Source organism: Micromonospora sp. WMMD1155, assembly GCF_029581275.1.
In the GTDB taxonomy this organism is placed as follows: domain Bacteria; phylum Actinomycetota; class Actinomycetes; order Mycobacteriales; family Micromonosporaceae; genus Micromonospora.
In genome coordinates this window covers 3760417-3816919 of record NZ_CP120742.1, presented here as the reverse complement: position 1 = coordinate 3816919, position 56503 = coordinate 3760417, and the positions used below count along the sequence as shown (strand labels likewise).

The following is a 56503-nucleotide window of genomic DNA, read 5'->3' as shown; positions in this document are numbered from 1 at the left end:
GGCTGAAGCGGGCCAGCCACAGCACCGGCCCCCGGCCGGGCTCGGTCTTGCGCGGGAAGCCACGTATGTCCAGTGCGTTGTGCACGGTGCCGGCCCAGGGCAGGTCGGTGTTCAACCGGCGTTGGGCGTGCGAGATCGCCACCAGGGCGACGCCCGAGTCGACGTCGCCGAGCACGTCGCCGTACTCGCCCACCGGGTTGCCGTGCACGGTCGCGACGGTCGGTACGGCCCGGCGGCCGGCGACCAGCGGGCCGATCGTGGTGTGGTCGTGGATCACGTCGAAGTCGGCCGCCGTGACCAGGCGCTTCACCCGGGCCAGGTGGGCCAGCTCCGGCAGTGACTCGCCGAGCCGCTCGTACTGGACCTCGGGGACGGTGGAGACGAAGCCGTCGGCTGCCGTGCCGTGGTCGCTACCGGCGCCGAACAGCGTGACCGCGTGTCCCTGCACGCTGAGCGCGTCCACCAGGGCGGCGACGACCTGTTCCAGACCCCCGTAGCCGGGGGGCGGCACTGACAACCATGGCGGGACCACCATCGCGATGCGCAACGACCGCCCTGTCGGCCGGTCCGCGGGCGGGTGGTTCAGGGCCACGAGTCCTCCCCGTTGGTCCCCGGTGCGGCGCCACCGGCGGTCGGAACGGTCGGCGGCGAGTACCCCGGGACGCCCCCGGTAAACCGGACAAGCCGGACGCTCACCCGCCCACCAGGAGTTGGTCGTGCACCACCCGTACGCCCGGCGCGGACCAGGCGACCCGCTGGACCTGGTCGCGTTCCCACCAGGACCGGACCACCCCGGCCAGGACGAGCGTGTCGCCGTCCACCTCGACGGTCACCCGCTCGGCCCCGATGGTCCGGGCCAGCGCCCGCTGCACGTCCCGGCGCAGCGGCTCCGCCGGAGGCGCCGACGGTCGCACCTCGATCAGGTTGGTGATCCCCCGTACGCCGTCGAGCCGGCGCACCTCCCCCTCGGCGGCACGCCGTTGCCACCCGAACTCGACCTCACCGCGGAGCATGAGCCAGCCGTTGGCGACCGTCACGTCCAGCCGTTCGGCGGGCACGAAGCTGTCCCACTCCAGGGCTCGGGAGGCGGCGATGGCGACGTCGGCGTCGGTACGCCCCGGCGTACCGGGCAACCGCACCTCGATCTCGTCGGCCACCGCCCGGACACCGCGAACCCGCTGCGCGCAGCGGGTCGCCGCCCAACTGCGGGCGGCACCGTCCACGAAGCCGGTCAGGGTCACCACACCCTCGTCGACGCTCACGCCGATCTCGTTCGGTTGCAGCTGGGCGTCCCAGGCGAGTTGCGCCAGGACGTCACGTTGAATCCGCTGGTCGTCGCGGACATCCAGCACGTCGGTCATGGCACCCACCCCCGGTTCCGGTCGCCGAGACTCGCCTCCCGAACGTGCCGGACAACCGGGTGACGGCGGTTCACCCGATCCGGGTGAACCGCCGTCCGGGCGGGAAAGAGCGGCGGGTGACGGAGCCGACCCCCTCGGCCCCGCCACCCGCCGCCGGAGGGAGGAGACAGGTTCAGATTCGTGTGGGTGTCACGGCGTCTCGGCGAGCGTCACGGTCACGGTCTTCTCTTCACCGTTGCGCTTGAACTGCACCTCGACCCGGTCGCCGACCTTGCCGGCCTGCACCGCGCCGACCAGGTCGTCGGAGTCGTTGACCGGCTTGTCACCGAAGCGGGTGACGACGTCGCCACGCTGGAGGCCGGCCTTCTCGGCCGGGCTGCCCGGGGTCACCGACGCGACGAGCGCACCGCCGCCCTCGGCCTGGTTGACGCCGACCCCGAGCGAGGGGTGGCTGACCTTCTCGCCGCGCTGGAGCTTGCCCGCGACGTCCTTGGCCTTGTTGCTGGGGATGGCGAAGCCGACACCGATGTTGCCGGTGCTCTGGCCCGAGGTCGCGATGGCGGTGTTGACGCCGATCACCTCACCCCGGGTGTTGACCAGCGCGCCACCGGAGTTGCCCGGGTTGATCGGCGCGTCGGTCTGGAGCAGGCCGGAGATCGAGCTGACGGTCTGACTCTGCTGCTGGGTCGGGTCCTGCGGCTGACCCTCACCGGCGCGGATGGTGCGGTCGCGGGCGCTGAGGATGCCCGAGGTCACCGAGCCCTGCAGGCCGAGCGGGCTGCCCAGCGCCAACACCTGGTCACCGACCTGCATGGCGTCGCTGTCACCGAACTTGGCCGCCTTGAGGTCGCTCACGCCGCTGGCCTTGACCACGGCCAGGTCGGTCTTCGGGTCGGTGCCGATGACCTTCGCCTCGGCCTTCTTGCCATCGGCGAAGATCACCAGCACGTTGCCACCGGCGGCGGAGGCGACCACGTGGTTGTTGGTCAGCACGTACCCGTCGGCGCTGAGCACCACACCGGAGCCCTCACCACTGTCGGTGGTGATCGAGACGACGCTGTCCTGCACGGACGCGGCGATCTTCGGCAGGTCCGCGCCGTTGATCACCGGGGCCGCGGAGTAGGTGCGGGTCACGCCGCCGCCGCCGCCGTCGAGGGCCAGGGCGAGCGCGCCGCCGGCGACGCCCGACCCGAGCATCAGGGCGAACACCGCGACACCGGCCCCGGCGAACTTGGCGATCCGACCCGGCCGAGGGCCGCTGCCGGGCGGCGCGACCTGCGGGCCCCACGGCGGAACGGGCTGACCCGGGTGCTGGGCGTGCTGGCCCGGGTGCTGAGGGTGCTGCCCCGGGTGCTGGGCGTGCTGCTGGTGCTGACCCGGGTACGCCATGCCCGGCTGGCCCCCGCCGGCCCAGCCGGACTGCTGGCCCTGGTACCAGGGAACACCCGGGTACTGACCGGCGGTCTGCTGCGGATAGCCGGACTGGCCGTGCGCCGGGTAGCCGGAGGTCGGGTACGGCGGCGCGGACGGGGTGGCGGCCGAGGGCTGGTAGCCGGTCGGCGGCTCGTACCCGGTCGGCGGGTTGGCGGGCGCGGAGGCACCGGCGGGCGCGGGTGACGCGGCCGGGGTCACGGCGCTGGTCGGCGTGCCGTCGCCGGTGGTGGAGACGACCTCGATGGGGGTGGTCGGGGAGTCGGACTGCGCGCGCTCGTCGCGCGGCAGCTCGGCGGTGGGGTGCGACGGCTCGGCGTCGATGGGGGCCGGCCGGCGCTGCGGGTCGGACTCGAACTCGGTCATGTCACTACCTTCTCCCCCAGCACTGCGATCAAGCTGGAACCGTCCTGGAAGTTGGCTGAAAGTCACTCGCCGACGTCGTCGACCTGTGGCAGCAGCGGAAGCCGGACCCGGAAGGTCGCCCCGCCACCGGGCGTCTCGGCCACCTCGACCGAGCCGTGGTGGGCGGCGACCAGCGCCGCCACGATGGCCAGGCCGAGGCCGGTGCCGGTGTTGCCGTCGGCCCGCCGGGTCCGTGCCGCGTCGGCCCGGTAGAACCGTTCGAAGACCCGTTCGGCCTGCTCCGGGGAGAGCCCCGGGCCGGTGTCGGCGACCTCCACCACGGCCAGGCCCCCCGGTTCGCTGTGCAACCGCACGCGGATCTCGGCGTCGGCGGGGGTGTGGGTCAACGCGTTGGTGACCAGATTGCCGATCACCTGTCGCAGCCGCGCGTCGTCGGCGGAGACCACGAGCGGGCCCGCATCCGGTGCGATCTCCAGCTCGATGCGTCGATCCGGGGCGATCGCCCGCGCGGCCTGCACCGCGTCGGAGGCGAGCACCGGCAGCTCCACCGGAGTCAGCGACAGCGGCCGCTCCCGGTCCAGCCGGGCGAGCAGCAGCAGGTCCTCCACCAGCAGCCCCATCCGGGCCGCCTCGTCCTCGATGCGGCGCAGCAGACCGGCGGTCTGCTCCGGTGCGCGGGCCGCGCCCTGCCGGTACAGCTCGGCGAAACCGCGGATGGTGGTCAACGGGGTCCGCAACTCGTGCGAGGCGTCGGCGACGAACTGCCGCATCCGCTCCTCCGAGCGCCGGGCCCGCGCCTCGGACGCCTGAGCGGAGGCCGCCGCGTCCCGGGCGGCGCTCTCCGCCCACCGCGCCGCGCTCTCCGAGGCGGCGCGGGCGGTGAACGCCACCTCGATCTGGGTGAGCATCGCGTTCAGCGCGCGGGAGAGCCTCCCCAACTCCGAGGTGGGATGCTCCTGCCCCTGCTCCGGGTCGGGCACCCGGCGGCTCAGGTCACCGCCGGCGATGGCGGCGGCGGTGCGTTCGATCTCCACGAGTGGTTTGAGGCTGGTCCGGACGATCGCCGCGCCGACCGAGGCCAGCATGATCAGCACCGCGCCGCCGACCAGCAGATCGATCCAGGCGAGTCGTTTGACGGCCTGGTCGACGTCGGTCAGGTGCTGGCCGATCGCGGCCACCTGGCCGTTCTGCAACTCGGTGTAGAGCATCCGCCAGCGCACCGAGCTGTCCCGGGCCCGGACGGTGCGTGGGACGCCACCCTGGGCCGTCTCCTGCTCTTCGAAGCCGGCCGCGTCGCTCGGCCACCGCGGCAGGTCGTCCATCCGGAAACGGGACGTGTCGTAGACGGGCACCTGCACCTGGCCGGTCCTCGGGTCGGTCAGTACGACCACGTAGTCGCTGGGCAGCGAGACGGAGTTCGTCGTCGACGGCGTGATGGACTGGATGCCCTTGGCGGAGCTCTTCAGCTCCCAGTCGATCTGGTCGACCAGGTAGTTGTGCAGGAAGTACGCGGTCGAGACGCTGATCACCAGCAGCGCCACGGCGACCAGTGCCAGCACCGAGGTGACCAGCTTGATCCGCAGTGGAACGCCGCGCACCCGTCCCTTCGCCTGCTGGACCGCGTTCACGCCGCCGGCTTGCGCAGGACGTACCCGACTCCACGGAGGGTGTGGATCAGCCGGGGCTGGGTGGTGTCCACCTTGCGCCGCAGGTACGAGATGTAGGACTCGACGATGTTGTCGTCGCCCCGGAAGTCGTAGTTCCAGACGTGGTCGAGGATCTGCGCCTTAGACAGCACCCGGTTGGCGTTGAGCATCAGGTACCGCAGCAGCTTGAACTCGGTCGGCGAGAGCTGCACCCGCTGACCGGCACGGTGCACCTCGTGGGTCTCCTCGTCCAACTCCAGGTCGGCGAAGGTGAGCCGGGAGGGCGCCTGCTCGCCGGTCGTGGTGCGGCGCAGCACGGCGCGGATCCGGGCGGTCAGCTCCTCCAGGCTGAACGGCTTCGTGACGTAGTCGTCGCCGCCCAGGGTGAGCCCACGGATCTTGTCGTCGGTGGCGTCCCGAGCGGTCAGGAAGACCACCGGGGTACGCGTGCCGCCCTCGCGGAGCATCCGGATGACCTCGAAGCCGTCCAGGTCCGGGAGCATCACGTCGAGCACCACCAGGTCGGGCCGGTGGTCCTTGGCGGCGTTGAGCGCCGCGCTCCCACTCGTCGCGGTGGCCACGTCGAAGCCCGCGAACCGCAGGCTCGCGGAGAGCAGTTCGAGGATGTTGGGGTCGTCCTCGACCACGAGGAGTCGCGCCTCGGTCTGGGTAGCGGGCATGGGCCCATCATCGGTGACACGACTGCGTCGGCGCTGGACGGTTCCTGCAAAAAACCTGTGAGTCGCGGCCGACCGGTTCTCCGGCTCAGCGCAGCAGGCGGCGCAGCCCGTCCAGGGCCCCGTCGAGCAGCCGGATGGCGGTGCGAAGCTGCGTCTCGCTGAACCGTCGGGCGCGCACGAGTCGACCCACCTCGGCGGTGAACTCGGCCAACCGCTTGTCGAACTCGTCGAGCAGCGCGGTGTGCGGCCCGGCGGGCGACGCCGGCCCGGGCGGGGGCGCAGGCGTCTCCCACCGGGTACGCCGGGTCTGCCGGGTGGCCTCGCTCAGCTCCCGCTTGAGGTCGCGCACCGACCCGCGTACCTCGCTGCGGATCTCGCCGGCCAGGCTGGACAGGTCGGCCACCGAGGCGGCGATGTCGGCCTCCAGCTCGGTCAACTCGCCGGCCCGTTGGCGCAGCTCGGCACGACCGGCGTCGGTGATGTCGTACGTCTTGCGACCACCGGCCGCGGTGTGGCTGACCAGGCCCTCGGCCTCCAGCCGTTGCAGGCGGGGGTAGATGGTGCCGGCGCTGGGCGCGTAGAGCCCGAGGAACCGGTCCTCCAGCAGGCGGATCAGCTCGTAGCCGTGCTTCGGGCCGTCGTCGAGGAGCTTGAGCAGGTAGAGCCGGAGCCGTCCGTGGCTGAACACGGCGGTCACGGCAGCTCCTCGGAATCGTCGTCGACGGCTCGGGCGAGCAGGGCGATGCTCCCCGAGGTCGCGGAAGCCCAGAGCTTACCGTCGCCCGCGCCGAGCACTCCCTCGCTGCTGCGCAGCGGAAACGTCGAGGTGCGGACCTGCGGAAAGCCACTGGTGATCCGGCCCGACGCGGTCTGCAGTTGGACGGCGAGGTCGCTGTCCTCGCGGACCCGGACGGTGATGCCGCCCGAGATGGTGGTCAGTCGGATCTCGCTGCGTCGGGGGTTGTCCAGGTCGCAGGTGATCGCACCGGAGACCGTCTGCGCCCGCACCCGGTCGGCGGCGCTGTCGGCGAGGATCACCTCACCGGAGACCGTCTCGACCGAGAGGTCGCCCCGGACGCCGAGCGCCTCCACCGGCCCCGACGTGATCGTCGCGGAGGTGTTGCCCCGCAGGCCCATCAGGGTGATCTGGCCGGAGACGACGTGCACCGACGTCTGCCGGCGCAGGCCGGAGGCGACCAGCGCGCCCGCGACCAGGCCCAGGTCGGCGAGGACATCGGCGGGCACGGCGACGGAGACGTCCACCCGTGGGTACCGGTGGATCATCCGAAACCACCGCAGGACGTCCGACCAGCTCCGGCCGCGCTCCTGGCGGATGCCGAGCCGGCCGTCGGAGTGGTCGATCACCACCGGCCGGCGACCGACCTGGGTGACGTCGATCCGGGTCGGACCGTCGGTGGCGACCACGTTGAGCCGTCCGCTCACCAGCCGGACGTCCAGCCGGGTGACCGGACCGTCAATGGTGAGCCGCTGCGGGCTCTCGACCGTCCAGCCGGCCATGGTGTCCCCCTCTCGCCGACGCGCGCCGACGCGCGCTCCACCAGGAGACACTAACGCGATACATCGCGACATGACAAGATAGGTCGCGAGCCGCCTGCCCACCGCGCCGCACTGCCCACCGCGCCGCATCCGCGCGCAAAATCCGTGCGCAAGACCCCCGCGCAAGATCCGCGCGCAAGATCCGCGCGCAAGATCCGCGCGCAAGATCCGCGCAACTTCCCGGATGTTGCTGCCTCAGACGTGCGGGAGGCAGCAACATCCCCGATGTTGCGCGGATCTTGGTCGGTGATCCTGCGGCGAGGGCGGGGCGGCGGGCGGCGGGCAGCGGGCCGGGGGCGGCGGGCGGGGCGGCGGGCGACGGGCCGGGCGCGACGGGCGGGGCGGCGGGCGACGGGCCGGGCGCGACGGGCGGGGCGGCGGGCGACGGGCCGGGGGCGACGGGCGGGGCGGGGGGCGACGGGCCGGGGGCGACGGGCCGGGGGCGACGGGCGGGGCGGGGGGCGACGGGCCGGGGGCGACGGGCCGGGGGCGACGGGCGGGGCGGGGGGCGACGGGCCGGGGGCGACGGGCCGGGGGCGACGGGCGGGGCGGGGGGCGACGGGCCGGGGGCGACGGGCGGGGCGGCGGGCAGGGCGGCGGGCAGGGCGGCGGGCGGCTTTAGGCAGCCAGGTCCAGCTCGCGACCTGCGACGGGCGTCGGAGCGGGGACCGCCGGGGTGGGGGTGGAAACCGCACGCAGCCGGGTCCGCGCACCCGGCGCGTGCGTCAGGTGTACGGCCGACTCGGCGGCGCGGGCCAGCAACCGCCGGTCGGCGTCCCGGGCCGGGTGCAGCGCGGCGGCGATCGTCACCGAGACCACGATCTCCCGCGCCGTCACCACCCGGGCCACCGACCGCAGCAGGGTGTCCGCGCCGAGGAAGGCGGTCGCCGTGGTGGCCGAGCCGGTGGCGGCACAGCGGTAGGCGAGCCGCAACGGCACCACCGGGCTGCCCGCGTCGATGGCCGCCTGGAACGACGCGGGCCGGAAACCACCGCCGGGGCGGCAGTCGTCGGCACCGTCACCCGCACACCAGGTCGTACCCTCCGGGAAGACGGTCACCGACCGGCCGGCACGCAACGCGTCCGCGATCCGACCGACGGTGGCCGGCAGCGCCATCGGCCGGGACCGGTCCACGAAGACGGTGCCCGCCGCCGCTGCCAGTAGACCGACCACCGGCCAGGAGCGGATCTCCCGCTTCGCGACCATGCGGGTGGGCGCCACCGCCAGCACCGCGAGGATGTCCAGCCACGAGACATGGTTGGCGACCAGCAGCGCCCGCCGTCGCGGCAGCCGACCCCGGATCACCAGCCGGACGCCGAAGGCGCGGATGGTGGCCCGGGCCCAGCCGCGTACCGCCGCCTGCCGTTCCCGGCTCGGCAGCACCGGCAGCAGCACCACCAGGCCGATCCCGGCCACCAGCATGCCGAGCGCCGCCACCGACCGCAGCACCCGACGGGCCATCGGCACCGTGGGTACCTCGCCGGCCGCCGGCAGGCAGTCGTCGTCGCAGCCCGAGGCGGGCCGCCACAGGTCGTGCGCCACGGTGGTCACCGCTGCTCCCCGCCCAGGAAGTGCCGCAGGTATCGCGGGTTCATCCGGTCCAGCGAGAAGAGCACGTAGAAGTCCGCGCACCGGAAGTCGCTGTCGTACGCCGGTTCGCCGCAGATCCACGCGCCGAGCCGGAGGTACCCCCGCAGCAGCGGCGGCACCACGACGCGCCCGGCCGGCTCGGCGGCGGTCACCGGCGCGGCGGCGGCCGACTCGGCGAACCAGGGGCGCAGCGGGCGGACTCGCAGCGGCGGCGGCGACAGGTGCCGGGTCTGCGCCTGGGCCCAGACCTCGGCGACCGTCCGCCCACCGTCGTCCACCGGCACCGAGGCGCAGCCGCCGAGCCAGCGGGAACCGCGCAGGTGCAGGTAGCGGGTGAGGCCCGCCCACATCAGGTTGATCACCGCACCGGAGCGGTGGTCCGGATGTACACAGGACCGGCCCGTCTCCACCAGGTCGTCGCGGAGGGAGTCGAGCGCGGTGAGGTCGAACTCGTCCTCGGCGTACCGCCGGTCGGTGCGGCCGGGGGGAAGCAGCCGGTAGGTGCCGACCACCGCGCCGGTGCTGTCCTCGCGGACGATCAGATGGTCGCAGTACGCGTCGAAGGGGTCCACGTCCAACCCGGCCTGGCCGGGACGGAGGGTGGCGCCGAGTTCGGTGGCGAACACCTCGTGGCGCAGGCGTTGCGCGGCCGCGACCTGGGTGGGGTCGTCGGCGATCAGCAGGGTGTATCCGCTGGTCTTCAGGGGTGTGCCAGCGGCATGCAGAACGGCCATGGAATCTGTGTAGGTGCCCGGGTTGCCATCCACGGGGACCACCGGTGTCGATCGGATGAACGCCGGCAGGCGAGACCGCGAGCAGCGCCGGCTTCCGGGCGTGCGAGGCTGCCGGGACGGCCGGCGGGGACGCCGGTACGCCACACGGAGGTCGACGATGCGCATCGAGTCCCGCTACAACGGGCCCACCGGTTCCGGCAACGGCGGATGGAGCGCGGGGGTGTTCGCCGCCGCGGCGGGCGGCACCGGACCGGTCGAGGTGACGCTACGCCGGCCACCACCACTGGAGACCGAGCTGAGCCTTGTCGACGGCGAGGTCCGGGATCCGGCCGGGAACCTGGTGGCGGAGGTACGCCCGACCGGGGCCGTCGACGCCGTCGTACCCCCGGTCGACCTGGAGACCGCGGTGGCCGCCGCGACCCGCTACCCCGGGCTGGTCGAGCATCCGTTCCCCGGCTGTTACGTCTGCGGGCCGCAGCGCCCGGACGGGCTGCGGATCTTCCCCGGTCGGCTGCCGGACGGTCGGACCGCCGCGCCGTTCCGGGCCCCCGAGCAGGTCGGCGAGGCCACGGTCTGGGCGGCGTTGGACTGCCCCGGCGGGTGGACGGTGCTCGCGCCGGGCCGCCCGTACCTGCTGGGCCGGATCGCCGCCGTGGTCGCGGCGCTGCCGGCTCCGGGCGACGAGTGCGTGGTGACCGGGGCGCTGCTCGGCGTGGACGGGCGCAAGGCGCTCGTGCACACCAGCCTGTACGGCCCGGACGGCGCGCTGCTGGGCGCGGCACGGGCGACCTGGATCGCCCGCTGATCCTGGTCGTCAACCGCAGGGATGACCCGCCTCCACCCTGAGACGGATCAGGACATACGGACCGCGCCTGATTGACCTTGTTGCATTGGGCCGTCACGCTGTGCCACGGCGTACCTCAGCGCCACGCACGGGAGGAGAACGATGACTGACGGGCAGAGAAGCCCCACCAGCGACGGTCAGATCGTGGTGTCCGGTCTGACGAAGCAGTACAAGAACGTCCGGGCGGTGAACAACCTGTCCTTCACCGTGGCGCCGGGGCGGGTGACCGGCTTCCTCGGCCCGAACGGCGCTGGTAAGACCACCACGCTGCGCATGTTGCTGAACCTGGTCACGCCGACCGCCGGCACGGCCACCATCAGCGGCAGCCGGTACGCCGACCTCGCCGACCCGCTGCGGCACGTCGGCGCGATCCTGGAGGCGTCCAGCGCGCACAAGGGCCGCACCGGCATCAACCACCTGCGGGTGATCTGCGCGGCGGCCGGACTGCCCAAGCAGCGGGCCGCCGAGGTGCTGGAACTGGTCGGGTTGACCCCGGCGGCGAAGCGCAAGTTCAAGGGTTACTCGCTGGGCATGAAGCAGCGGCTCGGTATCGCCGCGGCGATGCTCGGCGACCCCCGGGTGCTGATCCTGGACGAGCCGGCCAACGGGCTCGACCCGGAGGGCATCCGGTGGATGCGCGGGTTCCTCAAGAACCTCGCCCACGAGGGCCGTACGGTGCTGGTCTCCAGCCACCTGCTGTCCGAGATGCAGTTGCTCGCCGACGACGTGGTGATCATCGCCGCCGGCCAGTTGATCCGGCAGGGTCCGGTCGACCAGGTGCTCGGGTCGATGGCGCAGGGCGCGCAGGTCCGGGTGCGTACGCCGCAGGCCGAGGCGCTGACCACCGCGCTCAAGGCGCAGTCGGCGACGGTGAACGTCGACGAACAGGGCGTGCTGCTGGTCTCCGGGGTGGACGCGCCGACCATCGGCCGCGCCGCCCTCGCCGCCGGCGTGGAGCTGCACGAACTGACCACCGAACGGCCCGATCTGGAACGGGTCTTCCTGGAGCTGACGGCCGGAAAGGCGGGCATCCGATGAACCTGGTCCGATCCGAGCTGCTCAAGATCCGTACGACCAACACCTGGTGGATCTTCGCGCTGATCAGCCTGCCGCTCTGGGCGCTCACCCTGCTGATCAACTGGCTGCAGGCCGACACCCTGACCAACGGCAACCTCAGCGACGTACCGGCCGACCAGGCCGACACCCTGGCGGTGGCGGCTAGCGCGGACGCGCTCTCCTCGAACCTCTTCACCACCGGGCAGTTCTTCGGCCTGCTGATCGTGATGCTGCTCGGCATCATCGTGGTGACCAGCGAATTCTTCCACCAGACGGTGACCACCACGTTCCTCACCAACCCGCACCGCACCGCCGTGATGACCGCCAAACTGGTCGCGGCGGGCGTGCTGGCGCTGCTGTTCTGGCTGGTGACCACCGCGCTCAACCTGGTCGCCGGTTCGGCGGTGCTGAACGCGGTCGGGCTCGACTCGCAACTGGGCAACGACGCGGCGTGGCGGGCGATCGGGTTGAACCTGCTCGCGTACCTGCTCTGGGCGGTGTTCGGCGTCGGCATCGGCGTGCTGCTGCGCAGCCAGATCGGTGCCACGGTGACCGGCATCCTGCTCTACCTGGGCGGCTCGATCGGCGCCATCTTCGTGATCGCCATCCTGGCCGAGCGGTGGGGTGACTGGATCAACAACCTCCAGTTGCTGGTGCCGTCGCTGGCCTCGTCGCTGATGGTCACCGGGGCGGACATCCCGGGCAACCCGCCGCGCTGGGCCGGCGCGGCCGTGCTGATCGGGTACGCGGTGGTGACCGGCGTGGTCGGCACCCTGCTGATGCGTCGACGCGACATCTCCTGACCGGTACCGGGGTGGCGACGGCCGAGCCGCCACCCCGGTACGGTCCGCCTTAGCAGTCGCCGACCGAGCACGCAGCGGTTGGTGAACTTCTGGCATCTTCTGTGAAACCGGCCACGGGACCGAGGCGGAAATGCCTGCGGGATCGGTACGGCGTAGCCTGGGAACCGTCCAGTCCGCGCTCCTAATCGGGCGCGAGGGACACACCGCGTGCCACACAAACCCGCGTGAAAGAGGCGATTACCGGCCGTGTCGACCCAGCAGACTTCGCAGGAGAACCCACTAGCGGGTTTCGGCCCGAATGAGTGGATCGTCGAGGAGATGTACCAGCGCTACCTCGCCGACCCAACGAGCGTCGATTCGGCCTGGCACGACTTCTTCGCCGACTACCGGCCGGCGCCCGGAGCGGCCACCCCACGGGGGGCCGAGTCGTCGGACAAGCCGGCCGCCGCTCCCGAGCCGGACGGCCAGCCGGAGGCCGCCGCCAAGGTCAGCCAGCCGAGCGCCCCCGCGAAGACGGCGAGCACGCCGGCCGACGCGAAGCCGGCCACCACCCAGTCGGCGCCGGCCAAGCCCGCCGCCGCTGCTCCGGCCGCGCCCAAGGCCGCGCCGGAGAAGGCCAAGCCGGCCGCCAAGGCCGCCGCGCCGACCGCGGACGGTCCGCAGACCACGCCGCTGCGCGGCGTCGCCGCGAAGATCGTCCAGAACATGGACGCCTCGCTGAGCGTGCCCACCGCGACAAGCGTCCGCGCGGTCCCGGCGAAGCTGCTGGTCGACAACCGCATCGTGATCAACAACCACCTCGCCCGGGGGCGTGGTGGCAAGGTCAGCTTCACCCACCTGGTGGGGTACGCGATGGTCCGGGCGCTGGTCGCGCACCCGGAGATGAACAACTCCTTCGCCGAGGCCAACGGCAAGCCGGCGGTGGTCCGCCCGACGCACGTCAACCTCGGCATCGCGATCGACCTGGCCAAGCCGGACGGCAGCCGCAACCTGGTGGTCCCCTCCATCAAGGGCTGCGAGCAGATGGACTTCCGGCAGTTCTGGCAGGCGTACGAGGACGTGGTCCGGCGGGCGCGGCGCAACGAGCTGACCATGGAGGACTACTCCGGCACCACGATCTCGCTGACCAACCCGGGCGGCATCGGCACCGTGCACTCGATGCCGCGGCTCATGCAGGGGCAGAGCGCGATCATCGGCGTCGGCGCGATGGAGTACCCGGCGCCCTACCAGGGCATGTCCGAGGCCACCCTGGCCGAGCTGGCCGTCAGCAAGATCATCACGCTGACCAGCACGTACGACCACCGGATCATCCAGGGCGCGCAGTCCGGCGAGTTCCTCAAGGTCATGCACGAGCTGATCCTGGGCGAGCACGGCTTCTACGACCAGATCTTCACCGCGCTGCGCATCCCGTACGAGCCGGTGCGCTGGATGCGTGACGTGGCGGTCAGCTCCGAGGGCCAGATCAACAAGACCGCCCGGGTGCACGAGCTGATCCACGCGTACCGGGTGCGCGGCCACCTGATGGCCGACACCGACCCGCTGGAATTCAAGATCCGCAAGCACCCGGACCTGGACGTTCTCCAGCACGGCCTCACCCTATGGGACCTGGACCGGGAGTTCCCGGTCAACGGCTTCGCCGGCCGGCAGCGGATGAAGCTGCGCGAGATCCTGGGCGTGCTGCGCGACTCGTACTGCCGCCGGGTCGGCATCGAGTACATGCACATCCAGGACCCGGAGGAGCGGCGCTGGGTCCAGGAGCGCATCGAGCGCAAGTACGAGAAGCCGTCCGCCGACGAGCAGAAGCACGTGCTCAACCGGCTCAACGCCGCCGAGGCGTTCGAGACCTTCCTGCAGACCAAGTACGTGGGCCAGAAGCGGTTCTCGCTGGAGGGCGGCGAGTCGCTGATCCCGCTGCTCGGTGAGGTCCTGGAGTCCTCCGCGGAGAGCGGCCTGGACGAGGTCGTGATCGGCATGGCCCACCGGGGTCGGCTCAACGTGCTGGCCAACATCGTCGGCAAGCCGTACGAGAAGATCTTCTCGGAGTTCGAGGGCCACCTGGACCCGCGCTCCACGCAGGGCTCCGGCGACGTGAAGTACCACCTGGGTCAGAACGGCAAGTTCACCACCCCCGACGGCGAGCACGCGGTCAAGGTGTCGGTGGTGGCCAACCCGTCGCACCTGGAGGCCGTCGACCCGGTGCTGGAGGGCATCGTCCGGGCCAAGCAGGACCGGATCGACCTCAAGCTGGAGGGCTACACCGTGCTGCCGCTGGCGGTGCACGGCGACGCCGCGTTCGCCGGTCAGGGCGTGGTGGCCGAGACCCTCAACCTGTCGCAGCTGCGCGGTTACCGCACCGGCGGCACCGTGCACGTGGTGGTCAACAACCAGGTCGGCTTCACCACCGCCCCGGAGTACAGCCGGTCCAGCCTCTACAGCACCGACGTGGCCCGGATGATCCAGGCGCCGATCTTCCACGTCAACGGCGACGACCCCGAGGCCGTGGTCCGGGTCGCCCGGCTGGCGTTCGAATACCGGCAGACGTTCAACAAGGACGTCGTGATCGACATGGTCTGCTACCGCCGGCGCGGGCACAACGAGGGCGACGACCCGTCGATGTCCAACCCCCAGATGTACAAGATCATTGACTCGAAGCGTTCGGTCCGCAAGCTCTACACCGAGGAGCTGATCGGTCGGGGCGACATCACCGTGGAGGACGCGGAGGAGCTGCTGCGCGACTACCAGGCGCAGCTGGAGAAGGTCTTCAAGGCCACCCGGGACGCCGCCTCCGCACCGCGCCAGCTCAACCGCCCGCGCCGCGAGGAGGAGCCGGAGCCGCAGGTCGACACCGCGACCGACGCGTCCGTGATCAAGGCCATCGGCGAGGCGCACATCAACCTGCCGGAGGGCTTCACCCCGCACAAGCGGATCCAGCAGCTGCTCGACCGGCGGGCCAAGATGTCCACCGAGGGCAACATCGACTGGGGCTACGGCGAGATCATCGCGTTCGGGGCACTGCTGCACGACGGGGTCACCGTCCGGCTCGCCGGTCAGGACTCGCGGCGCGGCACGTTCGTCCAGCGGCACGCCTCGGTCGTCGACTCCCGCACCGGGGACGACTACCTGCCGCTCAAGTCGCTCACCGGCGACGGCGAGCGCTCCCGGTTCTTCGTGCACGACTCGCTGCTCAGCGAGTACGCGGCGATGGGCTTCGAGTACGGCTACTCGGTGGAGAACATCAACGCCCTCGTCGCCTGGGAGGCCCAGTTCGGCGACTTCGTCAACGGCGCCCAGTCGGTGATCGACGAGTTCATCTCTTCGGGTGAGGTGAAGTGGGGCCAGCGCTCCGCCGTCACCCTGCTGCTCCCGCACGGCCACGAGGGCCAGGGCCCGGACCACACCTCCGGCCGGCCGGAGCGGTTCCTGCAGATGTGCGCCGAGGACAACATGCGGGTGGCCATCCCGACCACCCCGGCGAACTACTTCCACCTGCTGCGCCGCCAGGCCCTGTCGCCCAAGCGCAAGCCGCTGGTGGTGTTCACGCCGAAGTCGCTGCTGCGGCACAAGCTCTGCGTCTCCTCGGTGGAGGACTTCACCACCGGCACCTTCCAGCCGGTGCTGCGCGACACGGCAGCCCCGGCGCCGGAGGCGGTGAAGCGGGTGCTGCTCTGCTCGGGCAAGGTCTACTACGACCTGTTCCAGGCCCGGCAGGAGCGCGGCGTCACCGACACGGCGATCCTCCGGATCGAGCAGCTGTACCCGCTGCCGGTGGAGGAGATCCGGGCCGCCCTGGCGCAGTACCCGAACGCGGAGGACTTCGCCTGGGTGCAGGAGGAGCCGGCCAACCAGGGTGCCTGGTCGTTCGTCGCGCTCAACCTGCTGGAGCATTTGACCGACGTACGCCTGCGGCGGATCTCCCGCCCGGCCGCGGCCGCCCCGGCGGTCGGGTCGGCCAAGACCCACGATGTCGAGCAGACCGCGCTGATCGAGGCGGCTCTCCCCCGCCCGTGACCTGACCCGTACCGCGCGAGCCGGGGCAGGGCCGTTCCCCACGGTCCTGCCCCGGCTCGCGTCGGTCCACCCGCCCGGCCACGCGCCGGGCCGAGCACGAGGACGAACCCATGTACTTCACCGACCGTGGCATCGAGGAACTGGTCGAGCGCCGGGGCGACGAACAGGTGACCCTGGAGTGGCTGGGCGAACGCCTGCGCGACTTCGTCGACCTCAACCCCGAGTTCGAGACCCCCATCGAACGCCTCGCCACCTACCTGGCCCGCCTAGACGACCCCGACGACGACGACGCATGATTCCGTTCCACCCCCGGTGATCAAGAGCTTTCGGTCACCATGGGGGCCGGAACTGACGCAAACGTCTTGATCACCGAGTGTGGGGTGGGGGTGGGGTTGTGGCTCGGAGTGTTTACCTGACCAGCGTTGGTTCTGGCGGGGGGAAATCCACCGTCGCACTCGGGTTGGCCGAACTGTTGTCGCGGCAGGTGGGGCGGATCGGCGTGTTCCGACCGCTGGTCGCGTCCAGCGGCGCGGACCCGATCCTCGCCCTGCTCAGCGAGCGCTACCGGGTCGAGGTGCCGCTCGCCGACCTGGCCGGGGCCACCTACGCCGAGGCGGCGACACTGGTGGCCGACGGCCGGCGTGAGGAACTGATCTCCGCCGTCGTCGAGCGGTACCGGGCGGTGGAGCGGCAATGCCCGGCGGTCGTCGTGGTGGGCAGCGACTTCGACGACCCGGGTGACCCGGCCCACCCTCGGGAGTTGGCCTTCAACGCCCGGCTGGCCATCGAGTTCGGCAGTGTCGTGGTGCCGGTGGTGGACGGCTTCGGTCAGGAGCCGACGGCGGTGGCGGCGGCGGTGCGCAGGGCGTACCACGACCTGGCCGACCTGGGCGCGACGGTGCTCGCGGTGATCGCCAACCGGGTGACCGAGCCGATGACGTTGCCGGACCTGCCGGTGCCCGCGTACGCCATCCCGGAGGTGCCGAGCGTGTCGGCGCCGACGGTGGCCGAGGTGGCGGCGGCGCTCGGCGCCACCCTGCTGGCCGGGGACGACGCCGCACTCGGCCGGGACGTGCTGGACTTCGTGGTCGGTGCGGCACATGTGCCGACCCTGCTGGACCACCTCACCGAGGGCGCCCTGGTGATCACCCCCGGGGACCGGGCCGACCTGCTCGTCGCCGCGAGCGCCGCGCACGTGGCCGGGCAGGTGTCGGTCGCCGGTCTGGTGCTCACCCTCGGCGAGCAGCCCGATCCCCGGGTCATGCGGTTGGTGGAGGGTCTGAACACCGGGCTGGCGGTGCTCTCCGTGGGCAGCGACAGCTACGACACGGTGGCCGCGTCCAGCCGGATCGAGGGTCGGCCCAGCGCCGCCAACCCGCGCAAGGTGGAGGCGGCCCTGGGCGCGTTCGAGCGCTGCGTGGACACCGACGACCTGGCCCGTCGGCTGCGGGTCAGCCGCTCCACCCGGGTCACCCCGCTGATGTTCGAGAACGAGCTGATCGACCGGGCCCGTTCGCACCGTCGGCACCTGGTGCTGCCGGAGGGTACCGAGGACCGGATCCTGCGGGCGGCGGAGATCCTGCTGCGCCGTGGGGTGGCCGAGCTGACAGTGCTCGGGCGACCGGACGACGTCGCCCGGCGAACCCGTGAGCTGGGCATCGACCTGGGCGACGCGAACGTGGTCGACCCGGTCACCAGCGGCTGGCGGGACGACTTCGCTGTCGAGTACGCGCGGCTGCGCGCCCACCGGGGTGTGACCGCCGAGTTGGCGCACGACATCGTGGCGCAGCCCAACTACTTCGGCACGCTGATGGTGGCGACCGGACGAGCCGACGGGATGGTCTCCGGCGCCACGCACACCACCGCCGCCACCATCCGGCCGGCGTTCGAGATCATCCGTACCGTGCCGGAGGTCTCGGTGGCCTCCAGCGTCTTCTTCATGCTGCTCGCGGACCGGGTGCTGGTCTACGGCGACTGCGCGGTCAATCGCGATCCGGACGCCGCGCAGCTCGCCGACATCGCGATCTCCTCTGCCGACACCGCCGCCCGGTTCGGCATCGAACCCCGGGTGGCCATGCTGTCGTACTCCACCGGCAGCTCCGGCGCGGGCGAGGACGTGGAGAAGGTCGCCGCGGCCACCGCGCTGGTCCGGGAACGCCGACCCGACCTGCTGGTCGAGGGACCGATCCAGTACGACGCGGCGATCGACCCGGCGGTGGCGGCGACGAAGCTGCCGGGCAGCCCGGTCGCCGGTCACGCCACGGTCTTCATCTTTCCGGACCTGAACACCGGCAACAACACCTACAAGGCCGTGCAGCGCTCCGCCGGGGCGGTCGCCGTGGGCCCGGTGATGCAGGGCCTACGGCGGCCGGTCAACGACCTGTCCCGCGGCGCGCTGGTGCCGGACATCGTCAACACGGTGGCGATCACAGCCATCCAGGCGGCCACCGAGGAGGCGTCGTGAGTCGGGTGCTGGTGCTCAACTGCGGGTCGTCGTCGGTCAAGTGGCGGCGCTACGACGGCGACCGGGCGCTGGACCACGGAACCGTCGAGCGGATCGGTGAGCCCGGTGGCGGCCCGGCGGACCACGCCACCGCCGTCCGGCAGATCCTCGACGGACTGGACCTGACCGGGCTCGCCGCCGTCGGGCACCGGGTGGTGCACGGCGGCCGGAGGTTCAGCGCCCCGGTGCTCGTCGACGACGCGGTTCTGGCCGCGATCCGGGAGCTGGTGCCGCTCGCCCCGCTGCACAACCCGGCGAACCTGGCGGGCATCGAGGTGACCCGGGCGGCGCTGCCGGACGTCCCGCAGGTCGCCGTCTTCGACACCGCGTTCCACCACACCCTGCCGGAGGCCGTCGCGACGTACGCGATCGACCGGGACGTCGCCGAGCGGTACGGCATCCGCCGGTACGGCTTCCACGGAACCTCGCACGCGTACGTGTCCCGCCGCACCGCCGAGCTGCTCGGTCGCCCGTACGACGAGCTGAACACCATCACCCTGCACCTCGGCAACGGGGCCAGCGCCTGCGCGGTGCGAAACGGCCGCAGCGTCGCCACCTCGATGGGTATGTCACCCCTCCAAGGGCTGGTGATGGGCACCCGCAGCGGCGACCTGGACCCGACCGTGATCTTCCACCTGCGCCGGGAGGGTGGGCTGTCGGTCGACGAGATCGACGATCTGCTCAACCACCGCAGTGGCCTGCTCGGGCTGACCGGCGCCAACGACATGCGCGAGGTGCTGCACCGCCGAGCGGCCGGTGACCCGGCGGCGGAGTCGGCCTTCGACGTGTACTGCCGGCGCATCACCGGCTACGTCGGGGCCTACTACGCGCTGCTCGGCCACGTCGACGCGATCGCCTTCACCGCCGGGGTCGGCGAGCACGCCGCACCGGTGCGGGCCGCCGCGCTGGCCGGCCTGGAACGGCTCGGTATCGCCGTCGACGGTCACCGCAACGACGGTACGGGCGACCGGGTGATCTCACCCGACGACGCTGAGGTGAGCGTCTGCGTCATCCACACCGACGAGGAGCGGGAGATCGCCCGGCAGACCATGGACGTGGTGGAGGGCGGCTGACCAGCGCCGGGGCCCAACCCGGCGCCCGGTCGGTGCGGCGCTCCGGTCAGCTCAGGCGCCGGCCGGTTCAACGCGCCGGTCAGTTCAGCGCGAACCAGGCGACGACGGCCACCACCAGCACGACGACCACCGCACCGACGATCAGGGGGAGCCGGGACGGGGCCTCCGTCGACGCGGCGGCCTCCGGCGTCTGGGAGAAGGCGCGGAACGCCTCGGTGTTGCCGCTGGGGTCGGTGTAGTTCTCAGCCATGCGGGTGACCCTAGCGAAGCTGGTCACGCCGTACCGCCCCCGGCCCGCGTCGTTTCGAGCTGGACCCGGCCGGCTGACGTGACCCGACCGGGTGGCGCGTGCAGCCGGGCCGGACGGTGGGGTGGCTACGCCCACCCAGGCACCTACCGTGGACCGATGGGGGCGGGACGGCTGATCGCCGTGGTGGTGACGGCGTTGTTGGCCGGTTGCGCGGCGGCGCCCCCCGAGGCCGACCAAGCCGACGGGCCGGTGTCGGCGCGTCGAGCGCCGGAGGGGTCGTACGCCGTCGGCGTGCGTACGCTCACCCTCGAACCGCGTTCGGCGCGCCCACTGCCGGTGACGATCTGGTATCCGGTGTCGAGCGACGGAGTGGCGGCGGGGCGGTTCCCGGTGGTGATCTACAGCCACGGGCTGCACAGTCGACCCGACCTGCACGCCGGGCTGACCACCCGCTGGGCGGCGGCCGGTTTCGTGGTGGCCGCGCCCGCGTACCCGCACACCCGGCAGGGTGCCGCCGAGTTCAGCCGGGCCGACGTCCGCAACCAGCCCGCCGACGCCTGGCGGCTGGTCCGGCACCTGGGCCGTCTCGACCGCAGCCGCGACGACCCGTTCGGCGGGCACCTGGACCTGACGTCGGTCGCCGCCGCCGGCCACTCGGCGGGCGGCTTCACCACCTCCGGCATGTTCAGCGAGGGGCACCCGGCCCGGTTACGCGCCGGGATCGTCATCGCCGGTGGTGGGCTGCCGGGCAGCTTCGCGGGGCTCGCCGCGCCGGTGCTCTTCGTGCACGGCACCGCCGACGCGGTGGTGCCGCTGACCGTCGGCCGAGCCGCGTACCGGCGTACCCGAGGTCCTGCCGCGTTCCTCAGCCTGCTGGGGCAGGACCACGGCGCGTACCTGACGCCCGGCCACCCGGGTTTCGCCCCGGTCGTCGCCACCACCACCGACTTCCTCCGCTGGACCCTCTACGGCGACCGGGCGGCCGGTGCCCGGCTGCCTGCCGTCGCCCGCTCCCCCGTGACCCGCTACGAGTCCCGCCCGGCCCCCTGAGAGCACCGGCTCTCGACGCCGAGGTGCGCGGGCCGACGTACCCGCGCACCCGCCGGTACGGTGGCCCGGTGGACCAGCTCGCACACCGTCAGTTGGCGAGCATCGGCGAGGTGGTCGGATCGGCCGGTCCGGCGGGCGTCAGGGTGTGGCTGCGGGGCGGCTGGGCGATGGACTTCCAGCTCGGCTCGGTGACCCGCCCACACGTCGACGTCGACTGGTACTGCTGGCACGAGGACGCGGACCGACTGGCGAGCCTGCTGCTGGCCCGTGGCTGGCGGCTCGACCCACGGATGCCGGTGGCGACGCAGCTCGACCTGTTCAGCGCCGATGTGGAGGTCAGCTTCGCGTATCTGGGTCGGGACGGCGACGGCCGCCCGACAGTGGGCGCCGGGCCCTGGGCCGGCACCCTGCTGCCGGCCGGGATGCTGGACGCGCCACCCGGTCGGATCGGCACGCTCACCGTGCCGACGATCTCGGTGGCGGCACAGATCGAGTTCAAGCAGATGTACCCGGTCTGGATGCCGGAACGTCCCCGCCGACCGAAGGACGCGGACGATCTGGCTCTACTGCGTGCCGTTTCTGGTCGAGCAGGTCCTCGTACACCCCGACCTTGAAGGTGATCAGGTCCAGGCACTGGGTGAGTCGGCCGAGCTGGGTGGTGACGCGTCCGTGGTGCTCCTGGAGGAGCGCGAGACGTTCCTCCTCGTTGCCCGCGCCCTCACGAACAAGCTCGGCATATCGGCGGAGCGCGGGCAGGGGCATGCCGGAGGCGCGAAGAATGATGCAGACGGTCAGCCAGTCGACGTCGTCCTGGCTGTAGATGCGACGCCCGGCAGCACCACGACGGATCGAGCTGACGAAGACACCCTGCTGCTCGTAGAAGCGCAGCGCGTGGACGCTCAAACCGGTGCGCTCGGCGACCTGCCCGATGCTCAGACTCACGGTGACCTCAGCCATGCCGAGCAGGGTAACGAGGGTTGACCTAGAGTCGACTCTAGCTCCTAGGGTGCCACGTGATCGTCACCGAAGCGCCAAAGGAGCATCGACATGCGTTATCGCACTCTCGGCGGCACCGGCATCGAGGTGAGCACCCACTGCCTCGGGACAATGATGTTCGGTGCCGTCGGCAACCCCGACCACGACGACTGTGTCCGCATCATCCACACGGCGCTCGGCCAGGGCATCAACGTCGTCGACACCGCCGACATGTACGGCCGGGGAGAGTCCGAGGAGATCGTGGGCAAGGCCCTGCGCGGGCGCCGGGACGACGTCGTGCTCGCCACCAAGGTGCACTTTCCGATGGGTGAGGGACCCAACCAGGGCGGCAACTCCCGGCGCTGGATTCTCAAGGCGGTCGAAGGGAGCCTCCGGCGGTTGGACACCGACTGGATCGACCTTTACCAGATCCACCGTCCCGACCCCTCGACCGACATCGAGGAGACGCTCTCGGTGCTCACCGACCTCGTACGCGAGGGCAAGATCCGCGCTTTCGGTTGCTCGACCTTCCCGGCCGAGGAGATCGTCGAGGCACACCAGGTCTCCGAGCGACGCGGCCTCGGGCGCCTGCGCAGCGAGCAGCCCCCGTACTCGATCCTGGCCCGGGGAGTCGAGGCCTCGACCCTGCCGGTCTGCCGGCGTTACGGCATGGGAGTGCTGGTCTGGAGCCCTCTCGCCTTCGGATTCCTCAGCGGCAGGTACCGCAAGAACCAGCCCGTCGACCTCTCGACCGGGCGTGCCGTGCTCCGGCCGACACAGTTCGACCCCACGATCGCCGAGAACGCCGCCAAGCTCGACATCGTCGAGCAGCTCGTCGACCTGGCGGCGAGCATCGGCTGCACGCTGCCCCAGCTAGCCATCGCCTTCACCGTGGCCCACCCGGCCGTCACCTCGGCGATCATCGGCCCGCGGACCCTGCCGCAACTGGAGGATCTGCTCAAGGGCGCCACGCTCACCCTGGACGACGCGATCCTGGACCGGATCGACGAAATCGTGCCGCCGGGGACGAACCGGTACGACCCCAACGCCGCCTTCCCCCCGCGCGTGCTGACCGACACCGCCATGCGACGGCGTCCCCTCACCGAGCGGGCGGCAGCCTGACGCGCGGTGACCGGTCGGGCACACCCCGCCCAAGCCCTCCGGGCGACACCGTCGGACAGGGCACAATTGAGCCCATGCCCCGTCGCGTCACTGCCGCACTGATGGCCGGCACCGTCCTTCTCGCCGGTCTGATCGGCTGCTCAGCGGACACCCGCCCGAGCACGGGCGGGCAGACACCGCCGGCCGAGCCGACGCCCGCCGCCACGCCGACCCCGCAGGTCCCCGCCGGGACCGCCCCGAAGAGCACCTTCGCGGTCGGCGTACGCCAACTGAAGCTGGACCGGGACGGCCGTGCGCTGCCGACGACGCTCTGGTACCCGGCGGCCGGGAAGTCCGGCGGCACGGCCAAGCGGTCGGCGGCGGCCGCGGAGGGCCGGTTCCCGGTGGTGATGTTCAGTCACGGCCTGGGTGGACGACCGGAGGACTACACGACGCTGCTGACCCGCTGGGCGGCGGCGGGTTTCGTGGTGGCCGCGCCGACGTTCCCGCACACCTCGAAGGGCGCCGACAACAACGTCCTCGACGTGCTCAACCAGCCGGCCGACGTGTCGTACGCGCTGGACCAGGTGTTGGCGCTGGACGGCACGGCCGGCGACTCGCTGCGCGGCCGGTTGGACGGCGAGCGGGTGGCCGCGGCCGGGCACTCGGCGGGCGGGGTGACCACCATCGGCCTGTTCACCGCCGGTCGGGACGAGCGGCTGGACGCGGGCGTCGTGTTCGCCGGTACGGCGCTCGGTGTGGGCACGGCGTTCGCCGGCGCGGCCGCGCCGCAACTGTTCGTGCACGGCGAGTTGGACGAGGTGGTCGAGTACGCGGCAGGCAAGGCCGCCTACGACAAGGTGCCCTGGCCGAAGGCCATGCTGAGCCTGCCCAAGGGCGACCACGGGCGGGCGTTGCTCGGCGACAGCGCCACGCTGCGGGTCGTCTCGGACACGTCGGTCGAGTTCCTCCGCTGGTCGCTCTACGGGGACGCGGAGGCCAGGAAGCGCATCTCCACCGACGCGACGCGCGGTGACATCGCCACCTTCGACGACCACCTCTGACCCCCGCCTCCGCGCCCCCGCGCCCCCGCGCCCCCGCGCCCCCGCGCCAAGATCCGCGCAACATCAGGGATGTTGCTGCTTCGGCACGCCGGGAGGCAGCAGTTTCCCCGATGTTGCGCGGATCTTGGCGCGGACGGCGCGGATCTTGGCGCGGACGGCGCGGACGGCACGGACGGCACGGACGGCACGGACGGCACGGACGGCGCGGACGGCACGGGCGGCACGGACGGCGCGGACGGCGCGACGTGAGCGCGGTGTCAGGCCGTGTGGTCGATGACGATCTTGCCGAAGGCGTCGCCGGAGTGCATCCGGGCGAAGGCTTCCTCGACACGACTGAACGGCACCACGCTGTCCACCACCGGGCGCACCTCGTTGTCGGAGCAGAACGCCAGCAGTTCGTACAGCTCGCCGGGCGTACCCATCGAGGTGCCCAGGATCTCCAACTGCATCGCGAAGACTCGGCGCAGGTTGACCGACGGCTCGTGCCCGGCGGTCGCACCGGAGACCACGATCCGGGCCATCGGCGCGGCCGACTTCAACGAGTGGTCGAAGGTGGCCGCGCCGACCGTCTCGATCACCACGTCGACGCGTTCCGGCAGCCGGGCGCCGGGCTCCACGGCGTTTGCCCCGAGGGCGGAGATCCGCTCCCGCTTGGCGGCGTCGCGGCTGGTCGCGTACACCCGCTTGCCCATCGCGACGGCGAGCGCGACGGCCGCGGTGGCCACGCCGCCGCCCGCGCCCTGCACCAGCACGCTGTCGGCGTCCGCGACGCGGCCCTTGGTGGTCAGCATCCGCCAGGCGGTGAGCCAGGCCGTGGGCAGGCAGGCCGCGTCGGTCGCCGCCATGCCGTCGGGCAGCGGGATCAGGTTCGACCGGGGTACGGCGACCCGCTCGGCGAGCGTCCCGGGGAAGTGCTCGGAGAGGATGGAGACCCCGCGCGGGTCACCCGGAGTGACCACCACCGGGTACACGACGACGGGGTTCCCCTCCGGGTCCAGCCCGACGGCGTCGCAGCCGAGGATCATCGGCAGTTGGGCCTCGGTGAGGCCCACGCCGCGCAGTGACCAGAGGTCGTGGTGGTTGAGCGAGGTGGCCCGCAACTGCACGGTCACCCAGTCGTCGGCCGGGTGGGTCGGCTCGGGCCGCTCACCGACAGTGAGCGCGGTGAGCGGGTCGGCGTCGTCGAAGCGGGAGGCGAAGGCGGCACGCATGATCGGCACGGTAACAAGCTGAGGGCTCGTTAAGAAGGCTCGCCGCACGGGCCGGAGCGCCCCGGCCCGTGCGTACGCCGTTACCGGCGGGCCACGCCGTCGCGGCGGGCGGCCTCGGCGACCGCCTCGGCCACGGCCGGCGCGACACGCGGGTCGAGCGGAGACGGAACGATCGCCTCGACGGTCAGCGACTCGGCGACCACTCCGGCGATGGCGTCCGCGGCGGCGACCTTCATCGCCTCGGTGATCCGGGTGGCACCGGCGTCCAGCGCTCCCCGGAACACCCCGGGGAAGGCCAGCACGTTGTTGATCTGGTTCGGGTAGTCGCTACGACCGGTGGCGACCACCGCCACGTGCCGGGCGGCCACCTCCGGGTGCACCTCGGGCGTCGGGTTGGCCAGTGCGAACACGATCCCGTCGGGTGCCATCCCGGCCACCGCGGTCTCGGGGATCTGACCGCCGGAGACCCCGATCAGCACGTCCGCGTCGCGCAGCGCCTCGGTGATGTCGCCGTGGCGACCGTCGGCGTTGGTGCTCGCCGCCAGGTCGGCCTTGCTGCCGGTCAGGTCGGTGCGGTGCCGGCCGATGATCCCCTTCGAGTCGCAGACCACCACCTGGTCGGGGTCGACTCCACCGGCGATCAGCATCTTCGTCACGGCCACCCCGGCGGCGCCCGCGCCGCTCACCGCCACCCGCAGGTCACCGAGCTTGCGGTCGAGCAGGCTGGCGGCGTTGCGCAGCGCGGCCAGCACCACGATCGCGGTGCCGTGCTGGTCGTCATGGAAGACCGGGATGTCCAGCGTCTCGTCGAGGCGACGCTCCACCTCGAAGCAGCGCGGCGCGCTGATGTCCTCCAGGTTGATGCCGCCGAACGACGGTGCGAGTGCCCGTACCGCCGCGACGATCTCGTCGACGTCCTGCGTGTCCAGGCAGATCGGCACCGCGTCCACCCCGGCGAACTGCTTGAACAGCACCGCCTTGCCCTCCATCACCGGCAACGCGGCGCGCGGGCCGATGTTGCCGAGCCCGAGCACCGCCGAGCCGTCGGTGACCACCGCGACGGTGTGCGCCGCCCAGGTGTAGTCGTCGGCCAGGTCGGGGTCGGCGGCGATCGCCTCACACACCCGGGCCACCCCCGGGGTGTACGCCAGGGAGAGGTCCTCCCGGCTGGTGAGCGGCACGGTCGAGGCGACGGCCATCTTGCCGCCCCGGTGCAGGAGGAAGACGGGATCAGCGGGGTCCACGGTGGACGAAGACATGGCGGTGACTCCAGGATCTGTCGAGCAGATGTGAGGCGGCGGGCCCGGCCGCGAGGTGGGCGGCGAGCGGTGGCACGCGGCGCGGGGGGTCACCCGGCACTTCCGAGCATAGTGTCGGCACTGCCGCCCGGATGTGAGCAGGGTCATATCCGCCGGCGAGGCACCCGCCCGGGGCGCGGCCAGTAGCGGGCCACCACCCTCCCCCGCACGTCAGCCACCCCGTACGCCCGGGAGTCGTCGGTGATCAGGTCGTTGTCCCCGCGCAGCCACCAGCCGCCGTCCTGAGGTCGGACCGCCCGCTTCACCACCAGCAGTTCGGGACGCGTGCGGAAGACCGCGACCACCACGTCCCCGGGTCGGATCGGGCGGCCGCCGGGGCGCACCAGCACCGCGTCGCCGTGCCGCAGCGTCGGCACCATGGACGGGCCGGTCACCAGGACGGCGGTCAGCGGCCTGCGCAACCGGGTCGCCTCAGCCGGGTGATCGGCGTGCACTGGTTTCACCTCCACCCGGTTCGGGGAGCATTCCCAGGAGTAATGTCGCCTTTGATCATCGCAAACTTCCCATGGAGGATCCCGATGCGACTTCCGCGCATCCTTGCGCCCCGCGTCACCGCGAGCGCTCACTGCGACCTGCCGTGCGGTGTCTACGACCCGGCTCAGGCCCGGATCGAGGCCGAGTCGGTCAAAATGATCTGCGAGAAGTACCAGGCGAACACCGACCCGGAGTTCCGTACCCGGGCCGTCATCATCAAGGAGCAGCGCGCCGAGCTGGTCAAGCACCACCTGTGGGTGCTGTGGACCGACTACTTCAAGCCGCCGCACTTCGAGAAGTACCCGAACCTGCACAGCCTGTTCAACGAGGCCACCAAGCTGGCCGGCGCCAGTGGCGTCAAGGGCAGCCTGGACCCGGCCACCGCCGACAAGCTGCTCGCGAAGATCGACGAGATCTCGAAGATCTTCTGGGAGACCAAGAAGGCATGACCTCGTCGGTCATCCCGACGATCCGGCCGGCACGTCCCGAGGACGTGCCGGCCGTCGTCGCGATGGTGCACGAGTTGGCGGAGTACGAACGTGCCCCGGAGCAGTGCCACCTCACCGCCGAGCAGCTCACCTCGGCCCTGTTCGGTCCCGGCGCGGCATCGGACGCGCCGAGCGCTCCGGCGCTCTTCGGTCACGTCGCGGTCGACGAGGGCGACGAGCCGATCGGCTTCGCGCTGTGGTTCCTCAACTTCTCCACCTGGGCCGGCGTGCACGGCATCTACCTGGAAGACCTGTACGTGCGCCCGGCCGCCCGGGGCACCGGAGCGGGTCGGATGCTGCTCGCCACCCTGGCCGACATCTGCGTACGACGCGGCTACCGGCGGCTGGAGTGGTGGATGATCGACTGGAACCCGGCCGCCGGCTTCTACGCCTCGATCGGGGCGGAGCAGATGAGCGAGTGGGTGCCCTACCGGCTCAGCGGCGACGCCCTGCGCGAGTTGGCCTCCCAGGCCACCACCGTCGGCACGCGTAGGGGCGACTGACCGGGTAGAGTCCCCGACCGGGGGGATGAGGCGTGACTCAACTGACTGGCCGACCAGCGACTGACGACGACGTGGTGCACCTCACGGTGCCCGCCGACGGCGGTTACCTCGGTGTGCTCCGCACCGCCACCGCCGGTCTGGCGGCCCGGTTGCAGTTCGCCCTCGACGAGATCGAGGATCTGCGGATCGCCGTCGACGAGGCGTGCGCGATGCTGCTCGCCATCGCCACCCGCGACGCCGAGTTGGAGTGTCGCTTCGCCGTCACCGAGGACGCGCTGACCGTCGAGGTGACGGTGCCGACGGTGCGGGGTGCCACGCTCCCGGCCGAGTCGTCGTTCGCCTGGAAGGTGCTCACGGCGCTGACCACCTCCGCGTCCGCCACCGCCGCCGAGGGTCGGGCCACGATCGCCCTGCTCACGCGCCGCTCCGGCGGCTACTGACCGGCTGCCCTGCCACTGACCGACCCGGCACCGGCCCGGTCACTCGAAGCCGAGGGCCCGGGTCGTCGGAGGGCTGACCAGCAGCCAACCCACGCCCAGGCCGAGCGCCATCAACGGCACACCCAGCCAACCCAGCCCACCCTGGATCATGAACCACCCGATCGGCAGCAGCATCAGCTGGAGCACGATCGCGGGGGCCCGTGCGCCCGCCTGACGGCGCAGCAGCGCCCAGCCCAGCGCCCAGAGCACCACCGCCGCCCCGATGGCGAACACGGTCACCAGCAACGCCGACAGGAGGTCGGTGGTGGTGGCGGTGAGGTCGGCCCAGATGAGCCAGACCGCGATCAGTCCGACGACAGCCGCCTCCGCCCACAACAGCCGCACCGCCCAGCGGAGCGTGACGGGAATCGGGGCCGAGTCGATGGTCACGCGCGCCACGATACCCGGGCTGCCGGGAGGTACAGTGCCGCCCATGCGGGCCGTCCTGGTGGTCAATCCAAAGGCCACCACCACCAGCGAACGCAGCCGGGACGTGCTTGTCCGGGCGCTGCGCAGCGAAGTCGACCTCAGCGTGCGCTACACCCGTCGGCGTGGGCACGCCATGGCGTTGGCCCGGGAGGCCGCCGCGGAGGGCGTCGACCTGGTCGTCACCCTGGGTGGCGACGGCACGGTGAACGAGGTGGTGAACGGTCTGATGACGGCCGACCCGCCGAAACTCGGCGACGACGCCTCGATGGCCGAGCGGCTGCCCGCGCTGGCGACCGTTCCGGGCGGCAGCACCAATGTGTTCGCCCGCGCGCTGGGTCTGCCCCGGGAGTGGCCGGAGGCGACCAGCATGATCCTGGAAGGGCTGCGGCTGGGCCGGAGCCGGACGGTGGGGCTGGGCCGCGCGGACGACCGCTACTTCACGTTCTGCGCCGGGTTCGGCCTGGACGCCGCGGTGATCCACCGGGTGGAGCAGGCTCGGCGCAAGGGGCGGGTGTCCACGCCGACGCTGTACCTGCGCTCGATCATGAACCAGTATTTTCTCGCCTCGGACCGGCGGCATCCCGCGATCAGCCTGGAGCGTCCGGGTGAGCAGCCGGAGGCCGAGTTGGCCACCGTCATCATCCAGAACACGGCGCCCTGGACGTACCTGGGCGACCGGGAGGTCAACCCGAACCCGGCGGCGTCGTTCGATCTCGGGCTGGACGTACTGGCGTTGCGTCAGCTCCGGGTGGCTAGCACAACACGGACAGTGACGCAGTTCCTGTCCCGGCGGCCCGATCCGCGAGGTCGGCAGGTGTTACGACTCCATGACACGCCGGAGTTCACCCTGGTCTCCAGCCGTCCGCAGGCGTTCCAGCTGGACGGCGACTATCTCGGCGAGCGGGAGAAAGTCAGATTCACCTCCGTTCCGGCCGCACTGAGAGTAATCTGCTAGGTCTCGGGTACTGCCCTTGGTCGACACGGTGGCCACAACCGCATCGACTGGTCGCCGCCACACCGAGGGGCAGGTGCCGGAAATGTCAGCAATGTCACGCGGACTGTACTATATTGATCCTCGGCTGTGGCACGGCGGGTAACCAGGAAAGCACTGGAATCCGGACAAACAGGTTGTGGGCTTGCTCACCGCCCGGAGTTTTTCCGAGCGTCACCCTTGACATCACGAGCGTTCGTGAAAGTATTCACAAGCGAACTTGAGTTACCGGGACATTGCCTGGATATGCTCGTCAGGTTGAGCTGTTCCAGCAGGTCCCCGGCGCTGACCGCCTGCTCACGCACTGCCGAATGGTCGGACGCTAACTGTCACCACCGGCACTGCGGATGCATATAGGAAAAGCACGACAAGCAATTGTTGCCACCCATCCAGAATGAGGAGTGTTGCCGCCATGGACTGGCGTCACCATGCTGTCTGCCGCGACGAGGACCCGGAGCTGTTCTTCCCGATCGGGACGTCCGGGCCGGCTCTCCTGCAGGTCGAGCAGGCCAAGGCCGTCTGCCGGCGCTGCTCCGTGACCGACCAGTGCCTGCAGTGGGCGCTCGAGTCCGGTCAGGACGCCGGCGTCTGGGGCGGAATGAGCGAGGAGGAGCGGCGCGCTGTGAAGCGGCGTGGCGGCCTCCGGGTGCTGCGCGCTCACTCCGCCTGATCCCCCAACGACACAGCTGAACGCCCCGGTGGGTTGACCCGCCGGGGCGTTCCGCTGTCCGGGCACCGATCACCGTGCCGGGGCGGTCACCCCGTCGACGCGGGCACCGGCCGGTCGTCGACCCGCCGCAACACCAACTCGACCAACTCCGGCGCGTCGGTCAACGGTCCGGCGACCGACACCGCGCCCGCCGATCGAGCCGCCTCGGCCACCGCGTCGTGAAACAGACCGGGTGCCAGGAAGTACGCGCACACCGCGACTCGCCGCGCGCCGGCCGCCCGCAGCCGGGACACCGCCACTCCCGCCGCCGGCGGAGCCGCCGAGGCGTACGCCACCCGGCACGGCACCCCGAGATCCTGGGCGAGCGCGTCCGCGACCCGACCCACCGACCGGCGCGCCCGCGCGTCCCGGGTGCCCGCCGCCGCCAGCACCAGCGCGTCGAAGCGGCCCGGACACGCCTCGTCGAGCCGGCGGCGCAACCCGCCCAGCAGCCCCGCGTCGACCGTCCCGTCCGCCGGGCCGAGCACGTCGGTCACCCGTACCGCGAGCGGTGGTCCGCTCTGCGCCGCCGCGGCGACCGCCGCCGGGATGTCCACCCGATGGTGGTACGCGGCAGTCAGCAGCAGCGGCACCAGCACCGCCCGACGGTGACCGGCCACCGCCAGGTCACGCAGCACCGCTGTCGGCCCCGGGTCGGTGTGGTCCAGCCAGCTCGCCCACACCGGCGTGCCCGGGCGGGCCGCCGACACGGCCCGGGCCAACGCCCGGGTGGCTTCGGCAGCTCGTGGGTCACGGCTGCCATGCGCGACGAGCACCACCGGATCGGCCCCGCCGGCCGCGCCCGGGCCGGTCGGGGTCGTCGCGGGTGAGGTCAGACGTGCAGGCCGCACTCGGTCTTCTCGAACATGGCCCAGCGCCCGGCCCGCGCGTCCTCGCCGGCCTTCGTGCGGCGGGTGCACGGCCAGCAGCCGATCGACCCGTACCCCTGCTTGAACAGCTCGTTCACCGGCACGTTGAAGCGGGCGATGTAGGCGTCCACATCCCGCTGCGACCACGCCGCGATCGGGTTGACCTTGACCTTGCCGCGCCGCGCGTCGAAGGTCACCACGGGCGTGTTGGCCCGGGTCGGTGACTCGTCCCGGCGCAGGCCCGCAGCCCAGGCGTCGTACCCGGTCAGCGCCCGCTCCAGCGGCTCCACCTTGCGGAGTTGGCAGCAGTCGTCGGGCGACTTGTTGAACAGCCGGGGGCCGTACTGGCCGTCCTGCTGACCGACGGTGAGTCGCGGCCGGATCGACCTGACGTTCACCGGAAGCGTCCGGGCGACCTCGTCGCGCACCCGCAGCGTCTCGGGGAAGTGCAGACCGGTGTCGAGGAAGACCACGTCCACGCCCGGAGCCACCCGGGACACCAGGTGGGCCAGTACGGCGTCGGCCATCGAACTGGTGACGCAGAACCGGTCGCCGAAGGTCTGCGCCGCCCAGCGGGCGATCTCCAGAGCCGGGGCACCCTCCAGGTCCCGGGCCGCCTGCTCGGCCAGGGCGCGCAGCTCGTCCGGGTCGCGCCGGGCCGGATCGGTGGGCGTCGGGCCACCCGGACCGACCAGGCGCAGACTCGCGGCGGAGACGAGACTCATCGGGTCACCGCCCGGGAGAGCAGACCGGTGAACCTCACCGAGAAGACGCGGGTGCAGGCGTGGCACTCCCACGCGCCGTGCCCCGCCTCGTGCGGCCGCAGGTCCTCCTCGCCGCAGTACGGGCAGTACAGGGGTGCCGCTCGGTTCTCGCTGCTCACCGCAGGTCCTCCTCGTCGACTCTGATCACCCAGTTGGCGAACGTCTCGCCCTCGCTCCGACCGGCCAGGTAGCGGCGGGCCAGCCGTTCCACGTACTCCGGAAGCTCATCGGCGGTGGTCTTCAGACCACGCAGCTTGCGCCCGAACCCGGCGGTCTGCCCCTGCGCCATGCCCAACCCGCCACCCAGGTGCACCTGGAAGCCCTCCACCTGCCGACCGTCCGGGCCGACCACCAGCTGACCCTTGAGACCGATGTCGGCCACCTGGGTGCGCGCGCACGCGTTCGGGCAACCGTTGATGTGGATCGAGATGTCCGCGTCGAAGTCGCGCAGCCGCTGCTCCAGCCGGGCCACCAACTCCTCGCCGCGGGCCTTCGTCTCGACGATCGCGAGCTTGCAGTACTCGATGCCGGTGCACGCCATCGTGCCGCGCCGCCAGGCCGAGGGCCGGGCTTCCAGGCCGATCCCGCGCAGCGCGTCGACGAGCGACTCCGTCCGCTCCGACGGCACGTCGAGCACCAGCAACTTCTGGTACGGGGTGAGGCGCACCCGGTCGCTGCCGTGCGCCTCGACCACGTCGGCCAGTCGGCTGAGCTGGGCTCCGGAGACCCGCCCGACCACCGGGGCCGCGCCCACGTACTGCCGACCGTCGGCCTGCTCGTGCACGCCCACGTGGTCGATCGGCTTCGACGGCAGGGTCGGTGCCGGGCCGTCGAGCAACGTACGACCGAGGTAGTCCTTCTCCAGGACCTCCCGGAAGCGCTCCACACCCCAGTCGGCCACCAGGAACTTCAGGCGGGCCCGGTTGCGCAGCCGGCGGTAGCCGTAGTCGCGGAAGATGCCGACCACACCTGCCCACACGTCCGGCACCTCGGCCAGCGGCACCCAGACACCGAGCCGTTGGGCGAGCATCGGGTTGGTGGAGAGGCCACCGCCGACCCAGACGTCGAAGCCGGGGCCGTGCTCGGGGTGGTCGACACCGAGGAACGCGATGTCGTTCGACTCGTACGGGGTGTCGACGAGCCAGGAGATCGACGTCTTGAACTTGCGGGGCAGGTTGGAGAACTGCTTGTCGCCGACGTACCGCGCGACGATCTCGTCGATCGCCGGGGTCGGGTCGAGCAGCTCGTCGCGGGCCACCCCGGCGACCGGGCTGCCCAGCACGATGCGCGGGCAGTCACCGCACGCCTCGGTGGTCTGCAGACCGACCGACTCCAGCCGACGCCAGATCTCCGGCATGTCCTCGACGCGGATCCAGTGGTACTGGATGTTCTGCCGGTCGGTGATGTCGGCGGTGTCCCGCGCGAACTCCCGGGAGATGTCCGCGATCACCCGGAGCTGGGCCAGGCTGAGCTGGCCGCCGTCGATGCGGACCCGGAGCATGAAGAACTCGTCCTCCAGCTCGTGCGGCTCCAGCACGGCGGTGCGCCCGCCGTCGATGCCCGCCTTGCGCTGGGTGTAGAGGCCCCACCAGCGGAACCGGCCGCGCAGATCCTGCGGGTCGATGGAGGCGAAGCCGCGGTGCGCGTAGATGGTCTCGATGCGCGCTCGGACGTTGAGCGGGTCGTCGTCCTTCTTGATCCGCTCGTTGGGGTTGAGCGGCTCACGGTGGCCGAGTGCCCATTGACCTTCGCCTCGGGGCCGGCGCGGCGCGCGGGTCGGGCGAGCTGTCGGGTCCTCGGAACGGGCCGGGATGCTGCTGACCGCCATCGCGGCGTCCTCCGTTGTCTGCTGTGCCTCGGGTACGCGGGGCGCGGCGGCCGGCCCGCGAGAGCGGGCGGGGACAACGGTGTCTGAGACAGCCGGCGCGGAGCGCGCCCGAGACGGATTGGTCGGGCGTCGTCAGTAGGCCGGACAGATCGCGCTGCGCACGCGGCCGTAATCGACGTGGCGACGTGCCACGAAGCGGCGGACGACTGCGGCGGTCATGCGCCCATGCTGCCACACCCCAAGGGGGCCGGCCAATGTCCGCGTGCTGGATCCCACATCACGGGCCGACGGTCAGCCGACCAGTTGGTCACCAAGGATGGTTCGGGCATAACGCCTCACGAGCCGCCGCCTGACGCACACCGCCTGCCGCCGGCTGACACCCACGGGCGGCATGACCGTGGCAGGCTCGGACCGTGGGCGGATTGTCCGACAAGTCGAGCGGGGCGGCGTGGGACCACCTGCGCCGCCTACCGGTCTGGCTCCCCCCGGCACTGGTGACCCTGGCGGTGACGGTGACCGGGCTGGGCTCCGCCCAACTCTGGCGCGACGAGCTGGCCACCTGGAGCGCGGCCACCCGGTCACCCACCGATCTGGCCCGGCTGGCCGACACCATCGACGCCGCCACCGGGCCGTATTACCTGCTGATGCACGTCTTGACCAGGATCGTCGGCGACTCCACGATCGCCCTGCGCGCGCCGGCGGTGCTGGCGATGACCGTGGCGGCCGGGCTGCTCGCCGTGCTCGGCGCACAGCTCGTCGACCGGCGCTGCGGTCTCTTCGCCGGTCTGCTGTTCGCTGTCCTGCCCGGCACCTCCCGCTACGGCCAGGAGGCCCGCCCGTACGCGCTGGCCACCATGCTCGCGGTGCTCGCCACACTGCTGCTGGTGACCGCGCTGCGCCGCCCGACCTGGGCCCGTTGGGCCGGATACGCCGCCGCGATCACCGCACTCGGACTCATCCACCTGATCGCTCTCACAGTGCTCGCCGCGCACGCGCTGGTCGTCGCGCTCGCCTGGTGGCGCGGGCCCGCCGATGCGGGCGTCGGCACTCGGGGCCACACCACAGTGGTGCGGGACCGGCGGTTGTGGCGGTGGGTGGCCGCCGTGGTTCCGGTGGTGCTGCTGGCCGGTCCGTTGCTGGTCAAGGCCCGGACCCAGCAGTCCCGGCAGCTGAACTGGGTCGGTCTGGCTCGGCTGGACGACCTGACCGCGCTGCCCGGCGGCGTGGCCCAGAGCAGTGTGGTGGGCGGCTTACTGCTCGGGGTGGCCGCGCTGGGCGCGGCCCGGCTCGGACGGCGCGCTCTGCTACCGGTGAGCGCGGTACTGCTGCCTGTGCTGCTGCTCTTCGCCGCCGGCGCTGCCGTACCCCTGTGGGTGCCCCGGTACCTGGTCTTCGTGGTGCCCTTCGCGTGCCTGCTGGCGGGCGCGGCCATGGCTTCGGTGGCCGCACCGGCCGCGCTCGCCGTGGTGGTCCTGGCCGGGCTGCTCGGCCTGCCCGACCAGGCCGCGCTGCGGCGGACCCACGAGTGGCCGCGCAACGCGCCGGTGGACTACGCGGGCGTGGCACGGGTGATCGGTGACGGTCACCGGCCGGGCGACGCGGTGGTCTACTCGCCCCGACACAGCTGGCTATTCCTCGACCTCGGCATCGAATACCACCTCCACGACCCGCCCCGCGATGTGCTGGTCACCGAGGACGAGGCCCGCCGGGGGGACCTGTGGGCCGCCGAGTGCCCCCAACCGGCGCAGTGCCTGGCCGGTACGCCACGGGTCTGGCTGGTCGTCACCGGCCGACACACCGATCCGCTGACCGCCGTGCCCGGCGCCAAGGGCGACGCGCTCCGCGCACAGTTCACCGTCACCCAGGTCTGGCCGCGCCCTGGCCTGACCGTCGCCCTACTGACCAGACGGCCCGGCATCTGACCCGACTGCCGCACGCAAGCAGCAGCAGCGGGCCGCACCTTCGTAGGCGATATACCTCTGAGTCATATTTATGACTCAGAGGTATATCGCTCAGAACAATGAGACCGCCCGACCAGCACTCGTCGTCCAAGTCGACGTGGTGATCGGAGCAGACCCGAGCGGACCGGATCACCCAGGCGGACCAGCCGGACCGCGACCTGGCAGAGCGCAGACAGCGCGGCTCAACCTTGCGAGCGACCGTCCGGGGCGTTACGCGCCAGCGGGACGACCAGCACCGCCTCGGTGCCGCCGTTGGCTCCGGCGCGCAACTCGATGGTGCCGCGCAACTCCCCGGTGACCAGGGCCCGGACGATCTGGAGGCCGAGTCGACCGGCACGTTCGGCGTCGAAGCCCGGTGGCAGACCGCGCCCGTTGTCGGCCACCGAGACGTGCAGCATCTTGCGGAACCGATGCGCCGAGACCACCACCTCGGGTCGCAGCTCCGGGTCGACCTCGGGCACGGCGACCGGCACCATTCCGGAGGCAGCGGCGGTCAAAGGCTCGTCCGCCTCGTCGCTCGGCGGGAAGCCGTGCTCGACGGCGTTGAGCAGCAACTCGTTGAGGACCATCACCAGCGAGGTGGCGATCTCCGCCGGCAGCACGCCGAAACTGCCCCGCCGTCGCATGCCGACGCTCACCTCGGTCGCCGCGACCTCGGTCGCCGCGCTGGCGACCCGGTCGACGATGCCATCGAACTCGACCGCCTCGTCGCTGGACATGGAGAGCGTCTCGTGCACCAGGGCGATCGAGGCGACCCGGCGTACCGACTCCTCCAGCGCGACCCGCGCCTCCGGCATGGCCACCCGGCGGGCCTGCAGGCGCAGCAGCGCGGCCACCGTCTGAAGGTTGTTCTTCACCCGGTGGTGGATCTCCCGGATGGTGGCGTCCTTGGTGATCAGGGCCCGGTCGCGGCGGCGGACCTCGGTGATGTCCCGGACCAGCACCAGCGCGCCGATCGGCACCCCGGCGGGCATCAACGGCAACGCCCGGGTGAGCATCGTGGCACCTCGTGCGTCGATCTCGCGTCGGGGCGGCGCCTCACCCCGCAGCGCGGCCAGGATGCCGTTCGCCGCCTCGGTGCCGTCCAGCGGGTCACCAGCCAGTCGGCGATGCAGCGCGGCCAGATCTTCGCCCACCAGGTGGGAGGCGTAGCCCAACCGGCGGTACGCGGACTGGGCGTTCGGGCTGGCGTAGGTGACCTTCCCCCCGGCGTCGAGCCGGACCAGGCCGTCGCCGACCCGGGGTGCGGAGGTGGTCTCGCCCGGATGCCGGGGCGGCGGGAAGGTGCCGTCCGCGATCATCTGCGCCAGGTCGTCCGCGGTGGTCAGGTAGTTGAGTTCCAGCTGGCTGGGCGTACGCGCGGTGGACAGGTTGGTGTCCCGCCCCACCACGGCGATCACCTCACCGGCCTCCCCCTCGACGGTCCGCAACCGGACCGGGATCGCCTCGTGTCGGGCCGGCACGTCGCCGTACCAGACCGGGTCGCCCTCCCGCCAGATCCGGCCCTGGGAGTACGCCACGCCCAGGTGCGCCACCTCCGGCCCGCCGACGATGCGCCCCACCTGGTCGTCCTGGTACGCGGTGGGTGCGGTGGTCGGGCGGACCTGGGCGACGCAGAGGAACGTGCCGTCGGCGTCGACCGGCACCCAGAGCAGCAGGTCGGCGAAGGACAGATCGGAGAGCAGTTGCCAGTCGCCGGCGATGCGGTGCAGGTGGTCGATGTCGGCCGGACGGAGATGGGTGTGCTCCTCGGCGAGGTCGCGCAGCGTGGACACGGTGACCAGGGTGCCACGCCGTGCCTCACATCGTCGCGGTGACCTTCTTCAACCCGCGTGGCGCGTCCGGGTCCTCACCACGGGTGAGGGCCAGAGCCAACGCCAACCGCTGCAACGGCAGGATGTCCAGCAGTGGGGCGTAGCGCTCGTCGACCTCGGGAACCGCCAACCTGGTGGCCCCCGCCACCTCCGCGGAGCCGACCACCACCACGTCGGCGCGGCGTTCGCCGAGGCGGGGCAGCACCTCACCCATCGACCGTCCACCGGGGCCGGAACCGACGACGGCGAGCACCGGGACCTCCGGGTCGGTCATCGCGAGCGGGCCGTGCAGCAGGTCGGCGCCGGAGAAGGCGAGCGCCGGCAGGTACGACGTCTCCATCAGCTTCAACGCGGCCTCCCGGGCGGTCGGGTACGCGTACCCCCGCCCGGTGGTGACCAGTTGCCGAGCGAACCGGTAGCGCGGCGCGAGCCGGGTCGGCGTGTCGTCGGCGAGGGTGCGCGCGGCCAGTTCGGGCAGCGCGTCGAGCGCCTCCCGTTCGGCCGCCGGGAGCACGCCGTCGCCGGCCCGGATCCCCTCCACGAGCATCAGCAGGGCGAGCAGCTCGGCGGTGTACGTCTTGGTGGCGGCCACCGCCCGCTCGTGCCCGGCGGCGATGTCGACGCTCAGCTCGGCCACGTCGACGAGCGGCGAGTCGGGGGCGTTGGTCACCGCGAGGGTCAGCGCCCCGGAGGCCCGGGCGGCGCGCAGCACCTCGGCCAGGTCGGGCGAACCGCCACTCTGGCTGACCCCGACGACCAACGCGTCGGACAGGTCGGGACGGGCGCCGAACAGGGTGACCGCGCTGGGCGAGGCGAGCCCGGCGGGCAGGCCGAGCCGGATCTCGGTCAGGTACGCCCCGTAGAGGGCCGCGTGGTCGGACGTGCCCCGGGCCGTGAAGACCACGTGCCGAGGGCGACGTTCGGCGATGACCGCCGCCACCCGGGCGATCTCGGCGGCGTTGGCGGCGGAGAGCAGCCGCGCGTAGCCGGCCGGCTGCTCGTCGATGTCGGCGGCCATGCCGGCCCCTGGGCGTGTCACTAACACTCCTCCCCTGCGCGGTTACCGCGCGTTTCCTGCTCAGTCTTGCACCTTTCCACGTGGTTGAGCAATCGAACGAGCAGGAGTGCGCAGATGATCACCGAATGATCCCAATATCAACTACGCTTGGCCCGCTGCATCCGGTCGAGTCTGCGACGAGAGGACGACGTGCCCGAGGGAACGGACGATGCCGCGCTCTCCGCGACGGAGGAGCTGGCGCTGGCCCGGCTGGCCCTGGACGAGGGCGACGTGCACCACGCCGCGGGCCACCTCGCCGGGGCGTTGGCGCGGGCTCCCACCCTGCCCGAGGTGCACGAGACGCTGGCCCGGCTCGCCGCGGTGAGCGACGGCGGCCTCGACCTCTTCCCGATCAACCACCACACGTTCGTGGGTGCCGTCGTCGCCCGCGCCCACCTGCTCGCCACCGCCGGTCGACCCGCCGAAGGGCTGGAGCTGTTGGCCGCGGCTACCGCGTACGCGCCCGGCGCACCGTGGGCCGAAGTCCCCTGGGTCACCGCGCCCGAGCTGGCCGAACGGCTGGACCCGGAGCACATCGCCCGCGTCCTCATGCAGGTGTGCGCCGCACTGCCCGACCCCGTGCCACGGCTCGGCCGGGGGGCCCTGACGCCGTACCTGACACTGGCCCGCAACGCGGTCACCGTGCACCCCGAGCACAGCCTGCTGCTGGGTGCGGCGTCCGCGCTGGCCCGGCGCATCGGCGAAGCCGCCCTGGCGGTCCGCTGGGCCGCCCGAGGGGTACGCGCACAACAGTCGAAGATGGGCGAGGTCTGGCTCGGGTACGCGTACCGCAGCGCCGGCCGGACCCACGACGGCCTCGCGGCTCTCGGTCGGGCCGTCGAGCTGGACCCCGACGACCTGGCGATCTACGCGGACATCGCCGGCACCCTGGCCGACAGCGGCCGGCTGGACGAGGCGCTGGAGTGGGCCGAGCGGGCGCTGGCACGCGACCCGTCGTTCGACTGCGCGGTGCACACCGCACACCGCCTGCGGCACCTGCGCGACGGCGACCTTACCCACCTGGTCGCGCTCGCGGACTTCGTCCGGGACCACCCCGACGACAGCCACGAGCACGGCGACCTGGCCCAGTGCTGCCGGGCCCGGCCCTGGCTGGGTCAGCTGACACCGGCCGACGGCCCGCTACTCGACGCGATGCGCCAAGCGGTGGCCGACGACGACAACGGCCTGGGCGGCGCCGTACGCCTGGCCGCCCCCGCCCCGCCGAGCGCCGTCCGGACGGCGACGTCGGCCGCCCCCGGGCTGCGGATCGAGGTCGTCGGGGGGGCGTCGGAACCGGACCCGCGCGAGCCTCGGCGGGCGTCCGCGCAGCAGTTGTGGCGGTACGCGGACGACGTACCCACGCCCGCCCTGCCGACCCCGTCGGCGACGGCCGTCGAACGGATCGGGCAGATCGCGCATCCGGCGTGGCCCCACCCACCCGCGGCGTACGACGCGGCGGTGAGCCTGGCCGGTCTGGACGTGGCCGACCTGCTCGGCCTGCTGGTGCACCCGCCCGCGGCCCCGGCCAACGGGGTGGGTCGACTGCTGGCCGCCCACGACCCGTCGGTCTGGGTCCGGGGTGTGCAGGTGTGGGCCTGCCTGGGTCTGCTGCACCACCGCACGGATGAGCCGTGGGAGGGTTCGACCCGCCGCCGGGTGCTGCTCGACCTGGTCTGGGGCGTCGAGGACTGGATCACCGAGGCGGCGATGTTCGCCCTGGTCACCGCAGCCTGGGTGGACCCCTCGGCGCGCTCGGACGTGGCGCGGGTGGTGGCGGAACGGCTCGCCGACGCGGCCGCCGTGGCGCGGACCCGGCCGGTCCCGATCGCCGCCTCACTGGCCCACCTGGCGCTCGCCGCCCCGGAGTTGGACCCGGCCACCGCGGCACTCGCCACCGAACTGCTCGGCGCGCGTTCCGCCCGGGTCCCCCGTCCCCGCAATCCGCTCCGCCGCCTCTGGCGACGCCTGCTTCGCCGGTAGCCGCGCGCTCGTTCCCGGGGAGAACGCACGCCGCGCCGCCCCGGGCGGGACGACGCGGCGTGCGACGCGGGTGTCGGATCAGGCGACGGGAGCCTTGCCGAGTGCGACCTCGGCCTCCTCCTCCGGGGTGGCCTGCGGCGGCGCCTCGTTGGCGGTCCGCAGCGGGATCTCCTTGATGAACCACGCGAGCACCGGGATCACGACGGTGAACAGCACCGCCCACAGGAACACGTGCGAGATCGCGTCGGCGAGACCGCCGAGCACCAACTCGCGCGCCTGGGCGGGCAGTTCCTTGAGCTTCGCCAGGTCCATGCCGGCGCCGGCCTCGCCGCCACCGAAGGCCCGACCACCCTCGGAATCGGCCAGCCGGTTGGCGAAGATCGCGCCGAACAGCGAGATGCCGAACGAACCGCCGATGGACCGGAAGAAGGTCGCCGCGCCGCTGGCCGCGCCGAGGTCCTTCTGCTCCACGCTGTTCTGCGCGATCAGCATCGACGTCTGCATGAGGAAGCCCATGCCGACACCGAGCACGATCATGTAGAGCGAGGACGTCAGCTTGCTGGTGTCGGTGTCGAGCATGGACAGCAGCACCATGCCGCCGGCCATCACCACACCACCGACGATCGGGTACGCCCGGTACTTGCCGTTCTTGGTGATCGCCCGACCGATGACCAGCGAGACGACGAGCATGCCGAACATCAGGGGCAGCAGCAGCAGACCGCTGTTGGTCGCCGAGGCGCCCTGCACCGTCTGCTGGTAGAGCGGCAGGAAGTTCATCGCGCCGAACATCGCGAAGCCGAGCAGGAAGCCGATCACCGAGATCAACGCGAAGTTGCGGTTGGCGAAGAGCCCCAACGGCAGGATCGGCTCCTGGACCCGGCGCTCCACGAGGCCGAACGCCACCAACGCGAGCACGGCCAGGACGGCCAGGCCGAGGATCTGCGGGGACGTCCAGTCGTACTCGTTGCCGCCCCAGGTGGTGATGAGCACGATCGCGGTGATGCCGACCGAGAGCAGACCCGCGCCGAGCCAGTCGATCCGGTGCTCGGTGCGGTACTTCGGCAGGTGCATCGTGGTGATCAGCACGAGGAGCGCGACCCCGCCCAGCGGCAGGTTCACGTAGAACGCCCAACGCCAGGAGAGGTGGTCGGTGATGAAGCCGCCGACCAGCGGGCCGGCGACCATGGCGATCGCCATGATGCCGGCGATCATGCCCTGGTAGCGGCCACGCTCGCGGGGCGGGACCAGGTCACCGATGATCGCCATCACGCCGACCATGAGGCCGCCGGCGCCGAGGCCCTGCACGGCCCGGAACGCGATCAGCTGGACCATGCCGTCCTGCGGGCCACCGAGCATGCCGGAACCGGCCATGCCGCAGAGGGCGGAGCCGACGAGGAAGATGACGACCGAGGTCAGGAAGACCGACTTGCGGCCGTAGAGGTCACCGAGCTTGCCCCAGATCGGGGTGGAGACGGTGGTGCCCAGGACGTACGCGGTGACGACCCAGGTGAAGTGGTTGAGGCCGCCGAACTCGCCGACGATCCGCGGTAACGCGGTGCTGACGATCATGTTGTCGAGCATCGCGAGCATCATCGCGATCATCAGCCCGAACAGCACGACCCGGATGTTGTTGGGTCGCGTGCCGGCCTGGGTTGCCTGTGTCATGGGTAAGCTCCCCCCGAGGATTGCCATACTTACTTGCCGCCCGGCTAGTCACCTTACTAGCCGCACGGTAAGTTGGGCAGCAAGCAGCGGTCAAGCGAATCGGGGGGCGTGGGTGAGGGAGAGCACAGGCGGCGGCACGCGGCAGCGGATCAAGACCGTCGCGCTCGAGCTCTTCACCGAGCAGGGGTACGAGAAGACCTCGCTCCGGGAGATCGCCGAGCGCCTCAACGTCACCAAGGCCGCGCTCTACTACCACTTCAAGAGCAAGGACGACATCGTCGCCAGCTTCGTCGAGGACCGGCTGGAGCAGATCGACGCGCTGACCGCCTGGGCCGAGTCGCAGCCCGCGACCCTGGAGACCCGGCGCGAGCTGGTCGCCCGCTACGCCGAGACGATGTTCGGCGGCGAGATGCCGTCGGTGATGCGCTTCTTCGAGCAGAACCAGACGGTGCTGAAGAGTCTCGCCGCCGGCCAGCAGATGCGCGGCCGGATGATGACGCTCGCCGACGCGCTCTGCCGGGGTGACGACTCCCCCCGAGCCCAACTGCGCGCCACCCTGTCCCTGTTCGCGGTGCACGGCAGCTGGTTCGCGCTGCGCGCACCGCACATCAGCGACGACGAACGTCGCAAGATCGCTTTGGAGGTGGCCGACGAGTTGCTGGCCGCCATCGGTACCGACCCCGCCCCGCCCGCCCCGCCCGCGCCGCCCCCGCCGGCTGATCCGTCCGCGCCGCCCCCGCCGGCTGATCCAACCGCGACGCCACACCAGGGCGCGACCGGCCCGGCCAGCTGACCGGAGATCCGCGCAACATCAGGGTTGTTGCTGCCTCCGACGCGCGGGAGGCACCAAGAACCCTGATGTTGCGCGGATCTTGGCAACGGGCGCGGCACGGCGCGGGCACGGCACGGGCACGGCACGGCGCGGGCATGGGTGGCGCGGGCGGGCGGCGGTTCAGCCTCGGGTCAGACTCAGCCGCAGGCCGAGCAGGTCCACCCCCGGGGCCGGCGACCAGTCCTTCTCCGGCGCGCGGACGAACCCCAGCCGCTCGTAGAGCCGGTGCGCCGACTGGGCCAACCCGGCCCGGACGCAGATCACCACCGCCGTGCAGCCCAACTCGGTCGCCCGTGCCACACACGCCTGCGCCAACGCGGCCCCGACACCTCGCCCCTGAGCGCCCGGGTCGACAGCGAGCATCCGGAACTCCGCCTCACCCGGCCCGGACAGCTCGGCGAATCGGGTGCCCGGCAGCACGAAGGTCACCGAGCCGAGCACCGCGCCGGTCGCCTCGTCCACCGCGACCAGCACCTCGCCGCTGGCGGCCCGGGTCGACACGTCCGCCAGCACCGCACCGTAACCGTGCTCGCCCTTGAGCTGACCATCCGCCTCGTACGCGGCCACGGTCAGCCGAGCCACCGCCGGGAAGTCGGCCGGCTCGGCCGGACGGACCCGCAGCCCGGTCAAGCAATCACCGCGATCAGGTCGCCGTCCTGCACGACGTCGCCCTCGTGCACGGCGAGCTGCTGGATCACACCCTCGGACTCGGCGATGACGGGGATCTCCATCTTCATCGACTCGAGGATCACCAGGGTGTCGCCCTCGGCCACCGTGTCACCAGCCGTGGCGACGACCTTCCAGACGTTCGCCACCATCTCGGCGCGGATCTCCTCGGCCATGCCCGGGCCCTCCCTCTTCGCGATGTGTCTGCCGTCGTATCCAATCATGCGCCGAACAGCGGCGGGCGCACAGCGGCACAGCGGGATGGCACATCCGCCCTGGGGAAGGCGGCGGGTGTCGACAGCACTACCATCAGCGGGTCGGACCCGACGCCGGACGGCCGGTGGGTGCACCCGCTCCGAGGTCGTGCGCAGGACGGATCCGACCCATCACGAGGAGGTCAGCATGGCGAAGAAGTCCCGGAAGAAGAAGGCCCGTAAGAAGAGCGCCGCGAACCACGGCAAGCGCCCCAACTCCTGAACGAGTCGGCGGGCCCACGGCCCGTCACCGATCAGCCCGACCCGGCCGACGCCGGGCACACCGTTGGCCCGGGTCGAATCGACCCGGGCCAACGGTTTCGGTCAGTCAGACGCGTCGAGGCTCAGTCGGCCAGCTCGCGGGAGTCACTGGTCTCGAAGACCACCAACTCGGTGAGCTTGACCCGCAGCCGCTCGCGCAGCTCGTCCGGCGCGGTCTCGTTGCCGCAGCAACGCGCCACCAGCGCCCGCACCTCCTGCTCCAGCCCGTACTCGCGCAGGCAGGGCCCGCACTCGTCCAGGTGGTGCCGGATCAGCGAGCGCCGCTCGTCGGCGCACTCCAGATCCAGGTAGAGGTAGACCTCCGCGAGCACCTCGCGGCAATCCGTCTCGTGCGGCTCCCCACAGCTCACGTCACACCTCCCGGCCGGCAGCGGCGGCGCTGGAGCCCTTCGACGAGCGGGCGGCACTGAAGCCCCGCTCCCCGGCGTAGCGCTCAAGCAGCTTGCGCAGATTACGACGACCCCGGTGCAGACGCGACATCACGGTGCCGATCGGCGTGCCCATGATGTCCGCGACCTCCTTGTAGGAGAAGCCCTCGACGTCGGTCAGGTAGACGGCCAGGCGGAACTCCTCCGGCAACTGCTGGAGGGCCTCCTTCACGTCGCTGTCCGGCAGCCGGTCCAGTGCCTCGGTCTCCGCCGAACGCAACCCGCTGGAGGTGTGCGACTCGGCCTCGGCGAGCTGCCAGTCGGTGATCTCCTCGGTCGGCGCCTGGATCGGCTGGCGCTGCCGCTTGCGGTAGGAGTTGATGTAGGTGTTGGTCAGGATCCGGTAGAGCCAGGCCTTCAGGTTCGTGCCCTGCTCGAACTGGTGGAAGGCGGCGTACGCCTTCAGGTATGTCTCCTGGACCAGGTCCTCGGCATCCGCCGGGTTGCGTGTCATCCGCAGCCCAGCAGCGTAGAGCTGATCGACGAATGGCATCGCGTCCCGCTCGAATCGGGCCCTGCGCTCGTCCGTCTTCTCGGTGGTCAACCGCACATCCCCTCGCGTCGGATGCTTTCCCGCCGAGGATACGCGCACGGACCTGCCCGCAGATTCACTTCCGGCTGGTGTGCCCGTGCTCACCGCACCCACCCCGCCCGGCTGCGCCGTCGCGGGCCACTCCGGACCGTCCAGCAGCCGCTTCAGCTGCCGGGCGTCCCGCTCGTCCCGTTTCAGGCTCCGTGTCTCGGTCGGCACCGGTCACCCCCCTCGCAGAAAAGTCGTCCGGGGTTTGTAACGCGAGATGACCACTGGGGCATTCCAGCCGGCCCTCCCCCTTTCCTGGTCCCGGCCCCGACGGCGGCCGGCGCTGGGACCAGGAAGGGCCTGGGAGGACCGGTGCCGCCGACTCGAACCGGCCCGGTGGCACCATCCGATGCAACGACCCTCGCCCGGCACCGGAAACGGTCGCCCGGGGTGGAGCAACCCAGCCCGGCACCGGAAACGGTCGCCCGGGGTGGAGCAACCCAGCCCGGCACCGGAAACGGTCGCCCGGGGTGGAGCAACCCAGCCCGGCACCGGAAACGGTCGCCCGGGGTGGAGCAACCCAGCCCGGCACCGGAAACGGTCGCGCAGGGCGAAGCATCGCCGCGTGGCGTTGGTCCCGGCCGGGCTGGTCAGTCGAGCGCCCAGCCCTGGGCTCGCAGCCAGTCCCGTACGGCAGCGGCCGTTTCCACCGGATCGCGCCGCAGGTCGTGCGTCTCCCCCGGTCGGCTGACCACCTGCACCCCCGGCGTCGGCTCCGGGGTGCCGAACGGATCCCGGTCGCCGTTCACGACGAGCGTCGGCAGGCCGGTGCCCAGTTCGGCGGCGCGCGAGCGCTCCGGCCGCCCCGGCGGGTGCAGCGGGAAGGCCAACGCGACCACACCGGCCGCGCCCACCGCGCGGGCCGTCCGACAGGCCACCCGCGCACCGCTGGAACGCCCGCCGACCAGCACCGTCGACAGGTCGGCGTGCCGCTCACGCAGCACGGCGAGCACCGCCGTCCAGGCCTCGTCGAGGTGGCTCGCCGGTGCGGGCGCACGTCGACCGGCGACCCGGTAGGGCTGGGTCACCCGGACCACCACCAGGCCGGCTGCGACCGACGCGTCCCGGACCGCGAGCAGGTCGGGCGCGTCGACGCTGCCGCCCGCCCCGTGCCCGAGCACGAGTAGTGCGGTGGCCGGGCGGGTCGGCAGGTCGGTGGTGATCCCCGCCGGACCGCGCGGGGTGTCTGTATGGTCGCTGGTTGACACCGGCCCATTCTGCGCCGCGTGACGGACGGCAGGTGGCGGACCGGGCCGCTGGTCAGCTCAGCGGGACCAGGGTGAGTAGCCGGTCACGCACCGGCGGACCGGCGTCGTCGACGGCGTCCGGGTCAGGTTCGACCTCGCCCCGCCAGGCGACGAGCATCGCCCGCCGCTCGCGGGGCGTGGTGGCCCCCCAGACGCCATGGCAGTCACCGACGTCGAGGGCCCAAGCCAGGCAGGACCCCTGCACATCACAACTGCGGCACAGCGCCACCGCAGCGTCCGCCGGTTCGTTCGGTGCCGGAAAGAACGTCTCCGGATCGACGCTCTGACAGGTGCCCCTGGTGCGCCACGCGTCGTCTTGTCGCCGTTCCCGCACTGCCCGCAGCAGTCGCGGATCTCGCCGCGCCGCTGCCACCTCGTGCGGGCGGGGCATACGCGCCCGTGTCATCCACCCACCTCCCCCGTGGGACCGGCAAGATCGATGGACGTCGTCCGCCCCGTGCGAATCGACGGCCACTACCGGCGCTGTGTTCTATCGCACTTCGTGACGCCGGGACAAGGGTCTGCCGGGAACATGACTGAACAGCCGGGAGACGAATCGCGCTCAACCCCATCAAATCGGTGCGCGACGATATGCTTTCGCCTCAGAACAGGGTCAGCTCCTGCGGTGCCACCATCGGCGGGACCGGCACCCGGGCCGTCAACTGCGGGCCGTCGTTACGAACGTCGCCCACCGCCGCACCCACCGGCCGGATCTCCAACCCCGCCAACTGCTCGGCCGACGCCGGCGCCAGCAACCGCTCCGGCTCGTCGGTCGGCGCCAGCCACGACGACCACGCCTCGGGTGGCAACAGCACCGGCATCCGGTCGTGCACCTCGGCCAGGTCGCCGAGCGCCGCGGTGGTCAGCACGCTGAAGGTGAGCCGCGAATCGGCGCCGGACTCCCAGAGCGACCAGATGCCGGCGAGGGCGAGCACGGAACCGTCGCTGGGCGTCATGTAGTAGGCCTGCCGCCCGCCGTCGGGCTGACGCACCCACTCGTACCAGCCGTCGGCCGGGACCAGGCAGCGGCGGCGGGAGAACGACCCGGCGTACGCCCGACTGGTGGCCACCGTCTCCGCCCGCGCGTTGATCATGCGCGCGGCACCGGCGGCGGACCGGGACCAGTGCGGCAGCAGACCCCAGCGGCCGACGCAGAGACTGCGGTGCCCCTCCGGGCTCATCCGCACCAGCGGCACCCTGTCGGTCGGCGCGACGTTGTGGTCCGGTCGGAGCGGGCCGTCGGTGTCGTCGGACGACTCGAACAGCGCGCTCAACTCGCCGGAGCTCCGGGTCGTCGCGTACCTGCCGCACATGGTGCACACGCTAACGCGTCGGAGGCCCTGTCGGCTGTCCCGCCAACCGGGAGTCGGACCGCCGGCTCACGCCGCCCCCCGGCGGACACGGCAGAATGTAACCGTGGGGAACCTGACCGCGACCCGGCCGCCGCAGCCGTGGACCGCACCGACCGCTTCCGATCCGGTGGCGGCGACGCTGCGCCTGCCCGGTTCCAAGTCGATGACCGCGCGCGCCCTGGTGCTCAGCGCGCTGGCCGCCGGCCCGTCGACGCTGGCCAGGCCGCTCCGGGCCCGCGACACCGAGTTGATGGCGGCCGGTCTGCGCGGCATGGGCGCGCACGTGTCGATCAGCGACGACGAGCGGTGGCTCGTCCGGCCGCACCCGCTGGCCGGTCCCGCGCACGTCGACGTGGGGCTGGCCGGCACCGTGATGCGCTTCGTGCCACCGGTGGCCGGGCTGGCCGACGGGCAGGTCACCTTCGACGGCGACCCGTACGTCCGCACCCGGCCCCTCGGCCCGCTGGTCGCGGCGCTGCGCTCGCTGGGCGTCCGGATCGACGTCCCCGGCACGGGCAGCCTGCCGCTGACCGTGTTCGGCACCGGCCGGGTCACCGGGGGCGAGGTGGTCATCGACGCGTCCGCCTCCAGTCAACTCGTCTCCGGTCTGCTGCTGGCGGCACCGCGCTTCGACCGGGGCGTCGTGGTGCGCCACGTCGGGCCACCGGTGCCCTCCGCGCCGCATCTCCGGATGACCGTGCAGATGCTGCGTGCCGCCGGCGCGGCCGTCGACGACACCACCCCCGACGTCTGGACCGTCGAGCCCGGCCCGCTCAGCGGGCGCGGCTGGGACATCGAGCCGGACCTCTCCGGCGCGGTGCCGTTCTTCGCCGCCGCCCTGGTCACCGGTGGTGAGGTGACCCTCCAGGGCTGGCCGCACAGCAGCGCGCAACCGGTCGAGCAGCTCCGCTCGCTGCTGCAACGGATGGGCGGCGAGGTCAGCCTCTCCACCGACGGGCTGACCGTCCGGGGCACCGGTGTCGTGCACGGCCTGACCGCCGACCTGTCCGACGTCGGCGAGCTGACCCTCGTGCTGACCGCGCTGGCCATGCTGGCCGACTCGCCGTCGGTCTTCACCGGCGTCGGCCACATCCGCGGCCACGAGACCGACCGGCTCGCCGCGCTGGCGCGGGAGTTCAGCGGGCTCGGGGCGGACATCACCGAGACACCGGACGGGTTGGAGATCCGCCCCCGCCCCCTGCGCGGCGGGACCTTCCGCACCTACCACGACCACCGGATGGCGCACGCCGCCGCGGTGACCGGCCTCGCCGTTCCCGGCATCGAGCTGGACGACGTGGGGTGTACCTCCAAGACGATGCCCGAGTTCCCGGCACTATGGTCAGCGATGGTGACCGGAAAGTGAGCGTCCGGACGCCCACTGAGAGCTGACGCGAGAAGAGGACAGGTCCTGGCGACCAGACGGCGGGAGTACGACGAGGACGACGTACGGGTTCGGCCCGGAAAGTCGTCACGGCCGCGTACGCGCACTCGACCCCGGCACGCCGACGCCGTGGACGGCTTCGTCATCGCCGTCGACCGGGGGCGCTACACCTGTGTGCTGTCCGGCGCCGAGCGCGGCACGGTCGGGGCCGAGCTGCCCACGGTGACCGCGATGCGTGCCCGTGAGCTGGGCCGCAAGTCGGTGGTCGTGGGCGACCGGGTCAGCCTGGTCGGAGACACGTCCGGCGCGGAGGGCGCCCTGGCCCGCATCGTCCGTATCGCCGACCGCCGCTCGGTGCTGCGCCGCACCGCCGACGACGACGAGACCACCGCCGAGGGCCGGTTGGAACGGGTGGTGGTGGCCAACGCCGACCAACTGGTGATCGTCAGCGCGTTGGCCGACCCACCGCCACGTACCGGGTTCATCGACCGCTGCCTGGTGGCCGCGTACGACGCGGACGTCGAGCCGCTGCTCTGCCTCACCAAGGCCGACCTGGCCGGGCCGGAGGAGGTGCTCGGCTACTACACCGAGCTGGAGCTGCCGTACGTGCTGAACCGCCCGGACTCCGACCTGGGCGCGCTGCGCGCCCTGCTCAGCGGCCGGGTGTCGGTGCTGGTCGGGCACTCCGGGGTGGGTAAGTCGACGCTCGTCAACCGGCTCGTCCCGGACGCCGCCCGGGCGGTGGGCGTGGTGAGTGCGATCGGCCGTGGTCGGCACACCTCCACCAGCGCGGTGGCACTGCGACTGCCCCCGGTGCCCGGGGTGGACACCGACCCGGGCTGGATCATCGACACCCCGGGCATCCGCAGCTTCGGGTTGGCGCACGTGTCCGCCGACAGCCTGCTGCACGGCTTCCCGGACCTGGTCGAGGGCACCGTCGAGTGCCCGCCCAACTGCCAGCACACGGCGGACGAGACCGATTGCGCGCTCGACGCCTGGGTGGCCGCCGGCAAGGCCGACCCGCGCCGGCTGGCGTCGTACCGCAGGCTTCTCGCCTCCCGGGCCGGCGAGGGCGACGCGCGCGGTGACAGCGACCAGCGCGGGCCGGGCGAGGGTGACCGGCGCGGGCCCGACGAGTGAGCCGGCGGGCGTCGGCTAGGTTGCCGGGATGACCGGGTACGCCGACGACCTCGCCCTCGCCCACCTGCTCGCCGACCGGGCCGACGCCATCTCCACGGCCCGGTTCCGCGCGCTCGACCTGCACGTCGAGGCGAAGCCCGACCTGACTCCCGTCTCCGACGCGGACACCGCTGTGGAGCGCGAGATCCGCGCCCTGCTGGCCGAGCACCGGCCGGCGGACGGGTTGCTGGGTGAGGAGTACGGTGCCGAGCCGTCCACCGACCCGGACGGCCGCCGGTGGATCATCGACCCGATCGACGGCACCAAGAACTTCGTCCGCGGCGTGCCGGTCTGGGCCACCCTGATCGCGCTCTACGACGGCGACCTGCCGGCGGTCGGCGTGGTGTCCGCGCCGGCGCTGGGGCGGCGCTGGTGGGCGAGCGCGGGCGCGGGCGCGTACGCCGGGTCGGGCTCGGCCGACGGCGAACGGATCGGAGTGTCGTCGGTGCGCGAGGTGGCAGACACCAGCGTCTGCTACTCGTCGCTGGACGGCTGGGAGCGCGCCGGTCGGCTCGACGCGATGCTCGACCTGATGCGGGCGGCCTGGCGGAGCCGTGCGTACGGCGACTTCTACGGTTACATGCTGTTGGCCGAGGGAGCACTGGACGTGATGGTCGAGCCGGAGTTGTCACTGTGGGACGTGGCGGCGCTGGTGCCGATCATCACCGAGGCGGGTGGCACGGTCACGGATCTGGACGGTCGACCGGCACCGGCCGGCGTCCCCGGCACCGACAGCAGTGTGGTGGCCACCAACGGTGTACTGCACGCCGACATCCTCACCCGGCTCGATCGGCCAGCCGAGCGCTGACCCCCGGCAACCTCTATCCTCGCCAGGTGGTCTCCTCCGGCTGGTGCTTTCTCGCGACGATGATCGTCGCGTACGGCTTCGCCAACCTCCTCCAGTCGGTGGCCGCGGCCCGCACAACGGTCCACCACACCTTCGACCCGGGCCTGCTGCTGCGCCTCGCCGGGCACCGGACCTACCTGGTCGGCCTGGGCTGTCAGATCGCCGGCTTCGTGTTGGCCTTCCTGGCCCGGCGGGATCTTCCGCTGTTCCTCGTGCAGGCCAGCGTGGCGGCCGGGCTCGGGGTGACCGCGATCCTCGGCGTGCTGGTGCTGAAGTGGCGGCTACCGACGGCCGAGGTGGTGCTGCTGGCGTTGCTCTTCGCCGGGATCACCGCGTTGGTGCTGTCCGCCCGCCCCGCGCCGTCGCGGCAGCTCGGCACGGCCGGCTCGATCGCCCTGCTGGTGGCGCTCGGCGTCATCGCGGTGCTCGGGGTCTTCGCCGTCCGGCTGCAGGGGGCGCCGGGTTCGGTGGCCCTGGGCTCGCTGGCCGGGTTGGCATTCAGCTCGGCCGCGGTCGCCGCCCGGCCGTTGGCGTCCGCGTCGTCGGCCGAGGCGTTCCTCACCGACCCGTTGTTCTACCTGCTGATCGCCCACTCGGTGGTCGGTCAACTGCTGCTCGGCCTGGCCATGCAACGCGGTTCGACGACCGCGGCGGTCGCCGCGATGGACGCCGCCGGCGCGGTGCCGGCCGCGATCGTCGGCCTGCTGCTGCTCAACGACAAGATCTGGCCGGGTCGGGAGTGGCTGGCGGCGGCGGGCTTCCTGGTCACCCTGACCGCGGTGATCGGCCTGACCCGGTACGCGGAGCCGCAGCAGCAGCGCTCGGTGCCACGCAGCCGGGACCGGGCCATGGTCGCCGCCACCCGCTCCGGCTGACCCGGCTCAGCGGGCGTCCGCTGGTGTACGCCCCGCGCCCCGCGCCCCGCGCCCCGCGCCCCGCGCCCCGCGCCCCGCGCCCCGCGCCCCGCGCCCCGCGCCCCGCGCCCCGCGCCCCGCGCCAAGATCCTCACAACATCGGGGATGTTGCTGCCTCAGACACGCGGGAGACAGCAACATCCCCGATGTTGCGCGGATCTTGACGACGAGCCCCCGACGCGGGCGGCACGGCCCGACGCAGGCGGCACGGCCCGACGCAGGCGGCACGGCCCGACGCGGGCGGCACGGCCCGACGCAGGCGGCGTCCGGCCTCGGCGTTCTAGGCTTCGACCGGCTTGCGGCGGCTCACCACCCGTTCGTAGAGGCGTTCCAGCGCCCCGGCGGTCCGCTCCCACGTGTAGCTGCTGCGGACCCGGTCCACCGCGGCGTGCCCGTAGGCGAACCGACCGGCGTTGTCGGCGAGCAGCCGACGCAGCGAGATGCCCAGTGCCCGTACGTCGCCGGGAGGCACCAGCCGACCGGTGACCTCGTCGACGACGGCGTCCGCCAGGCCGCCCATGGCGTAGCCGATCACCGGTACGCCGCAGGCCATCGCCTCCAGTGAGACCCGCCCGGCCGAGGAGTAGTGCGGCGTGCAGGCGACCACGTCCGCCGACCGGTACCAGGTGGCCATCTGGTCGTGCGGCACCGCGCCGACGAGCCGTACCTGGTCGGCGACCCCGACCTGCTCGGCGAACTCCCGCAGCCGTCGTGCCTCGGCGTGGTTGGCGAGTTGGTCGGTCGGTGGCCCGCCGGCGATGACCAGTTCGGCGTCGCCGACCAGCCGCATGGCCCGGATCAGGTCCTCCTGACCGTGCCCCGCCGACAGCGACCCCACCGAGAGGATGCGGGCCCGCTGTTCGCGGGGCGCCGCCTCACCGTCGGGGTGGAACTGCTCGATGTCGACACCGGCCGGCACCAGCGCGACGGAGCTGCGTTGCAGGCCCATCCGGGTCAGCTCGTCGACCTCGTCGTTCGACTGGGCGACGGCGATGTCGACCGCCCGGGTCAGCGCCCGCTCCAGGGTGATCCGCTCCCCCGGCCCGTCGTAACGGCCGCCCAGGTGCCGCAGTTGCTCGACGCCGAGCGAGTGGAAGGTCTGGACCACCGGGATGTCGGTCTCCCGAACTGCGTGCGCGGCGGCCAGGCCACCGACCCAGTAGTGCCCGTGCACCACCTCGGGTCGCCAGGCGCCGGACCACTCGTCGGTCAACCAGCGGCCGAACTCCGTCACGAAGGGGATCAGCTCGGCGGTGGACAGTGGGGTGGGCGGGCCTGCGGGCACCCGGTGTACCTGGTAGCCGTCGACGTCGATCGTCGCCGGGAGTCCTGGATCGTCCCTGCGGTCGTAGAGCCGGACGTCGTGGCCCCGTTCGGTCAACTCGGTGGCGACCCGCGCGATGTGCTGACGGGTGCCGACCGGCGGGCCGTCGGCGTGGCGGTACGAACTGGCGTGCGCGCAGACGAGGCCGACGCGCATGGGTCACCTCCCTGCGATCTTTCCTCGGCAGTGGTCCTCCCGGTCAGAGCGTCCCATTAACCCCCCGACCCGGAGCCGAAACCTGGCAGATCAGGAAGAGTCCCCGCGAGTGCCGCCGACACTTGCGCCACAGCAAGCACAAAGGGCACAGCAGGTGACAGTTCGACGATGATCGACGACTGCCTGGTGGTATGACCAGGCCCGGCTGGGGGTACCGCCCAGGAATGCCGCTGACCCACACCCTCGACGATTCGACAGTTGTGATCACCGGCGCGTCCAGCGGGATCGGCACGGCGACCGCGTACGCGTTGGCCCGCCGGGGTGCCGCCGTCGTGCTGGCCGCCCGCAGCGAGCCGGCCCTGCGACAGGTCGCGCACCGTTGCTGGGAGTTGGGCGGCCGGGCGCTGGTGGTACCGACCGACGTGACCGATCTGGAGTCGGTGCGACGGTTGGCCGATCGGGCGGCGGCCGAGTTCGGCCGTATCGACGCCTGGGTGAACAACGCCGCGGTGAGCGCGGTCGGGCTGTTCGACGAGATCCCGGTGGCCGAGTTCCGCCGCGTGCTGGAGGTCAACCTGCTCGGGACGGTGCACGGCATCAAGGCCGCGCTGCCCCACCTCGAGGCGGCTGGCGGCGGTGTGCTGGTCAACAACGCTTCGGTGCTGGCCGAGGTGGCGATGCCCTACCAGTCGGCGTACAACGCCACCAAGCACGGCATCCGGGGCCTGGCCGACACGGTCCGGCAGGAGCTGCGGGTCACCGGTCGCGGTCAGATCTCGGTCTGCACCGTGCTGCCGGCCACGATCGACACCCCGTTCTTCCGGCACGCGGCCAATCACACCGGCCGCGAGCTGGTTCCACCGCCCCCGATCTACCCGCCGGAGGTGGTCGCCGAGACCATCGTCCGGCTGCTCCGTCGGCCGCGCCGGGAGGCGTACGCCGGTGGTGCGGCACGGCTGATCGGCCTCCAGTGGCGGCTGGCGCCCGCGCTGGTGGAACGCACCCTCGGCTGGTACGCCCATCGCACCCAGTTCGGTCCGGGAGCTCGGGTGGACAGCACCGGCAACGTGTTCCACGCCGACGCCGGTGCCCGCGGGGACGGCGGCTGGCAGGGCCGACGGCGTCAGCTGGTGCGGATGACCGCGGCCTTCGGCCTGGCCGCCGCCGGAACGGCTGTCGGCACGATGGCGGCGATCAACCGCCGATCGCGATCGGCGCGGTGATGACGGCCACCGAGCGTCCGAACGCGCGGGCGGTGACCGGCGCGGCGAACTGTGTCCTGGAGGCCGACGAGTCGTCGGCGGTGGTGCGGTTGACAGGTGTGCTCGACGCCGCCGGAGCGGAGGCGGTACGCCTCGCCCTGCTCACCAGACTGGCCGACCGGCCCGGTCCGGTGGTGGCCGACGTGACGGGGCTTCGGGTGGTCGACCCGACCGGGCGCAGCGTCTTCGCCGAGGTTCGCCGGGAGGTCGCCGACTGGCCGGCAGCGGATCTGCTGTTGTGCGACCCGGCGGTCGCCCGGCCCGAGCCCACGACGGTGGCCGGTGTGCCGGCCTGGCCGACGGTGGACGGCGCGCTGGCCGCGGCCGCGGCGACGCCCCTGGCGGCGGTGCTCACCGTCGACCTCGCTCCCACCGTGGGGGCCGCCCGGCCGGCCCGCGAGCTGGTCACCACCGGTTGCCGACGCTGGGGCACGCCGACGTTGATCGACCCGGCGTGCATCGCGATCACTGAGATGGTCAACAACGTGGTGGCGCACGCCCGGACCCCGATGACCGTGCGGCTCGCTCCTGCGGACAGCACCCTGCACCTGGCGGTTCGCGACCACTCGCCGCTGCTGCCGACGTTCGCCGGCCTGTCCCCGCCGGACCGGGCCGGCGGCCGGGGTCTGTTGCTGATCGACACGGTGGCCCGTCGCTGGGGCAGCAGCGCGGTGGGGGACGGCAAGGTCGTCTGGTGTGTTCTGCACCCCGACGACGAGGCGGCCCACCTTGACTGACGGGTGTTCCGTGCCCGGGTGCCGGTTTCGCCACCGCACGGCCTGCGGTGCTCCGGTTATGGCGGGAGGGCAGCGGGTAGTGATCAGACATGCGCGACGACGAGTACCCGACCCCCGTGTCCGACACCGAGGCGCAAGGCCTGCCCGACACCGCCGACGACGACTCGACCGCCAACGACGACGTGCTCACCGGGCGCGAGGCGGACGGTCCGGACCCGGCCCAGTTGCCCGGCGACCGTACGCCGGTCGCGGTGGACCGGTTCGGGACGACCGCCGAGGAGCAGCTCGACGGTGAGTCGTTGGACTACAAGCTCGGACGGGAGGTCTACGAGCGCCCGGCGGACGACCCGCTCGCGGGGACGATCGACCCGAAGATCGCCTTCGAGGCGGACAACCTGGAGGCCGCGGCGGAGGCACAGCTGGACGCCG

General features: G+C 72.2%; 57 protein-coding genes (2 of these 57 running past the window's edge). 27 read left to right on the top strand and 30 right to left on the bottom strand.

The window, feature by feature from the left end:
* The 9 genes from O7617_RS17515 to O7617_RS17475 all read right to left on the bottom strand — a co-directional run.
* Window positions 1-535 carry the 5' portion of a glycosyltransferase family 4 protein gene (locus O7617_RS17515; protein ID WP_282264770.1) on the bottom strand. 521 nt of this gene lie to the left of the window's left edge, so only the first 535 of its 1056 coding nucleotides appear in the window; it begins with the start codon at window positions 533-535; the stop codon falls past the left edge of the window.
* A gap of 157 nt (window positions 536-692) precedes the next feature.
* Complete coding sequence (locus O7617_RS17510; RefSeq protein ID WP_282256855.1) at window positions 693-1361, bottom strand: BON domain-containing protein; 669 nt, start codon at window positions 1359-1361, stop codon at window positions 693-695.
* 189 nt (window positions 1362-1550) lie between these two features.
* Window positions 1551-3158, bottom strand: coding sequence for a trypsin-like peptidase domain-containing protein (locus tag O7617_RS17505; protein ID WP_282256854.1), 1608 nt, complete (start codon window positions 3156-3158; stop codon window positions 1551-1553).
* Window positions 3159-3220: 62 nt separating this feature from the next.
* Window positions 3221-4786: a HAMP domain-containing sensor histidine kinase gene (locus O7617_RS17500; protein WP_282256853.1), complete on the bottom strand. Its 1566-nt coding sequence runs from the start codon at window positions 4784-4786 to the stop codon at window positions 3221-3223.
* Window positions 4783-5484 carry a response regulator transcription factor gene (locus O7617_RS17495; protein ID WP_030336721.1) on the bottom strand — a complete coding sequence of 234 codons (702 nt, stop codon included), beginning with the start codon at window positions 5482-5484 and terminating at the stop codon, window positions 4783-4785. The genes O7617_RS17500 and O7617_RS17495 overlap by 4 nt, the downstream gene beginning before the upstream one ends.
* A gap of 85 nt (window positions 5485-5569) precedes the next feature.
* Window positions 5570-6181: a PadR family transcriptional regulator gene (locus tag O7617_RS17490; protein WP_282256852.1), complete on the bottom strand. Its 612-nt coding sequence runs from the start codon at window positions 6179-6181 to the stop codon at window positions 5570-5572.
* Complete coding sequence (locus O7617_RS17485) at window positions 6178-7002, bottom strand: DUF4097 family beta strand repeat-containing protein (RefSeq protein WP_282256851.1); 825 nt, start codon at window positions 7000-7002, stop codon at window positions 6178-6180. Before O7617_RS17485 ends, O7617_RS17490 begins: the two co-directional genes overlap by 4 nt.
* A 657-nt stretch (window positions 7003-7659) precedes the next feature.
* Window positions 7660-8592 (bottom strand): lysophospholipid acyltransferase family protein, encoded by a 933-nt coding sequence (locus O7617_RS17480; RefSeq protein WP_282256850.1) that lies wholly within the window; start codon window positions 8590-8592, stop codon window positions 7660-7662.
* Window positions 8589-9365 (bottom strand): GNAT family N-acyltransferase, encoded by a 777-nt coding sequence (locus O7617_RS17475; protein ID WP_282256849.1) that lies wholly within the window; start codon window positions 9363-9365, stop codon window positions 8589-8591. The genes O7617_RS17480 and O7617_RS17475 overlap by 4 nt, the downstream gene beginning before the upstream one ends.
* Window positions 9366-9522: 157 nt before the next feature.
* Here O7617_RS17475 and O7617_RS17470 point away from each other — a divergent pair, with 157 nt between their 5' ends.
* From O7617_RS17470 to O7617_RS17440, 7 genes are all read left to right on the top strand, one after another.
* Window positions 9523-10170, top strand: coding sequence for a hypothetical protein (locus O7617_RS17470; protein ID WP_282256848.1), 648 nt, complete (start codon window positions 9523-9525; stop codon window positions 10168-10170).
* 141 nt (window positions 10171-10311) lie between these two features.
* On the top strand, window positions 10312-11247 hold the full coding sequence (locus O7617_RS17465) for an ABC transporter ATP-binding protein (protein WP_145779139.1): 936 nt from the start codon (window positions 10312-10314) through the stop codon (window positions 11245-11247).
* Complete coding sequence (locus O7617_RS17460; protein ID WP_282256847.1) at window positions 11244-12068, top strand: ABC transporter permease subunit; 825 nt, start codon at window positions 11244-11246, stop codon at window positions 12066-12068. Before O7617_RS17465 ends, O7617_RS17460 begins: the two co-directional genes overlap by 4 nt.
* Before the next feature lie 246 nt (window positions 12069-12314).
* On the top strand, window positions 12315-16076 hold the full coding sequence (locus O7617_RS17455; protein ID WP_282256846.1) for a multifunctional oxoglutarate decarboxylase/oxoglutarate dehydrogenase thiamine pyrophosphate-binding subunit/dihydrolipoyllysine-residue succinyltransferase subunit: 3762 nt from the start codon (window positions 12315-12317) through the stop codon (window positions 16074-16076).
* A gap of 110 nt (window positions 16077-16186) precedes the next feature.
* A complete protein-coding gene (locus tag O7617_RS17450; RefSeq protein ID WP_121653181.1) occupies window positions 16187-16372 on the top strand; it encodes a DUF6104 family protein in 186 nt (61 codons plus the stop codon).
* 98 nt (window positions 16373-16470) lie between these two features.
* Window positions 16471-18540, top strand: a complete 2070-nt coding sequence (gene pta, locus O7617_RS17445; protein ID WP_282256845.1) for a phosphate acetyltransferase — start codon at window positions 16471-16473, stop codon at window positions 18538-18540.
* Window positions 18537-19652, top strand: a complete 1116-nt coding sequence (locus O7617_RS17440) for an acetate kinase (RefSeq protein ID WP_282256844.1) — start codon at window positions 18537-18539, stop codon at window positions 19650-19652. Before pta ends, O7617_RS17440 begins: the two co-directional genes overlap by 4 nt.
* 79 nt (window positions 19653-19731) lie before the next feature.
* Here the strand turns inward: O7617_RS17440 and O7617_RS17435 are convergent, their stop codons facing one another.
* The gene (locus O7617_RS17435) at window positions 19732-19902 is read right to left on the bottom strand and encodes a hypothetical protein (RefSeq protein WP_282256843.1); all 171 of its coding nucleotides are present in this window, start codon (window positions 19900-19902) and stop codon (window positions 19732-19734) included.
* 156 nt (window positions 19903-20058) lie between these two features.
* Between O7617_RS17435 and O7617_RS17430 the strand changes: the two genes are divergently transcribed.
* Window positions 20059-20952, top strand: coding sequence for an alpha/beta hydrolase (locus O7617_RS17430; protein ID WP_282256842.1), 894 nt, complete (start codon window positions 20059-20061; stop codon window positions 20950-20952).
* A 68-nt stretch (window positions 20953-21020) separates the two neighbouring features.
* Window positions 21021-21566, top strand: a complete 546-nt coding sequence (locus O7617_RS17425; RefSeq protein ID WP_282256841.1) for an aminoglycoside adenylyltransferase — start codon at window positions 21021-21023, stop codon at window positions 21564-21566.
* Here O7617_RS17425 and O7617_RS17420 read toward each other — a convergent pair.
* Window positions 21448-21909: a MerR family transcriptional regulator gene (locus O7617_RS17420; protein ID WP_282256840.1), complete on the bottom strand. Its 462-nt coding sequence runs from the start codon at window positions 21907-21909 to the stop codon at window positions 21448-21450. The genes O7617_RS17425 and O7617_RS17420 overlap by 119 nt on opposite strands.
* 90 nt (window positions 21910-21999) lie before the next feature.
* On the opposite strand from O7617_RS17420, the gene O7617_RS17415 reads away from it, so the two are divergent.
* From O7617_RS17415 to O7617_RS17405, 3 genes are all read left to right on the top strand, one after another.
* Entirely contained in the window at window positions 22000-23049 is a 1050-nt protein-coding gene (locus tag O7617_RS17415) for an aldo/keto reductase (RefSeq protein ID WP_282256839.1), read from the top strand.
* A 74-nt stretch (window positions 23050-23123) separates the two neighbouring features.
* Window positions 23124-24092: a chlorophyllase gene (locus tag O7617_RS17410; protein ID WP_282256838.1), complete on the top strand. Its 969-nt coding sequence runs from the start codon at window positions 23124-23126 to the stop codon at window positions 24090-24092.
* 69 nt (window positions 24093-24161) lie between these two features.
* Window positions 24162-24341, top strand: a complete 180-nt coding sequence (locus O7617_RS17405) for a hypothetical protein (RefSeq protein WP_282256837.1) — start codon at window positions 24162-24164, stop codon at window positions 24339-24341.
* A gap of 8 nt (window positions 24342-24349) precedes the next feature.
* On the opposite strand, the gene O7617_RS17400 is transcribed toward O7617_RS17405, so the two are convergent.
* The 3 genes from O7617_RS17400 to O7617_RS17390 form a co-directional block, all read right to left on the bottom strand.
* A complete protein-coding gene (locus O7617_RS17400; RefSeq protein WP_282256836.1) occupies window positions 24350-25312 on the bottom strand; it encodes a zinc-binding dehydrogenase in 963 nt (320 codons plus the stop codon).
* Between the two features lie 71 nt (window positions 25313-25383).
* Window positions 25384-26562: an NADP-dependent malic enzyme gene (locus O7617_RS17395; RefSeq protein ID WP_282256835.1), complete on the bottom strand. Its 1179-nt coding sequence runs from the start codon at window positions 26560-26562 to the stop codon at window positions 25384-25386.
* Window positions 26563-26705: 143 nt separating this feature from the next.
* Window positions 26706-27056, bottom strand: a complete 351-nt coding sequence (locus O7617_RS17390; protein WP_282256834.1) for a S24/S26 family peptidase — start codon at window positions 27054-27056, stop codon at window positions 26706-26708.
* An 84-nt stretch (window positions 27057-27140) separates the two neighbouring features.
* Here O7617_RS17390 and sodN point away from each other — a divergent pair, with 84 nt between their 5' ends.
* From sodN to O7617_RS17375, 3 genes are read left to right on the top strand one after another with little or no spacing between them, the layout of a single operon-like run.
* Window positions 27141-27545 (top strand): superoxide dismutase, Ni, encoded by a 405-nt coding sequence (sodN, locus tag O7617_RS17385; protein ID WP_282256833.1) that lies wholly within the window; start codon window positions 27141-27143, stop codon window positions 27543-27545.
* Window positions 27542-28087 carry a GNAT family N-acetyltransferase gene (locus tag O7617_RS17380; RefSeq protein WP_282256832.1) on the top strand — a complete coding sequence of 182 codons (546 nt, stop codon included), beginning with the start codon at window positions 27542-27544 and terminating at the stop codon, window positions 28085-28087. Before sodN ends, O7617_RS17380 begins: the two co-directional genes overlap by 4 nt.
* Window positions 28088-28119: 32 nt before the next feature.
* A complete protein-coding gene (locus O7617_RS17375; RefSeq protein ID WP_282256831.1) occupies window positions 28120-28527 on the top strand; it encodes an ATP-binding protein in 408 nt (135 codons plus the stop codon).
* 39 nt (window positions 28528-28566) lie between these two features.
* Here O7617_RS17375 and O7617_RS17370 read toward each other — a convergent pair whose 3' ends face one another.
* Entirely contained in the window at window positions 28567-28956 is a 390-nt protein-coding gene (locus O7617_RS17370; protein ID WP_282256830.1) for a hypothetical protein, read from the bottom strand.
* Between the two features lie 43 nt (window positions 28957-28999).
* Here O7617_RS17370 and O7617_RS17365 point away from each other — a divergent pair, with 43 nt between their 5' ends.
* Together O7617_RS17365 and O7617_RS17360 are read left to right on the top strand one after the other, a co-directional pair.
* On the top strand, window positions 29000-29950 hold the full coding sequence (locus O7617_RS17365) for a diacylglycerol kinase family protein (RefSeq protein ID WP_282256829.1): 951 nt from the start codon (window positions 29000-29002) through the stop codon (window positions 29948-29950).
* A gap of 448 nt (window positions 29951-30398) precedes the next feature.
* Complete coding sequence (locus tag O7617_RS17360) at window positions 30399-30656, top strand: WhiB family transcriptional regulator (protein ID WP_007072794.1); 258 nt, start codon at window positions 30399-30401, stop codon at window positions 30654-30656.
* An 86-nt stretch (window positions 30657-30742) separates the two neighbouring features.
* Here O7617_RS17360 and O7617_RS17355 read toward each other — a convergent pair whose 3' ends face one another.
* The 4 genes from O7617_RS17355 to O7617_RS17340 are packed head-to-tail and all read right to left on the bottom strand — an operon-like array spanning window position 30743 to window position 34156.
* Window positions 30743-31531: a CbiX/SirB N-terminal domain-containing protein gene (locus tag O7617_RS17355; protein WP_282264769.1), complete on the bottom strand. Its 789-nt coding sequence runs from the start codon at window positions 31529-31531 to the stop codon at window positions 30743-30745.
* The gene (locus O7617_RS17350; protein ID WP_282256828.1) at window positions 31528-32289 is read right to left on the bottom strand and encodes a phosphoadenylyl-sulfate reductase; all 762 of its coding nucleotides are present in this window, start codon (window positions 32287-32289) and stop codon (window positions 31528-31530) included. The genes O7617_RS17355 and O7617_RS17350 overlap by 4 nt, the downstream gene beginning before the upstream one ends.
* Complete coding sequence (locus O7617_RS17345) at window positions 32286-32447, bottom strand: hypothetical protein (protein ID WP_282256827.1); 162 nt, start codon at window positions 32445-32447, stop codon at window positions 32286-32288. Before O7617_RS17345 ends, O7617_RS17350 begins: the two co-directional genes overlap by 4 nt.
* Window positions 32444-34156, bottom strand: coding sequence for a nitrite/sulfite reductase (locus O7617_RS17340; protein WP_282256826.1), 1713 nt, complete (start codon window positions 34154-34156; stop codon window positions 32444-32446). The genes O7617_RS17345 and O7617_RS17340 overlap by 4 nt, the downstream gene beginning before the upstream one ends.
* Window positions 34157-34569: 413 nt before the next feature.
* On the opposite strand from O7617_RS17340, the gene O7617_RS17335 reads away from it, so the two are divergent.
* A complete protein-coding gene (locus O7617_RS17335; protein ID WP_282256825.1) occupies window positions 34570-36078 on the top strand; it encodes a glycosyltransferase family 39 protein in 1509 nt (502 codons plus the stop codon).
* Window positions 36079-36299: 221 nt separating this feature from the next.
* Here the strand turns inward: O7617_RS17335 and O7617_RS17330 are convergent, their stop codons facing one another.
* Both O7617_RS17330 and O7617_RS17325 read right to left on the bottom strand, forming a co-directional pair.
* Window positions 36300-37892: a PAS domain-containing sensor histidine kinase gene (locus O7617_RS17330; RefSeq protein ID WP_282256824.1), complete on the bottom strand. Its 1593-nt coding sequence runs from the start codon at window positions 37890-37892 to the stop codon at window positions 36300-36302.
* A 25-nt stretch (window positions 37893-37917) separates the two neighbouring features.
* The gene (locus tag O7617_RS17325; protein WP_282264768.1) at window positions 37918-38949 is read right to left on the bottom strand and encodes an SIS domain-containing protein; all 1032 of its coding nucleotides are present in this window, start codon (window positions 38947-38949) and stop codon (window positions 37918-37920) included.
* A 189-nt stretch (window positions 38950-39138) separates the two neighbouring features.
* On the opposite strand from O7617_RS17325, the gene O7617_RS17320 reads away from it, so the two are divergent.
* Entirely contained in the window at window positions 39139-40968 is a 1830-nt protein-coding gene (locus O7617_RS17320) for a tetratricopeptide repeat protein (protein WP_282256823.1), read from the top strand.
* A 78-nt stretch (window positions 40969-41046) separates the two neighbouring features.
* On the opposite strand, the gene O7617_RS17315 is transcribed toward O7617_RS17320, so the two are convergent.
* A complete protein-coding gene (locus O7617_RS17315; protein WP_282256822.1) occupies window positions 41047-42633 on the bottom strand; it encodes an MDR family MFS transporter in 1587 nt (528 codons plus the stop codon).
* Window positions 42634-42745: 112 nt separating this feature from the next.
* Between O7617_RS17315 and O7617_RS17310 the strand changes: the two genes are divergently transcribed.
* Window positions 42746-43426, top strand: a complete 681-nt coding sequence (locus O7617_RS17310) for a TetR/AcrR family transcriptional regulator (protein ID WP_282256821.1) — start codon at window positions 42746-42748, stop codon at window positions 43424-43426.
* 159 nt (window positions 43427-43585) lie between these two features.
* On the opposite strand, the gene O7617_RS17305 is transcribed toward O7617_RS17310, so the two are convergent.
* The 7 genes from O7617_RS17305 to O7617_RS17275 all read right to left on the bottom strand — a co-directional run bounded on the left by O7617_RS17305 (window position 43586) and on the right by O7617_RS17275 (window position 48235).
* Complete coding sequence (locus O7617_RS17305) at window positions 43586-44095, bottom strand: GNAT family N-acetyltransferase (RefSeq protein WP_282256820.1); 510 nt, start codon at window positions 44093-44095, stop codon at window positions 43586-43588.
* A complete protein-coding gene (locus O7617_RS17300) occupies window positions 44092-44307 on the bottom strand; it encodes a biotin/lipoyl-binding carrier protein (protein WP_145779113.1) in 216 nt (71 codons plus the stop codon). Before O7617_RS17300 ends, O7617_RS17305 begins: the two co-directional genes overlap by 4 nt.
* 422 nt (window positions 44308-44729) lie before the next feature.
* Window positions 44730-45017 carry a mycothiol system anti-sigma-R factor gene (gene rsrA / locus O7617_RS17295; protein WP_030336658.1) on the bottom strand — a complete coding sequence of 96 codons (288 nt, stop codon included), beginning with the start codon at window positions 45015-45017 and terminating at the stop codon, window positions 44730-44732.
* 1 nt (window position 45018) lies between these two features.
* Window positions 45019-45846 (bottom strand): sigma-70 family RNA polymerase sigma factor, encoded by an 828-nt coding sequence (locus O7617_RS17290; RefSeq protein ID WP_282256819.1) that lies wholly within the window; start codon window positions 45844-45846, stop codon window positions 45019-45021.
* Window positions 45847-46265: 419 nt separating this feature from the next.
* Window positions 46266-46883 (bottom strand): alpha/beta family hydrolase, encoded by a 618-nt coding sequence (locus O7617_RS17285; RefSeq protein WP_282256818.1) that lies wholly within the window; start codon window positions 46881-46883, stop codon window positions 46266-46268.
* A gap of 52 nt (window positions 46884-46935) precedes the next feature.
* The gene (locus O7617_RS17280; RefSeq protein ID WP_145779111.1) at window positions 46936-47328 is read right to left on the bottom strand and encodes a WhiB family transcriptional regulator; all 393 of its coding nucleotides are present in this window, start codon (window positions 47326-47328) and stop codon (window positions 46936-46938) included.
* A 196-nt stretch (window positions 47329-47524) separates the two neighbouring features.
* A complete protein-coding gene (locus O7617_RS17275) occupies window positions 47525-48235 on the bottom strand; it encodes an SOS response-associated peptidase (RefSeq protein WP_282256817.1) in 711 nt (236 codons plus the stop codon).
* Between the two features lie 103 nt (window positions 48236-48338).
* Here O7617_RS17275 and aroA point away from each other — a divergent pair, with 103 nt between their 5' ends.
* The 4 genes from aroA to O7617_RS17255 all read left to right on the top strand — a co-directional run bounded on the left by aroA (window position 48339) and on the right by O7617_RS17255 (window position 52556).
* On the top strand, window positions 48339-49637 hold the full coding sequence (aroA, locus tag O7617_RS17270) for a 3-phosphoshikimate 1-carboxyvinyltransferase (protein ID WP_282256816.1): 1299 nt from the start codon (window positions 48339-48341) through the stop codon (window positions 49635-49637).
* A gap of 147 nt (window positions 49638-49784) precedes the next feature.
* A complete protein-coding gene (rsgA, locus tag O7617_RS17265; RefSeq protein ID WP_282256815.1) occupies window positions 49785-50795 on the top strand; it encodes a ribosome small subunit-dependent GTPase A in 1011 nt (336 codons plus the stop codon).
* A 28-nt stretch (window positions 50796-50823) separates the two neighbouring features.
* Window positions 50824-51642, top strand: a complete 819-nt coding sequence (gene hisN, locus O7617_RS17260; protein WP_282256814.1) for a histidinol-phosphatase — start codon at window positions 50824-50826, stop codon at window positions 51640-51642.
* 59 nt (window positions 51643-51701) lie between these two features.
* Window positions 51702-52556: a hypothetical protein gene (locus tag O7617_RS17255; RefSeq protein WP_282264767.1), complete on the top strand. Its 855-nt coding sequence runs from the start codon at window positions 51702-51704 to the stop codon at window positions 52554-52556.
* A 319-nt stretch (window positions 52557-52875) separates the two neighbouring features.
* Here the strand turns inward: O7617_RS17255 and O7617_RS17250 are convergent, their stop codons facing one another.
* On the bottom strand, window positions 52876-54075 hold the full coding sequence (locus O7617_RS17250) for a glycosyltransferase (RefSeq protein ID WP_282256813.1): 1200 nt from the start codon (window positions 54073-54075) through the stop codon (window positions 52876-52878).
* Between the two features lie 224 nt (window positions 54076-54299).
* Between O7617_RS17250 and O7617_RS17245 the strand changes: the two genes are divergently transcribed.
* From O7617_RS17245 to O7617_RS17235, 3 genes are all read left to right on the top strand, one after another.
* On the top strand, window positions 54300-55298 hold the full coding sequence (locus O7617_RS17245) for an SDR family oxidoreductase (RefSeq protein WP_282256812.1): 999 nt from the start codon (window positions 54300-54302) through the stop codon (window positions 55296-55298).
* Entirely contained in the window at window positions 55298-56074 is a 777-nt protein-coding gene (locus O7617_RS17240; protein ID WP_282256811.1) for an ATP-binding protein, read from the top strand. Before O7617_RS17245 ends, O7617_RS17240 begins: the two co-directional genes overlap by 1 nt.
* Before the next feature lie 89 nt (window positions 56075-56163).
* Window positions 56164-56503, top strand: partial view of a DUF5709 domain-containing protein gene (locus O7617_RS17235; protein ID WP_282256810.1) — the 5' portion only. Its footprint extends 233 nt past the window's final position; 340 of the gene's 573 nt are visible here — the first part of the coding sequence; the start codon lies at window positions 56164-56166; its stop codon lies beyond the right edge, outside the window.

Bases quoted from the DNA above. Each gene is read 5' to 3' on its own strand.
- O7617_RS17420 (WP_282256840.1), bottom strand. From the start codon at position 21,909: ATGGCTGAGGTCACCGTGAGTCTGAGCATCGGGCAGGTCGCCGAGCGC.
- O7617_RS17395 (WP_282256835.1), bottom strand. From the start codon at position 26,562: ATGTCTTCGTCCACCGTGGACCCCGCTGATCCCGTCTTCCTCCTGCAC.
- O7617_RS17275 (WP_282256817.1), bottom strand. From the start codon at position 48,235: ATGTGCGGCAGGTACGCGACGACCCGGAGCTCCGGCGAGTTGAGCGCG.
- O7617_RS17240 (WP_282256811.1), top strand. From the start codon at position 55,298: ATGACGGCCACCGAGCGTCCGAACGCGCGGGCGGTGACCGGCGCGGCG.
- O7617_RS17325 (WP_282264768.1), bottom strand. From the start codon at position 38,949: ATGGCCGCCGACATCGACGAGCAGCCGGCCGGCTACGCGCGGCTGCTC.
- O7617_RS17255 (WP_282264767.1), top strand. From the start codon at position 51,702: ATGATCGTCGCGTACGGCTTCGCCAACCTCCTCCAGTCGGTGGCCGCG.
- O7617_RS17280 (WP_145779111.1), bottom strand. From the start codon at position 47,328: ATGACACGGGCGCGTATGCCCCGCCCGCACGAGGTGGCAGCGGCGCGG.
- sodN (WP_282256833.1), top strand. From the start codon at position 27,141: ATGCGACTTCCGCGCATCCTTGCGCCCCGCGTCACCGCGAGCGCTCAC.
- O7617_RS17485 (WP_282256851.1), bottom strand. From the start codon at position 7,002: ATGGCCGGCTGGACGGTCGAGAGCCCGCAGCGGCTCACCATTGACGGT.
- O7617_RS17465 (WP_145779139.1), top strand. From the start codon at position 10,312: ATGACTGACGGGCAGAGAAGCCCCACCAGCGACGGTCAGATCGTGGTG.
- O7617_RS17245 (WP_282256812.1), top strand. From the start codon at position 54,300: ATGCCGCTGACCCACACCCTCGACGATTCGACAGTTGTGATCACCGGC.
- O7617_RS17435 (WP_282256843.1), bottom strand. From the start codon at position 19,902: ATGGCTGAGAACTACACCGACCCCAGCGGCAACACCGAGGCGTTCCGC.
- O7617_RS17410 (WP_282256838.1), top strand. From the start codon at position 23,124: ATGCCCCGTCGCGTCACTGCCGCACTGATGGCCGGCACCGTCCTTCTC.
- hisN (WP_282256814.1), top strand. From the start codon at position 50,824: ATGACCGGGTACGCCGACGACCTCGCCCTCGCCCACCTGCTCGCCGAC.
- O7617_RS17495 (WP_030336721.1), bottom strand. From the start codon at position 5,484: ATGCCCGCTACCCAGACCGAGGCGCGACTCCTCGTGGTCGAGGACGAC.
- O7617_RS17415 (WP_282256839.1), top strand. From the start codon at position 22,000: ATGCGTTATCGCACTCTCGGCGGCACCGGCATCGAGGTGAGCACCCAC.
- O7617_RS17315 (WP_282256822.1), bottom strand. From the start codon at position 42,633: ATGACACAGGCAACCCAGGCCGGCACGCGACCCAACAACATCCGGGTC.
- O7617_RS17340 (WP_282256826.1), bottom strand. From the start codon at position 34,156: ATGGCGGTCAGCAGCATCCCGGCCCGTTCCGAGGACCCGACAGCTCGC.
- O7617_RS17510 (WP_282256855.1), bottom strand. From the start codon at position 1,361: ATGACCGACGTGCTGGATGTCCGCGACGACCAGCGGATTCAACGTGAC.
- O7617_RS17250 (WP_282256813.1), bottom strand. From the start codon at position 54,075: ATGCGCGTCGGCCTCGTCTGCGCGCACGCCAGTTCGTACCGCCACGCC.
- O7617_RS17360 (WP_007072794.1), top strand. From the start codon at position 30,399: ATGGACTGGCGTCACCATGCTGTCTGCCGCGACGAGGACCCGGAGCTG.
- O7617_RS17505 (WP_282256854.1), bottom strand. From the start codon at position 3,158: ATGACCGAGTTCGAGTCCGACCCGCAGCGCCGGCCGGCCCCCATCGAC.
- O7617_RS17430 (WP_282256842.1), top strand. From the start codon at position 20,059: ATGGGGGCGGGACGGCTGATCGCCGTGGTGGTGACGGCGTTGTTGGCC.
- O7617_RS17350 (WP_282256828.1), bottom strand. From the start codon at position 32,289: ATGAGTCTCGTCTCCGCCGCGAGTCTGCGCCTGGTCGGTCCGGGTGGC.
- O7617_RS17380 (WP_282256832.1), top strand. From the start codon at position 27,542: ATGACCTCGTCGGTCATCCCGACGATCCGGCCGGCACGTCCCGAGGAC.
- O7617_RS17365 (WP_282256829.1), top strand. From the start codon at position 29,000: ATGCGGGCCGTCCTGGTGGTCAATCCAAAGGCCACCACCACCAGCGAA.
- O7617_RS17450 (WP_121653181.1), top strand. From the start codon at position 16,187: ATGTACTTCACCGACCGTGGCATCGAGGAACTGGTCGAGCGCCGGGGC.
- O7617_RS17300 (WP_145779113.1), bottom strand. From the start codon at position 44,307: ATGGCCGAGGAGATCCGCGCCGAGATGGTGGCGAACGTCTGGAAGGTC.
- O7617_RS17475 (WP_282256849.1), bottom strand. From the start codon at position 9,365: ATGGCCGTTCTGCATGCCGCTGGCACACCCCTGAAGACCAGCGGATAC.
- O7617_RS17405 (WP_282256837.1), top strand. From the start codon at position 24,162: ATGTTGCTGCTTCGGCACGCCGGGAGGCAGCAGTTTCCCCGATGTTGC.
- O7617_RS17470 (WP_282256848.1), top strand. From the start codon at position 9,523: ATGCGCATCGAGTCCCGCTACAACGGGCCCACCGGTTCCGGCAACGGC.
- O7617_RS17460 (WP_282256847.1), top strand. From the start codon at position 11,244: ATGAACCTGGTCCGATCCGAGCTGCTCAAGATCCGTACGACCAACACC.